The organism is Ignatzschineria sp. PL_is040 (assembly GCF_055813795.1).
In genome coordinates this window covers 1-41632 of sequence record NZ_JBVPGU010000011.1, presented here as the reverse complement: position 1 = coordinate 41632, position 41632 = coordinate 1, and the positions used below count along the sequence as shown (strand labels likewise).

At 41.6% G+C, this 41632-nt stretch carries 32 protein-coding genes, 2 tRNA genes and 1 riboswitch; of the genes, 14 read left to right on the top strand and 20 right to left on the bottom strand.

Going from position 1 to position 41632, the window contains the following annotated elements; all coding sequences use genetic code 11:
• Positions 1–515: 515 nt before the first annotated feature.
• Positions 516–899 carry a transposase gene (locus AC0SAP_RS09745; RefSeq protein ID WP_353623228.1) on the top strand — a complete coding sequence of 128 codons (384 nt, stop codon included), beginning with the start codon at positions 516–518 and terminating at the stop codon, positions 897–899.
• 79 nt (positions 900–978) lie between these two features.
• Here AC0SAP_RS09745 and AC0SAP_RS09740 read toward each other — a convergent pair whose 3' ends face one another.
• Entirely contained in the window at positions 979–1131 is a 153-nt protein-coding gene (locus AC0SAP_RS09740) for an RNA-binding S4 domain-containing protein (protein ID WP_286483164.1), read from the bottom strand.
• A 243-nt stretch (positions 1132–1374) separates the two neighbouring features.
• Positions 1375–1839, bottom strand: coding sequence for a DUF411 domain-containing protein (locus AC0SAP_RS09735; protein ID WP_286483166.1), 465 nt, complete (start codon positions 1837–1839; stop codon positions 1375–1377).
• Positions 1840–2869: 1030 nt separating this feature from the next.
• Between AC0SAP_RS09735 and AC0SAP_RS09730 the strand changes: the two genes are divergently transcribed.
• Both AC0SAP_RS09730 and AC0SAP_RS09725 read left to right on the top strand, forming a co-directional pair.
• A complete protein-coding gene (locus AC0SAP_RS09730; protein ID WP_286483168.1) occupies positions 2870–3085 on the top strand; it encodes a hypothetical protein in 216 nt (71 codons plus the stop codon).
• A gap of 199 nt (positions 3086–3284) precedes the next feature.
• Positions 3285–3674 carry a hypothetical protein gene (locus tag AC0SAP_RS09725; protein ID WP_473384016.1) on the top strand — a complete coding sequence of 130 codons (390 nt, stop codon included), beginning with the start codon at positions 3285–3287 and terminating at the stop codon, positions 3672–3674.
• 156 nt (positions 3675–3830) lie between these two features.
• Here AC0SAP_RS09725 and AC0SAP_RS09720 read toward each other — a convergent pair whose 3' ends face one another.
• On the bottom strand, positions 3831–5315 hold the full coding sequence (locus AC0SAP_RS09720; protein WP_473384015.1) for a DEAD/DEAH box helicase: 1485 nt from the start codon (positions 5313–5315) through the stop codon (positions 3831–3833).
• A gap of 194 nt (positions 5316–5509) precedes the next feature.
• Between AC0SAP_RS09720 and brnQ the strand changes: the two genes are divergently transcribed.
• Positions 5510–6853, top strand: coding sequence for a branched-chain amino acid transport system II carrier protein (gene brnQ, locus AC0SAP_RS09715; protein ID WP_473384014.1), 1344 nt, complete (start codon positions 5510–5512; stop codon positions 6851–6853).
• Between the two features lie 535 nt (positions 6854–7388).
• On the opposite strand, the gene thiC is transcribed toward brnQ, so the two are convergent.
• Positions 7389–9176 (bottom strand): phosphomethylpyrimidine synthase ThiC, encoded by a 1788-nt coding sequence (thiC, locus tag AC0SAP_RS09710; protein WP_473384013.1) that lies wholly within the window; start codon positions 9174–9176, stop codon positions 7389–7391.
• Positions 9177–9382: 206 nt separating this feature from the next.
• A riboswitch (TPP riboswitch) is annotated at positions 9383–9496 on the bottom strand.
• A gap of 409 nt (positions 9497–9905) precedes the next feature.
• Between thiC and AC0SAP_RS09705 the strand changes: the two genes are divergently transcribed.
• From AC0SAP_RS09705 to AC0SAP_RS09695, 3 genes are all read left to right on the top strand, one after another.
• Positions 9906–10376 (top strand): RidA family protein, encoded by a 471-nt coding sequence (locus tag AC0SAP_RS09705; protein WP_094567391.1) that lies wholly within the window; start codon positions 9906–9908, stop codon positions 10374–10376.
• Between the two features lie 437 nt (positions 10377–10813).
• On the top strand, positions 10814–11422 hold the full coding sequence (locus tag AC0SAP_RS09700; protein ID WP_473384012.1) for a VOC family protein: 609 nt from the start codon (positions 10814–10816) through the stop codon (positions 11420–11422).
• A gap of 32 nt (positions 11423–11454) precedes the next feature.
• Positions 11455–11748, top strand: coding sequence for a hypothetical protein (locus AC0SAP_RS09695; RefSeq protein ID WP_473384011.1), 294 nt, complete (start codon positions 11455–11457; stop codon positions 11746–11748).
• 140 nt (positions 11749–11888) lie between these two features.
• On the opposite strand, the gene AC0SAP_RS09690 is transcribed toward AC0SAP_RS09695, so the two are convergent.
• Positions 11889–12200, bottom strand: coding sequence for a monooxygenase (locus AC0SAP_RS09690; protein ID WP_473384010.1), 312 nt, complete (start codon positions 12198–12200; stop codon positions 11889–11891).
• 150 nt (positions 12201–12350) lie between these two features.
• Entirely contained in the window at positions 12351–15185 is a 2835-nt protein-coding gene (locus tag AC0SAP_RS09685; protein ID WP_473384009.1) for an FAD-binding and (Fe-S)-binding domain-containing protein, read from the bottom strand.
• A gap of 1035 nt (positions 15186–16220) precedes the next feature.
• Between AC0SAP_RS09685 and lon the strand changes: the two genes are divergently transcribed.
• From lon to AC0SAP_RS09670, 3 genes are all read left to right on the top strand, one after another.
• Positions 16221–18608 (top strand): endopeptidase La, encoded by a 2388-nt coding sequence (gene lon / locus AC0SAP_RS09680; protein WP_473384008.1) that lies wholly within the window; start codon positions 16221–16223, stop codon positions 18606–18608.
• Between the two features lie 758 nt (positions 18609–19366).
• Positions 19367–20572, top strand: a complete 1206-nt coding sequence (locus AC0SAP_RS09675; protein WP_473384007.1) for a porin — start codon at positions 19367–19369, stop codon at positions 20570–20572.
• Between the two features lie 378 nt (positions 20573–20950).
• Entirely contained in the window at positions 20951–21943 is a 993-nt protein-coding gene (locus AC0SAP_RS09670; RefSeq protein ID WP_473384006.1) for an NAD(P)H-dependent glycerol-3-phosphate dehydrogenase, read from the top strand.
• A gap of 664 nt (positions 21944–22607) precedes the next feature.
• Here the strand turns inward: AC0SAP_RS09670 and AC0SAP_RS09665 are convergent.
• On the bottom strand, positions 22608–22790 hold the full coding sequence (locus AC0SAP_RS09665) for a hypothetical protein (protein ID WP_094567401.1): 183 nt from the start codon (positions 22788–22790) through the stop codon (positions 22608–22610).
• A 284-nt stretch (positions 22791–23074) separates the two neighbouring features.
• Between AC0SAP_RS09665 and AC0SAP_RS09660 the strand changes: the two genes are divergently transcribed.
• From AC0SAP_RS09660 to AC0SAP_RS09650, 3 genes are all read left to right on the top strand, one after another.
• Positions 23075–24532, top strand: coding sequence for a potassium transporter TrkG (locus AC0SAP_RS09660; RefSeq protein WP_473384005.1), 1458 nt, complete (start codon positions 23075–23077; stop codon positions 24530–24532).
• A 579-nt stretch (positions 24533–25111) separates the two neighbouring features.
• Positions 25112–25825, top strand: coding sequence for a response regulator (locus AC0SAP_RS09655; RefSeq protein ID WP_473384004.1), 714 nt, complete (start codon positions 25112–25114; stop codon positions 25823–25825).
• A 237-nt stretch (positions 25826–26062) separates the two neighbouring features.
• Positions 26063–27373 (top strand): ATP-binding protein, encoded by a 1311-nt coding sequence (locus tag AC0SAP_RS09650; protein WP_473384003.1) that lies wholly within the window; start codon positions 26063–26065, stop codon positions 27371–27373.
• 55 nt (positions 27374–27428) lie between these two features.
• Here AC0SAP_RS09650 and AC0SAP_RS09645 read toward each other — a convergent pair whose 3' ends face one another.
• The 4 genes from AC0SAP_RS09645 to rsmI form a co-directional block, all read right to left on the bottom strand.
• A complete protein-coding gene (locus AC0SAP_RS09645) occupies positions 27429–28235 on the bottom strand; it encodes a phosphodiester glycosidase family protein (RefSeq protein WP_473384002.1) in 807 nt (268 codons plus the stop codon).
• Positions 28236–28466: 231 nt separating this feature from the next.
• Positions 28467–29237: an inositol monophosphatase family protein gene (locus tag AC0SAP_RS09640; RefSeq protein ID WP_473384001.1), complete on the bottom strand. Its 771-nt coding sequence runs from the start codon at positions 29235–29237 to the stop codon at positions 28467–28469.
• A gap of 312 nt (positions 29238–29549) precedes the next feature.
• Entirely contained in the window at positions 29550–30860 is a 1311-nt protein-coding gene (locus tag AC0SAP_RS09635; protein WP_473384000.1) for an MFS transporter, read from the bottom strand.
• Entirely contained in the window at positions 30857–31705 is an 849-nt protein-coding gene (gene rsmI / locus AC0SAP_RS09630) for a 16S rRNA (cytidine(1402)-2'-O)-methyltransferase (RefSeq protein WP_286483202.1), read from the bottom strand. The genes AC0SAP_RS09635 and rsmI overlap by 4 nt, the downstream gene beginning before the upstream one ends.
• Before the next feature lie 54 nt (positions 31706–31759).
• Between rsmI and AC0SAP_RS09625 the strand changes: the two genes are divergently transcribed.
• Positions 31760–32125 (top strand): YraN family protein, encoded by a 366-nt coding sequence (locus AC0SAP_RS09625; protein WP_286483203.1) that lies wholly within the window; start codon positions 31760–31762, stop codon positions 32123–32125.
• A 957-nt stretch (positions 32126–33082) separates the two neighbouring features.
• Here AC0SAP_RS09625 and dnaA read toward each other — a convergent pair.
• From dnaA to dapB, 9 genes are all read right to left on the bottom strand, one after another.
• The gene (gene dnaA, locus AC0SAP_RS09620) at positions 33083–34447 is read right to left on the bottom strand and encodes a chromosomal replication initiator protein DnaA (RefSeq protein ID WP_229821701.1); all 1365 of its coding nucleotides are present in this window, start codon (positions 34445–34447) and stop codon (positions 33083–33085) included.
• Positions 34448–34527: 80 nt separating this feature from the next.
• Positions 34528–35310, bottom strand: a complete 783-nt coding sequence (locus AC0SAP_RS09615; RefSeq protein WP_473383999.1) for an MlaE family lipid ABC transporter permease subunit — start codon at positions 35308–35310, stop codon at positions 34528–34530.
• The gene (locus tag AC0SAP_RS09610; RefSeq protein WP_109236658.1) at positions 35307–36110 is read right to left on the bottom strand and encodes an ABC transporter ATP-binding protein; all 804 of its coding nucleotides are present in this window, start codon (positions 36108–36110) and stop codon (positions 35307–35309) included. The genes AC0SAP_RS09615 and AC0SAP_RS09610 overlap by 4 nt, the downstream gene beginning before the upstream one ends.
• 104 nt (positions 36111–36214) lie before the next feature.
• On the bottom strand, positions 36215–36727 hold the full coding sequence (locus tag AC0SAP_RS09605; protein ID WP_473383998.1) for a disulfide bond formation protein B: 513 nt from the start codon (positions 36725–36727) through the stop codon (positions 36215–36217).
• Positions 36728–37093: 366 nt separating this feature from the next.
• Positions 37094–37169 (bottom strand) — tRNA-Glu (locus AC0SAP_RS09600).
• A gap of 4 nt (positions 37170–37173) precedes the next feature.
• Positions 37174–37249: transfer RNA gene (locus tag AC0SAP_RS09595), tRNA-Ala, on the bottom strand.
• Between the two features lie 379 nt (positions 37250–37628).
• The gene (dksA, locus tag AC0SAP_RS09590) at positions 37629–38051 is read right to left on the bottom strand and encodes an RNA polymerase-binding protein DksA (RefSeq protein WP_109236656.1); all 423 of its coding nucleotides are present in this window, start codon (positions 38049–38051) and stop codon (positions 37629–37631) included.
• 680 nt (positions 38052–38731) lie between these two features.
• Complete coding sequence (locus AC0SAP_RS09585; RefSeq protein WP_286483277.1) at positions 38732–39055, bottom strand: 6TM ABC transporter family protein; 324 nt, start codon at positions 39053–39055, stop codon at positions 38732–38734.
• Between the two features lie 363 nt (positions 39056–39418).
• Positions 39419–40171, bottom strand: a complete 753-nt coding sequence (dapB, locus tag AC0SAP_RS09580; RefSeq protein WP_473383997.1) for a 4-hydroxy-tetrahydrodipicolinate reductase — start codon at positions 40169–40171, stop codon at positions 39419–39421.
• Between the last annotated feature and the right edge of the window lie 1461 nt (positions 40172–41632).

The window sequence follows — 41632 nt, the reverse complement described above, 5'->3', positions numbered from 1 at the left end:
CTCAATTACTGCTTCTATTTCCATTATAAAAAAATAGATGCTGGAATTGTTTGGTTAGACTTCTATTCTTTTGCTCACGCAAACAAATACAAGCCCCCATACAAACTTACTCAAGATTAATTTGTTAAAGAACGTTAGGGAGTTGAGTCGTTCAAATCTAAACTTGAATCTGAATCTCTTACCGCCCTAAGCAGACGAACTATACTACAGAAGTGATTCGCTCGTGTCAATTTTATTTTTGACCTCTTTTTAAGCACCGACTCAATTTTAAAGACTACTAAAAACTGAACTTAAACTTTAAAGAGAGAAGCAAAGAAACTACTAGAGAACTGGGCTTCTACCGAATCATCTTCAACGTTGCCGTCTGAATGAGTGGTGTATCTTACCCCTTTTATTTTTTTTGACAAGCCTATTTTTGAAATATTTTATAAAAAAGATAAAAGACATTGTTTTTAAAGGGAATTAAAATCTGAAAAAATATTAGGGCTGTTGAACATTGTAGTTCAAAAATTTATATGATCGTAGATACTTGCGGTAAGCCCTGTGAATTTATCGCAACAGATGGAACACCCACGCTATCAAAGGCCGCTCCAGAGATATCGAGTAGGATTCATTTAAATACGACAGATTACGTTAGTGCAGATAAAGGTTATGATTCTACAAGTTTTAGAGAAGAGTTTGTAAATCAAGGCGCTAAAGCTATTGTTCCTAAAAAGAGGAATACTCTTACGAACAATAATCATATGGACTGGCATATTTATAAAACTGAGCATTTAGTGGAGAATGCATTTGCAAGGCTGAAACATTTTAGAGGTGTAGCAACAAGGCATGACAAGCTAAAACAACACTATGAAAACAATGCTGCTTTAGCTTGTGTCTATATTTGGCTAAAGTTATAAATATTCAACAGACCCTAAAATTTTTATATCTCTTTTTCAAAACCTCCGCCTGCGACAATAGTTCTTGCCAAAAATTTTGCTATTTTACGAGATTCTCTTCACCATTCACACTAATCAAACGATCAGTAACCGTTAATTTCGCTCTTCCACATATTTCTGCAACGCCCACCATCTTTAATAGATCATTCAAAGCAATATATGGATGACCTTCCCAGAAAAACTCTTCTTTCATAATAATTCATAACATCTCTCTGATATAAGTAAAGTACACTAACGTTTAGATCATGCTCTGTATTTATAACTTCAAAGCATCCAGTTCCCTTTTCAATATGATTCTAGAAAACGCTAGGTATAAAAAATGCTCTATATTCCACATTGAGAATATAGAGCAGCAAATTGCATTCTTATATATCAGCCTGAGCCGTTAATCAACTCCCTACGTCACTTAGAGCAATCCCAATAAATAAGCATCGTATCATTCAATATTAAATACGGTTTTTATGGTATTATCATTTTCGATCTGCATCACTCTTAATGAGCCCTTCCTTTCTGGCCCCATTCCCGGAGAGTTTAACGGCATTCCCGGCAATGCAATGCCTTTAATATTAGGCTGTTCATCCCATAGCTTACGGATAGAGGCAATCGGTACATGTCCTTCAATCACATAATCACCCATGATAATGGTGTGACAGCTTGCCCCCATATACGTTCCTAAATCCATCTTTACTTGGGAAATATTCGGATGGTTTACCATCTTCACTTTGATACCCTGTTCTTCTAGATAGGCTGCATGCGCCGTACAACAACCACAATATGGATCTTTATATAGAGTCATTTCCGGTAAATCACTATTATCTACTACTTGATTATCAGCAAATGCACTATTCATCGATATAAATAGTAATCCTGCCGCCATAAAACCTAACATTCTTTTTTTCATAATTATAAATCCTTACTCTTTATCATTGATTCATCTCCACTTTCAATGCTGTAATGCCGTTATCAAAAAACTGATAGCAATACTAATAATAAACTACAGCATTCTCTCTATCTTAAGTACAAAGTGGTTTACAAAGAGAGTCAATGGATGATGATCTTTCCGTAGAACCAAAATAATGCGCTCTAATCTCTTAAATCAGATATAGCGCTATCTCAAAATTTAAATTACGAAAAAAGGATTTCTGGAGGTTTAGGATCTAATAACAAAATAGGATTCGGGGCATATCTCCATTGCAATCTAATTTCTATCGATCCATTTGTAACATCCGATATCGACTTAACTTCTGCTATCCACCAATTCACATGATCGCAATGCTGTTGGCAACTCATTCCCTGTACACTATTCATAGCACATGCGCCATCATTACAAATGGAAAGATCGTAAAACATTTCTTCTTGCATTGAAGAATCATTCGCAAATGCAGTACTGTTACTGACAGTTGCACTTGATATGACAAACATCCAACTCATCAGAAGTATTGTCATTATTGAGAATGTTCTTTGAAAGAAGTGCATAGAGATTCTGACTGTTCCTATTAAAATTAACTTTAAAAAGATATGTAAATATAGAATAGATCTTCAAAAATTAGGTTTTCAGCTATGTGACTCATCTGTAATTCAGTACACTACGATAGAAAAATAACATACCTATACTTTTATGCCAGCATTTCTTCCGATAACTTTTGATACTTATCAAATAAGTCTACGACTTGTACATCTTATTAAACCCCAACAGCTACCATTATTTTCTTTCAGAATTTAGTCACTCTCTTTTAGGTATTGCTGGTACTCTACTACTCTGTAAAGATGCGAAGCTCCATCAAACTCCTACCACTTCGGGCGATTCGCACTCTATCAGGTCAAATTAGTATGATCGTAAGCTCATTGAAGATTCCTCCTCTCTGATACCACGGTTCTGCGCTTACTTACGTCGCTATTTGTACCAATATTAGCTTTTATTGAGCTTAAAATTGGGTCTTAATCACGAGCTTTCTTTAGCACTTGCCGGCGTCCGGATATTAACAGATATGGATAAACCACAATTGACCGTACTCTCGCTTCTTCCACTATTTGGTGCTCTTCTCTCCCATTTTATCTGGGATGAGACATTAGGTTTTTGGGGTTGGTTAGGCGCACTACTCGTTATTTTTGCAGGATTACTCCTGCTCTTCGTCCCCCGAAAATAACGGGCATATCATGCGTTCCATTCCCCTTTCTAAGATGAAAATGAAGATAAGATAGGTAGTAGGAGATGAGGTAAAAAACAGGATAAGAGATAAGGGAGAAGATAAGGGAGGAGATGAGGGAGTAATGAAAGATAGTAATATAATCTATTAGGGGCATGCCTTAAGCGCATGTGATAGAGATATCATTGAGGATATTAAGATGAAAAAATTAATTATGGCACTAACATTGCCGGCACTACTAACTACCCTTGCAATTGCGCAAGAAGATAACTCAGCAGAAGAAGCCATCGGTTATCGTACTCCGCTTCAAGCCATCTTGGCAGAAAATAACTTTCTAGATCATGAGGAACTCTCCACAATAACCTTAACTCAAAAGCTCAATCGTGTTGAATCTCCCGATGCGGTAATGATTACACTTACCGAATCAGGCTTGTTGGATGATTCTATCTCGGCAATCAGAACCACCTATATCATTAAGCAATTGATGAAAGATAAAACCCCTATTTGGGTGATCGATGAGAAATTCACAGAGCAGAAGTGTCAAAGAAGTGAAGATCCCTATACATTTACCAGTGATCTTTGCCCTTAAGAGCCCTTTCGCTCGGACTTATCACTATTATTGATGCTTTTTGATTTTGATATTTTGATATTTTGATAGCCTGGATAACAATAAAAAAACAGATCGAATAATACCCGATCTGTTTCCTTGTTTCTTATTAAATAGAGATAGAAAATATAGAGAGAGTTATCTCTCTTCCACCTTCTTCACTCTACGGCGTCGTCTTGGTCGATCCGCAGTTGAAGTACTTGAGGGTTTACTCTCACCTCGCCCGCTTCCGGCATCTCCTAAGTGATTACCGGCATTCTCGCCATTAGCTCTTCTACGAGTTCTACGTTTAGCGCTCTTTTCACTACTCTCTGTCTTCTCACCACTATTACCGCCCTGTGGTGATTGGTCTCGTCCACGCCCTCTACCTGCACTGCGACTATTTCCTCGACTATTTCCATGACTGCTTCCCCGACCTCTGCCGCCACGCCCTGTTTCAATCGGTTCTGCTTTAATCGTTGGATCAGGCTCAAAGCCAGCAATAGTTGCTTTAGGGATCTCTTTTTTCAGAAGGCGTTCGATATCTTTTAAGAGCTTCTGCTCATCAATACAAACCAATGAAACGGCTTTACCGGTAGCAGCTGCTCGCCCTGTTCGCCCAATACGATGCACATAATCTGCCGGCACACTAGGGAGATCAAAATTTACCACAAAAGGCAGCTCAGCAATGTCGATACCACGCGCGGCAATATCTGTCGCTACTAACACCTGAAGTGCATCGGCTTTGAAATCCGCTAAGGCTTTCGTCCTTGCGCCTTGACTCTTATTGCCATGAATCGCAGCCGCCACAATCCCTCTATCATTGAGATATTCTGTTAAGCGATTAGCACCATGTTTTGTCCGGCAAAAGACCAAGACCTGCTGCCAATTCTCCCGCTCTATGAGATGGGATAAAAGTTCTCTTTTTCGTGTTTTATCGACAAAATAGAGCTCTTGAGTCACCTGCTCGGATGCCGGCTTCTCTCTTTCAATCTCAACTGTTGCAGGCTGATACAATAACTTTGTTGCAAGGGTCGTAATCTCTGGAGAAAAAGTAGCTGAAAAGAGTAAAGTCTGTCTCTTTGCCGGTAGTTTAGAGAGAACACGCCGAATATCATGAATAAAACCCATATCTAACATACGATCTGCTTCGTCTAATACAAGATATTCAACTTGAGAGAGATCGACCGCATTTTGCTGCTCTAGATCGAGAAGACGACCAGGCGTTGCTACTAAGATATCGACACCACCACGAAGTTTCATCATTTGAGGATTGATGCTCACTCCACCAAAGACCACTAGAGAGCGAAGTTTAAGGTGTCGGCTATAGATCACAAGATTCTCATGGATCTGCGCCGCCAACTCCCTTGTAGGAGAGAGAATCAACGCTCGAACAGCTCTTCTATTTTGTCTATTCTGCCCACTTTTCGCTGCACCTGTTACGGATGCTTGACTCATTAATTCTAAAATCGGAAGTGTAAACCCGGCGGTTTTACCCGTTCCCGTCTGCGCACAGGCCATCAGATCACGCCCTTTGAGGATGATCGGAATTGCTTGTTGTTGGATAGGTGTAGGCTCACTATATCCAGCGTCACTAATTGCTGTTAAGAGTTCATCACGTAAACCGAGGGAGTTAAAAGACATAAAGCGTGTACACCTATCTAAAAGAAAGGAGCACTATACACTAATTGGAGAGAATTTATCCGACATTCCATTTTTAACAGCCTATAAAAAATTCAACAAGCCCTCGATTTTTTTAGTAAAGTCATCAACGTTTAGGCAAAACCTACAGGTTCATTTTGTCCCCAAAAGGGACGTTTTAAAATTCGAGATAAGATATGAAGAATAACAAACTCTCTCTAGCATCTTACATCACCGTTGGGTCGATGTTATTTGGTCTATTTTTTGGCGCCGGCAACTTAATCTTTCCGGTACATATGGGGCAAGAAGCGGGAGCTTCTACCTTAATGGCAACGATTGGATTTATCCTCACCGGGGTCGGTCTTCCCTTTTTAGGTGTTGTGGCGATTGGATTTTCCAAAAGTAATGGTCTATATGATCTAGCAAGTCGTATCACTCCGACTTATGGACTCTTCTTTACAATGGTTCTCTATCTCACGATTGGTCCTTTCTTCGCCCTTCCCCGTACGGCAACTGTCTCCTTTGAGATCGGTTTAACCCCATTCCTAGGTGAAGATCAATATACCATTGCCCTCTTAATCTTTACGATTCTCTTCTTTCTACTTGCGTGGATCTTATCGCTCAACCCGAGCAATATTATGATGTGGATTGGTAAAGTTCTCAATCCGCTCTTTCTCCTCTTTCTTGCGTTCTTAATTATTAGCGCCTTTATTAAACCGATGGGGGAGATCGAACCATTAGCCATTCAGCCGGCATATCAAGGAAGTCCTTTCTTTAAAGGATTTACTGAAGGTTATAACACCATGGATGTCTTAGCTTCTCTCGCTTTTGGGATTATTGTGGTTAATGCAATCAAAAGTTTTGGGGTGACAAATACGACCGATATTGCCAAAGATACCTTTAAGTCGGGCATTATCAGCTTAATTTTAATGAGTGTAATCTATGGTTGCCTTGCTTATATCGGCGCGATGAGTCTCAATGCTTATCCGCTCTCTGAAAATGGTGGCATCGCCCTCGCACAGATCGCAACTTACTACTTTGGTGCCTATGGCTCGATTCTTTTAGCGATCATCATTACCGTTGCTTGCCTCAAAACTGCAATCGGCCTGATCTGCGCCTGTGCGGAGATGTTTAATCAGCTCTTTCCTAAGATCTCTTATCGCACCTTTGTTCATCTCTTTAGCTTGATTAGTATGCTGATTGCAAATGTGGGACTAACCGCTATTATCAGCATCTCTATTCCGGTATTGATGTTCCTCTATCCATTAGCGATCACCTTGGTCTTTTTAGCTTTTGCCTCACCCCTTTTCCATCACAAGAAGATTGTCTATCAATTTACAATCGGTTTTACCTTTGTAATTGCGGTGGTTGAAGGATTAAAAGCATCCTCTGAAGTGATTAGCCAAAACCCGATCATTTTTAGCATTACCTCATTTTTCGATAACTTACTCCCACTTTCCGATGTCAATATGGGCTGGATTCTCCCTGCAATTGCCGGCTTCGTGATTGGGTGGGGAGTGAGTTTAAAACAGAAAAACTAAAGAGAGTAACAACCCAAATGTAGATCACTACGATATTCATTCTACCAAAGACCTTTCTACGCTTTTAGAAGGGTCTTTTTTTGCTACTTTTTTTAGGTAATGTTTTATATGATTATTACAACACTCAATCGTAGCTAAGAGTTTCATCGATCCCTAGTTCCTTAACCAATTAGGAATATCGGTGTATGCACAACTCACTCAACCGATACCTTATCACGCAATCCTTTAAAATATTTTTTAATGATTCAGGGAGCGAGATCTTCATTGTGCTCATATTACCTCCTCCTATTTGACGATAATTGCCAATGATTAAGTGCAAATGATTGAGTGTAAATGATTTTAAATTTCAATCTATTTAGAGAATAGATAAATTGATAAATTGATATTCATACTGACTTAGAGATCCTACCTACTACTTACTATAAAGCAGACTAATGCTCTTCTACAAAAAACTCCCCTGCCGACTCGGCAAGAGAGTTTTCTAAAAATATTGCTTAATACAGCAACTATCTCAACAAATTATTCCCAAGAGTAATTAACTATAAATCTGCTGCCCTTGCTCTTTAAACTCTTCCGATTTCTGCTTCATACCTTCAATCACAACACGTACTTCTTCCGGTGCTTCGGCAAGGTTTTTCGCTTGTGCTTCACGGCGAATATCTTGGGAGATACGCATTGAGCAGAATTTAGGGCCACACATTGAGCAAAAATGTGCGACTTTCGCTGCCTCTTGTGGGAGGGTCTCATCATGATATTCACGCGCAAGCTCTGGATCTAAACCGAGATTGAATTGATCTTCCCAGCGGAATTCAAAACGTGCTTTTGAGAGCGCATCATCTCGTTTTTGTGCATTTGGATGCCCTTTCGCTAAGTCAGCCGCATGCGCTGCTAATTTATAGGTGACAACGCCGGCACGCACATCTTCACGGTTAGGGAGTCCTAAGTGCTCTTTCGGTGTCACATAGCAGAGCATTGCTGTGCCATACCAAGCGATCTGCGCCGCACCAATTGCAGAGGTGATATGATCATATCCCGGAGCAATATCAGTTGTTAATGGACCTAAGGTATAGAAAGGTGCATCGTGACAATACTTCTCCTGCATCTCCATATTTTCTTTGATCTTATTCATCGGCACATGTCCTGGGCCTTCGATCATCGTCTGTACATCGTGCTTCCAGGCAATCTCTGTCAATTCACCAAGCGTTTTAAGCTCTGCAAATTGCGCTTCATCATTAGCATCTGCAATCGATCCTGGACGCAGGCCATCACCGAGCGAGAAAGAGATATCATACTGCTTCATAATTTGGCAGATCTCTTCAAAGTTCTCATAGATAAAGTTCTCTTTATGGTGTGCTAAACACCATTGTGCCATGATCGATCCGCCACGAGAGACAATACCGGTCACACGATTGGCTGTCATTGGAATATAACGGAGCAGAACGCCGGCATGAATCGTAAAGTAATCGACCCCCTGCTCTGCTTGTTCGATCAACGTATCGCGGAAAACCTCCCAGTTGAGATCTTCAGCAATACCATTCACTTTTTCGAGTGCTTGATAGATCGGCACTGTTCCGATCGGTACTGCGGAGTTACGGATAATCCACTCACGCGTTTTATGGATATCCTTTCCTGTTGAGAGATCCATGACGTTATCAGCGCCCCAACGGGTTGCCCAAGTCATCTTCTCCACTTCCTCTTCGATATTAGAAGTGATCGCTGAGTTACCGATATTGGCATTGATCTTCACATGGAAATTTTTACCAATAATCATCGGTTCGGCTTCGGGATGATTGATATTTGAGGGAATAATCGCCCGTCCTGCAGCGACTTCATCACGTACAAACTCCGGCGTCATCCCTTCGCGAATAGCGATAAACTCCATCTCCGGCGTAATGATCCCTTTACGCGCATAGTGCATCTGTGTCACATTCATGCCAGGTTTTGCACGCAGAGGTTTACGCTTTAACCCTGGGAATACGCCCTCATTGATACGTGGATCATCTTCACGCTTGTAGCCATCATCACGCGCACTCTTTACTCGGCCATCATACTCCTCCACATCGCCGCGCTCTATCACCCAATCTCTTTTGAGTGCCGGCAGCCCTTTTGTGAGATCCACTTGATAATTCTCATCAGTATAAGGACCACTGGTATCGTAGACGCGAAATGGTTCATTCTTCTCGATCACTTCCCCTTTCGGGCCAAGCGTATCGCTCAATTCAATCTCACGAAATGGCACTAAAATATCGGGTCGACTGCCTTCAACATAGACTTTGCGACTCTTGGGAAACTGCTTCATTAACGTGATTGATTGTTGTGGCATAAAAAACCTCTCCTTTATTATCCTAAAAATAAAAGACGAGATTCTGGCATAGGCGTAAATTGGTACAAAAAAACCTGAGCTTCAACGATCATATCGCGAAAAACTCAGGCCTAATCGACACAGTAGATACCTATTCTTCTTTAGCAACAAGCTGATTGATCCTTGATGACCCAATCATCTGCCTATCTCTAACGCTTTACAGATCTACTATAGATTGTTTACTTCCCTACGCTGGTACTAGCCAGATCAGGTCCTGAGGGTTTAAGCATAAGTTCATGCTAATCTCAGCCCAACTTCATTGGGCACCCCTAGCGAAATCATCTGCTCCTTTTATAGAGCAAACCATTACAGTTATAGCTTGTCTCCTCTTTAAAAGCAAATGAAGCGAAAGAAAGAAAAAAGAGTGACCTGAGAGATTCTTTCCCTGCCGGGATCGCTTTTGAGCTTCGGCAGTAACTGCTAAAAATCTATACGCTTTTCGAAGATTTGCTTTTACTCACCGCTATTTACCCCTATAATGCACCGTTCTTGCCGATCGATTTATCTCTCTTTCCAATACTCATAAGAGAGGGGTTGCTATCACTTCTTTGCATCTTTGCAGATAAATGAGAGCATCGAACGGTACCCTTAAATCGTTATCATCAATAGTCGCTTCAAAAGAGCGATCTTTTATCAACTTCTTAACAAGAGGTGATAAGATGAATAACATCGATAAAAAAGGAAATAGGAATGAAAAAACTAACAGCAATCCTGCTTGCAGCAGGGATAACAATGGGTGGCGCAATGGCAGATGATATCGTAAGAACAGCAGCTCCTGGTGGGTTCCCCATCTCAACTGTCGTTGAAGTCCCAAGTGATGTGACGACTTACTACCTCAGCGGTGCAGTTCCACCAAAATTGGAAGATGGCACTTTTGCTCGTACAACAGAAGAGCAGACTGTTGGTATTCTCAACTCCATCAAAAAGACCTTAGAAGAGCAAGGTTTAACGATGGGCGATATTGTTAAAATGCAAGTCTACTTAGTTGCTGATCCTGATCTTGGTAAAATGGATTTTGCCGGCTTTATGAAAGGTTACTCACAATTCTTCGGTGAAGGCGCTGAGACAAAAGTTCCAGCTCGTTCAGCATTTGAAGTCAAAGGTTTAGCATTCCCAGAATGGTTAATCGAAATTGAAGTAATTGCTGCGAAGAAGAAGTAGTCATCAGCGATAATGATTACAACTCACGTTGAACCTGCATCAAAAATGATACAACCCGAAGAAGATTCCTTCGAAAACGGTTCAACTAGCAAAACAAATTAAAGTTTTTTACCTACAAAACAGCAGAAAGTATAACTTTCACGCTAAAAAGTATAATAAAACTGACACAACTCCCAAGCGTTATCCACGTTTGGGAGTTTTTTATTTTAAGCTTGAGATCATTGATAGAATCAAGCTTTTAACAAAAAGAGCATGCGATATTCCATACATAACATTGCCTCTTTATTACTCGATTGATCGCTCATTGTTTGCAGAGTAAGAAAAGATCGTGCTATCTCTATTTGAAGTTTCAAAAATACTCACTGTCTTACCCTGAGTGATCTCAGGAGACAAAAAATTACAACAAGAGATAACAATAAAAAATCAAAGGGAAAGAGATGGAACATTCAAACAGTAGACAATCGCTTAATAAAAGGGTTCAAAAGCGATTATTGCCGGCGATGGCATTATCCCTATCATTAATAACGGGAGGAGAGATGGTGATGGCAGAAAAAGCACAACTTCAGGTGAATGATCAAGTAGAGAGCCAAAAAGCGCAACGGCTTGCGGCAACAGAGAGCGGTTCTCCTTGGCTCGCCTCTAGATTATTAGTTCCCCATTTAACCGTTATTGATGTAGTAGAGAGTAAACGTTTCTATCAAGAGGCTTTCGGTTTTGAATTACGCTTTGAGGATAGGCCGGGTGCCGAGAGTCAGCATGTGGAGATGAATTATTTAGGTGAGCTGATCTTAATGTTTGTTCCGCAAGATGTTCGTGGTTCCGATACTCGTGCGCCGATCGATTTTATGCCACAACAACAATTGACAAGCTATTTCTATTTCTATGTTGATGATGTTGATCAGACTTTCCGCAATGCATTAGAAGCCGGCGGAACAGCTATTACAGAACCTTACGACTCTGCATGGGGAGATCGCTTTGCCATCATCTCCGATCCTAATGGTTACCATTGGGGTTTGGCTAAGAGTCCAAAGTTGAGTTTTGATTAACGATAAAATCATTATCTGCCGGCGCGCGGTTTGTGGAAAAACGCGATAGTAAGATCCGGCAGTATTCAGCTTCTGTTGTTGAATTGATTCAACCAATAGGAGAGCCTGTTGAGTGGCGAGAGCCGACCATTTCGCTCTTTTCACCAGTGCATGCCCGCAAGTTGGCATCATTGATGCCGGGAAAATTATCACTTTTGAGATATAATTGCCGGCGATTTAATGACCGCCGATTGAGATTGCCTCTTGCCGGCGCGCGATTTGTAGAAGAATGCGATAGTAAGATCCGGCACCGTTCAGCTCTTTTTGTATCAATCAATAATTCTTAAGAAAATTTATGGAGGCGCGGGAGCAACCATCTCGCTATTTTTACCGGTGCATGCCCGTAATTAAAATCAACAAAAAAGAGTGAAGCTGATCGATCATCCTATCGATAAGGTTCACTCTTTCTTCTCTATTGAGATGGAGTCTACTTAGAGGCCACCGTAAATTGATTAATGGCACTTAAAGGCTCATTGACGGAGAAATATTTCACGCTAATATTTTTTGCGCCCATCGCTTCAACACGCGCACAATGCATTGCCACATAATTCTCGGCACTTTCGCGATCTTTAAAGAGATAGATACCGCCACTCTCCGCCGTTTCACTATTTTCAATCCAGATTTTGGAGAGAAATCCCGGCTCTTCATTGATGCTTGCCGCTAAAGATTGCGCCCCTTCGGTTAATGCTTCCCCCATCATCTCGATGGGGAAGTCGAAATTCATCTGTACTAATATCATTATGACTCTTTCCTTCTATTTAAATTCTTAAATCGCGGATCATACCGATCACGCTATCGATCAAATCGATAACTGAAGTAGAGCGATAGAGAACTTGGCTGAAGCGATCTGACTTCTCTATCTACTACAATCTACTACCTAATAGAGACATTATAACGCACACTCATCGAGGAGCGCTTCAATACTCTTAAATTGCAATCCGGTATGAGTCGTTAAACCGAGCTGACATGTTTTACTCATCGATGCACCGAGCTCATAATCCTGTTTCACCGTTGCTGGCAGACGTTGAAGACTATTTTGATTGATCTCCGGCACGGTAAAACCCTTCATACCGCCAAAACCACAACACTCGATATTGGTGGAGACCACTTCTCGCGCACATTTTTGCGCTAACTTAAAGAGCATCTCACCACCACCATCTTTTGCCACAGAACAGGGTGTATGAAGGAGCAGTTTGTCGATCTTCGGCTTCATCGTCAATTTCGGGGCGACCTCTTTTAACAGAAACTCTACAGAGTGATAGAGAATCAAGCGCTCATCGAGCAGCCCCCGTTTTTGTAGATCATGTACCTGCAGAGCACACGGCGCATTATCCACATAGATGGGAATCTCCCCATAGCGAGAGGCTTTAAGAAGAACCTCATTGAGGTGACGCGCCATCTTATCTGCTTCTAAGGGGGCTTTTGCCGAAACAAATGGCTGTCCACAACAGATGCCGGAGATCTTATCGGGGAAGAATGGGGTAAAACCTGCTTTATGGAGCAGACTGATCACATGATCAAAGGTATTTTCCGGCGCACCACCCTTCTCTCGCTTTAGCTCCTGCATATTACGATTGACACAGGTGGTGAAGTAGACAACAGAGTTCTCAATCTTACTCGGCACCGGTAATGCCGGTAAGCTTGAGGAGACCTCCGGCATCGCCTTTGGAACGACCGGAATTCCCTTAAAGATCTTATGAGCCGCCTGCGTTAAATTGTGCGTACGATCGATCCCGATTTTATGCGCTATATTGACCGTAAAACGCATCCGCTTCTCAGCTAAAGCAAAGTGATTGCCGGCAATACGAAGCAGCGCACGGCTATTAACAGGGCGAATCGATTTGATAAATTTCCCGGTATCGATCCCTAATGGGCAACGAAGCGCACACATTCCCGTCTCGGCACAAGTATCGATGCCGGCATATTGAAAGGCGCGATTCATCTTTGCAAAGAGCTTACCGCTCTCCCCTGTCCTTGGCAATGCCTGCATATTACGGTAAGCGACAATACGCTGTCTCGGTGTTAATGAGAGACCATCGGAAGGGCATGCCGGCTCACAAAAACCACATTCAACACAATCATGAATCAACTTATCCGCCACCGGAATCTGCTTAAGAGAGGTGATATGGAGCTTCTTATTATCGGTAATAATGACATCAGGATTGAAGATCTTATCGGGATCGAAGAGCGCTTTAATATCGCGCATCACCTGATAGATCTCATCGCCCCACTCTGCTTCAACGAAGGGAGCGATATTACGTCCAGTGCCATGCTCCCCCTTTAATGAACCATTATATTTAACGGCGACCACCTCGGCAAGCTCATCCATAAAGGCATCGAACTGTTTAATCTTCTTCTTCGATGTCATCGTCGGCGCTAACATAAAGTGGAGATTCCCCTCTAATGCATGCCCCATAATGGTCGCTTCTGGGAAATTATGTTTCTCAAAAAGCTCGGTTAATGCCTGCACTCCCTCAACAAGATGCTCCATCGGGAAGACCACATCTTCCGGGATAATTGCCGCACCACTTTTACGCCCTTTCGCCACAATCGGAAAGAGCCCTTTTCGTGTATTCCAATATTGCGTTGTGATCTCAGGATCGGTCTGAAAGCCTGTGGCTTCCACCACATTGTAATCAGCAAGAACGGATTCGATCTTATCGATCTTTCTACTCAACTCTGCAGCGCTCTCCCCCATAGTTTCAATCAAGAGACAAGCGCTATCCTTATTGAGAGGACGATAGAAGAAGCCGGGAAGATCGGGGATCTCTTCCCCCACAAGATGAAGCGTTCGGCCATCGAAGAGTTCCACGGCCTCAACGGGAGCATCAGCCCGTAAAGCTTTGACCGCTTCACAACACTCTCTTAGGGAGGTGAAATAGACAAAGGCAGAAGCTTTATGATCATACTCCGGCACCGTACGATAGACTACTTCACTCACAAAGCCGAGCGTTCCTTCGGAACCGACAATAAGATGCTTTAAGATATCGATCGGATCTTCATAATCGATTAACGCATTGACGCCGTAACCGGTGGTATTTTTAATACGATACTTCACCGCGACCTTCTCTTTTAAGAGCGGATTTTCCATAATTCGTTGACGCAATTGAGCGAGATGCGCTAAAAATTTGGCATGACTCTGACGAAATTGTGCCACACTCTCCGGATCACGCGTATCAAGTACCGTTCCATCATTGAGGACAAGACGAATATCAGCCAATGTATGGTAACTATTATGCTTTGTGCCGCAACACATACCGCTACTATTATTGGCAACAATCCCGCCCACGCGCGCAACATTGATCGATGCCGGATCGGGGCCAATTTTACGCTGATAAGGTTTTAATGCTTTGTTGACCATTGCGCCAATCACCATCGGCCCGACAGTCACAAGATCGCCACCCTCGCTAATCTCTAACTTAGTGAAGGCATTTCCCAACATCACTAAGACAGAGCCACTCGATGTCTGCCCAGAGAGCGATGTTCCTGATGCGCGGAAGGTGAGCGCAACTTGGCACGCTTTTGCCGCCTTGATCAGCTCGATCACCTCTGCTTCATCAGCAGCACGCACCACCACCTGCGGGATATAGCGATAGAGACTCGCATCTGTGCCATAAGCAAATCGATAGAAGAAATCGGTATAGACCGCCTTCTCTCCCACAATCTTTTTTGCGCTCTCTGCAAACTTTTGATGCGCCGCATCAACGGGAATCTCTTTTAACATATCGTGCTCTCCTACATCTATTTCTATCTCATGCGCTCTCTCAAGCGTACTTAAGGCAACTCTTTCACGCCGCCTCTTATTATCGACTTTTATTATCGACTCTTATTCTCTTTTATGGCTGATCACTCTACTCAATCAGCCTGATCAATACCGGCATGATGGTGGTTTTTTATCCCGGTCTTTACTTGATCTCTTTTTTACGCGTCTTTTTCTTATGCAACGTTTTCTATTCACGCTATTGGTGATCTCTATGGGTGATCTCTATTTGCTGTCTAATTCTGTTCTATTCATTCTCTCCCACCATTTTTTATCTTACCTACCCAGCGCTCCACGTCCCTCGACTGACATAAAGATTGATGATGAAGCACTCGGCACCGATTGTTTCATGGGAAACATCTTAAAAGATCCCGGCACTGCAAAGAATCTTGAAGCGGGATCGATACAAAATCGACCTCGAGAAAGGGGAGTCATGAAGATAAAGTAACGCTTTTAATTCAATCCCTCTTTATGCCACTTTTCGGCAAACATTTCAAAATTATTACGCTCTACACAGAGTTATACCACCGTTACCCACAAAGTTATCCACAGCTTCTTCTCTCTTCTCTCATCCATCAGCTGTGAAGTATCGATCTATCATGGAATTGATGCCTACTTCCCTCTCTAAATAGCATCTCAAAGGATCAAAATATTCGTCATTCTACATATTATATATAGGGGCTATTACAAACTGATTACAGATGGATCACAAAGGGGTTACAAACTGATTGCCAATTGATGATTACAATTGCTGATTACAGAACGGTTACAGAGCTGTTAGAAAACGATTAGATAACGGTTACAAATTGATAACAGATCGATTAAGGATCGATTAGGGATCGAGAATAGAAGAATGATCACCCAAGGAGAGAAACAGAATCGGTAGCAGCAAATTCCCACTCAAAGTAAAATCTTGTCAGGAGGTTGATATCCTCTTTTTAACCCCCATTGTCCATAGCGATAACAGATATAAAAAGGATTAAGGTATTAAGGAATCTTATGAGTGAAGATAAAAAAACGACACTTCCGGCGATTGACAGCGATGTCAAAGGGCATAACGAGGTCATTATTGAAGGGGATACCGTTTCAAATATTATCCATATCCTTCCGCTCAATGACCGTCCCTTCTTTCCGCCACAGATAGCGCCGCTCCTCCTCAATGAGGAACCGTGGTTGACGACGCTCGATTCCATTATGGATAACCGTACTCGCGTTGTCGGCTTAGTTTTAACCGATCAAGAAGATCCTTCTACACTAAAGACCGATAACTTCTATGAGTACGGCACATTAGTACATATTCACCATCCTCATAGAGAAGATGGTCGCGTGCAATTTATTGCCCAAGGTATTCAACGCTTTCGCATTAAACGTTGGATCTCCAAAGAGATCCCTTTTGTGGCGCAGGTGGAATATTTTGATGAGAGAATGCTCACCAAATCGGAAGAGGTTCGTGCCTATTCGATGGCGGTGATCAATGCCTTAAAAGAGTTGATCCCCTTCAACCCGCTCTTCTCCGAGGAGTTAAAGCACTTCTTAACCCGCTTTAATAGTAGCGATCCTTCCCCCTTTGCCGATTTTGCCGCGAGTATGACCTCCGGCTCAAAAGAGGAGCTCCAAGAGGTATTAGCCACTGTGCCGCTTGTACCGCGCCTTCGGAAGGTGCTCTCCATTATTCAGCAAGAGATTAAGGTCGCGAAACTCCATAGCTCTATTCGGGAAGAGGTGGAAGATCAGCTCTCTGATCAGCAGCGTCAATACTTCTTACGTGAACAACTGAAAGTGATTCAGCAAGAGCTTGGGCTCTCTAAAGATGATAAAGCCGCTGATATCGATAAATTTGTTGAGCGCTTAGCCGATAAGGTGATTCCGGAGGCGGCGCAAGAGCGAATCGATGATGAGTTGGAAAAATTGCAAGTATTAGAGACCGGCTCGCCAGAATATGGTGTAACGCGAAGCTATCTCGATATTATTACCGATCTCCCATGGGGGAATCAGAGTGAAGATAACTTCAACCTCCAGCAGGCACGCAAGATCTTAGATCGTGATCACTTCGGTTTAGAAGATGTGAAAGATCGCATTATTGAGACCCTTGCCGTGGGGAAACGAAAAGGGGAGATCAAAGGAACGATTATTCTCCTCGTCGGTCCGCCGGGCGTTGGGAAGACCTCCATCGGTCGCTCTGTTGCCGATAGCTTAGGGCGTCAATTTTATCGCTTTAGCTTAGGGGGCGCGCGCGATGAGGCGGAGATTAAAGGGCATCGCCGAACCTATATCGGTGCGATGCCGGGGAAATTGATCCAAGCGCTAAGAGAAACCAAGGTGGATAACCCAGTCATTATGCTCGATGAGATCGATAAGATGGGGCAATCCTTCCAAGGTGATCCCGGCTCTGCCCTGCTTGAGGTGCTCGATCCGGCGCAAAATAGTGACTTTTTAGATCACTATCTCGATGTGCGTTACGATCTCTCAAATGTGCTCTTTATCTGTACAGCCAATACGCTCGACTCTATTCCGCCGGCACTCTTAGACCGAATGGATGTGATTCGCCTCTCAGGCTATATCTTGGAGGAGAAGAGTAAGATCGCACGCCAATATCTCTGGCCCAAACAGCTTGAGAAAGCAGGTTTTGATAAGAAAGAGCTCCGCATTACGCCGGCAGCGGTTGATCGTGTGATTGATGATTATGCACGTGAAGCGGGCGTACGGCAGCTTGAGAAGCAGTTGGCCAAAATTGTGCGCAAAGCGGCAGTCAAGTTTGAGACTGAGAATCTCGAATCCTTTACCGTCGGCGTCAATGAGATTATCCCCTTCCTCGGCAATCCCCGTTTTAATCGAGAAAAACCGATCCAAAATGTGGGCGTTGTCACCGGTCTTGCGTGGACTTCTCTCGGCGGCGTAACGCTCCCGGTGGAAGCGGTGAAGATTCATGAACTGCAACGGGGGATTAAGTTAACGGGGCAACTTGGAGAGGTGATGCAAGAATCGGCCAATATCGCTTATAGCTATATTATGGCCAATGCGGCAAAGCTAGGATTACAGGAGAGCTTCTTTGAAAAGGCCTTTATCCATATCCATGCACCGGAAGGCGCGATCCCGAAAGATGGCCCAAGCGCCGGCATTACCCTTGCCTCCTGCTTGATGTCTCTTGCGCTTAATCAGGCTCCGAAAAATATCGCCATGACAGGAGAGCTCACCTTAATCGGTCAAGTCCTCCCCATCGGCGGTGTGAAGGAGAAGTTAATCGCTGCGAAACGAGTGGGAATTAAAGAGATCATCTTCCCGAAAGCGAACCAGAAAGATGCCGATGAGTTGCCGGAGTATCTTAAAGAGGGATTAAAGCTCCACTTTGTCGAGCACTTTACCGAAGTGGCGAAGTTGCTCTTCTAAAAGATCGTTAAATAGATCATTAAATAGATCTTGGATATCCGATCATAGATATCGAAAAGCAATATCTCACGCTTTATAAGAGAGCCCGCCTGTTTCAAACCGGTGGGCTTCTTTTTTGTCCTTTATTTTATCCTCCATTTTTACCGCTTCATTACCGCCTAATTACCGCTTTATTAGCGCTTCATAAACAATTGCATCAATAAATGTTTCTATCAAGAGGCTTTCACCAACCTTAAGCAAATCCTTTAAGACTTCCTCGATCTTTCCTCATCTTCCTTGATCTTCCTTTATCTTTTTTTAGAGCATAAAGACTCTCTGTGGCTTATTTCCAACAAAAAAGCGTTTCATAAATACAACAAAAGCTATTTTCTGCCTATTTTCTACACAAAATACCCATAAAATAGAAAAATGAGCCCCCTTTTCCGATTCACTTTTAGAAAAAAAACATCTTTTTTTGCTAATTTTGCAGACAGTTAAAATAACATTTATTAACACTCAAAAGTAATAATTTGTGCAGATTTAGCAAAATTAATCGATATTTGCGGAAAAAAGGCTTTTTTTTAGCACTAAAATTCACATAAAAAACAATTTTCTCCTGTTGTAAAAAAACAACATAGGGGCGATGCGTATCATTATTACCAATAATAAGTTGCATAAATGATAATGCCCCGTTAGAATGCAATACATGCAGTGACAAAGCGTCACAAATCATTTTTATGTAAACAGTGGTCGAGACCACATCCATTGGAGATTTCATTATGATGAAGAAAAGTATTTTCGCAGTAGCAGTAGCTTCTGTTTTAACATTAGGCGCAGCGCAAGCTGAAACTGTTCTCTACGGTTCTATCCGTTACGACTACGAGAGCAAAAAAGTTCAAAAAATGGACCCTAAAAAGGACGGTATCAAAAAACTTACTAGCAACCGTGTTTCTAACTTAAACGACGCTGGTTCACGTATCGGCCTTAAAGGTTCAGAAGATTTAGGTAACAACAACGCTGTTATCTATAATCTTGAGTGGGGCTTTAACGGTATGACTCAAGATGAGAAAGATGGTTGGAGAACTCGTAAAGCAATCCTCGGTTTAACGGGTGATTGGGGGACAGTAACTGCAGGTCGTCAAGATAACCCATTCAAAGTGACGATCGTTGATGATTCTGTAATCGATGGTTTCAACGGTGGAAGCGACATTTTCTCTTCAGCAGCACAACGTGCAATGACTACAACTCTCACTGGTGCAGGTCAGTTGAATGAAAAATCAGATCTTAATAATGATGAAGTGTTTAACGCTTATGTATCATCACTTACAGACGCTAAATTTGCTCGTGTAGGTAAAGTAATTGCTTACACTACACCTGATTTTGCGGGATTCCAAGCGAATGCCGCGCTTATGATGGATGATTCTTTCTATCTTAATGGCACTAACAACAGCAAAAATGTTGACCTTTGGACCATCAACGCTAAATATGCATATGATTTAGGTGCAAATGGTACAATTCTTGCAAAAGCAGGTTATATCCAAGGTAAATTAGCAGACAACAACAAATCAAAAATGTGGGGGCTCTTCTTAGGTTATAGCCAAGATGCATTTGCAGTATCTGCATCATATGCTGATGGTAACCACAAAACACCAACAACTGAAGTTACAGAAGATCGTGGCGTAGATGTTTGGACAGGTAATGGTCCTAAACAGAAAGCAAAAGGTTGGGATGTTGGTGCAAGCTTCTCATTTGGTCCTAACTACTTCAGCACTGTTCGTGCAACTTACGGCCAAAACCAATTAAAAGTTGCTGGTAAAGAAGGTAAAGATAAAGTTAAATCATGGGCAGTTGGTTTTGAGCAAAAACTCTCTACACGTACACGTGCGTGGGTTGAGTATGGTGCAAACGAAACTAAATTTGCAGCTGAAAACTCAGACAAGAAAAAAGACAACGTAGTATCAATCGGTATGCGTCACGACTTCTAATTAAACGCTTGAGTAATCAAGCTTTATTGGAAGACCGTGTCAACGTCTGATAAAAGCCCCACTCTTTTGAGTGGGGTTTCTTTTTGTCTGCAATTTAGAGTGGTGTAGAGTGGTGTCGATATATTGGTATCTTTTCTTCCCTTCCCTATTCGCTCGATTCATTCCCACTTTGACCTTTCCCCCGCAAGCGATGAGCGCACTATGTTATAATTTTTACAACCTCTTTCATCTAAAAAACAGAGAAGTCAATGATGAGAGAGCAATCATTAGATTTCGCATGTTGCACAATTTTAATATGTGGAGTCAAAGAATGATTGAGTTTTGAGTTGATCATCACTGTGAGATCAACAACCGTATTGAGAGAATAGGAGAGATTGAATGCGTAGAGAGATTGCCGTAATAGGTGCCGGCTCTTGGGGAACCGCACTTGCCATCCATGTTGCTAATAAATTCCCCGTAAGATTGTGGAGCCACAATCGGGAACATATTGCCGAGATGCAAAAACTGCGTCTTAATGAGCGCTTTTTGCCGGAGATCCCCTTCCCTGATACGATCGCCTTCTTCGATGATTTTGAAGAGGCGATTAGTGGCGTGACCGATATTCTAATCGCCGTCCCCTCTACCGCTTTTAGTGAGATTGTTAATAAATTAAAAGGGATCAATTTTACAAAATTACCGCCGGTGATCTCCGCGACAAAAGGGCTTGATCATGATACTAATGGATTTTTAAGTGATACCTTCTATCAAGCCTTTCCTGAAGGGCATTTTACTGTGCTTTCAGGCCCCAGTTTCGCTAAAGAGGTAGCCAAACTCTACCCCACCGCCATTGCCATTGCCGGCAAAAATGAGGCTGAGCTTGCGGAAGTGATTCCCCTTTTTCATCATGGCAATATGCGAGTTTATGGCAACCTCGATATTAAAGGGGTACAAATTGCCGGCGCTTATAAAAATGTGATCGCCATTGCAACCGGTATCTCCGATGGTTTAGGTTTTGGCGCTAATGCAAGAGCAGCTCTCATCACCCGAGGTTTAGCAGAGATGACTCGCCTTGGTATTGCATTAGAGGGAAATCCAGAGACTTTTAAAGGCTTAACAGGTCTTGGCGACCTCGTATTAACTGCAACGGATAATCAATCGCGAAATCGCCGATTTGGACTTCTTTTAGGACAAGGGGAAAAAGCCGCCGATGCTTTTAAAACGATTGGGCAAGTGGTAGAAGGTGCCAATATTGTTAAAAATATCTATGAATTGGGCGAGACAATGGGCATTGATCTACCGATCGCGCAACAGGTCTATAAGATCCTCCATAAAAATGTTCTCCCCAATGCTTCTCTTCATCAACTCCTAGCAAGAGAACAGAAAATCGAATAAGAATGAATATTGCCGGCAATGGATATTAACCATCTGCCGGCAATTAAATTTGAGTCCTCTGCCGGCGATTGAAAGATCTCCCCATGCCGGCATGCACTTTTGGGAAGAACGCGATAGTAATCCCCGGCATCTCTTCAGCCTGTTTTGTTTCAATGGATCATATTTATTATTCTTAAGAAGGTTTGTTGAAAGGCGGGAACCCACCATTTCATTCTTATTACGACTGCATGCCCGCAGGTCGGCATCCTTGATGCCGCGAACTTATCGTTACTTGAGCGAATAGTATTGCCGGCACTAGCGATTATCCTACCCTAACAATAAAAAATAACGCTTTGCCGGCGATTGAAAGATCGCCCTATGCCGGCATACGCTTTTGGGAAGAACGCGATAGTAAAACCCGGCACCGCATCGGCTCTGTTTGCTACATAATAGAAAACCCCGCACAGATGGCGGGGTTTTTAACATCAGATCACTACTATTGGATTTAAATTTATTATCGGTTAATCACCGATCTGATTATTAAATTTTGATCCTGATAATAGTGCTTTTGATTATTGAGTTAATAGACTTCTCTCGTTAAGATTATTGCAAAAAAAGGGATTAATCCGATTAATAATTCGTGACAATCCCTTTCTTACATTAATCTCTAAGCGCAATTAAGCGATTATTTGAAACGAGTTTTTGTGAAGTATTTGTCAAATTGTGCTTGTGTTGCAAGTGCGATGCTTTTCGCTTCGTTTGCTGTTTTTAACGCTTCGTCTGCTTTCGCTTCAACGTTTTGTGATGCACAACCAACAGTGATTGCACCAACAACTACTAATGCTGCTACTTTAGCTAAGTTTTTCATATTACTTGTTCCTTAATAAAAATAATATTTAGAAGATATTATACTCCTGTCCATTCAATATTATTTAAATGGCAGTCGCTCATATTTTCTACTGTTTACCAGTAAAAAGCAAGGCTTTGCCACGATAAAATGCAGGACAAGAGAGGGCAAATAGCGGTAAAATAAGCGCTTATTTCAATAATCCCCCTTTTATGGTTAAATCATATAGATGATTCCTTTGGGATTGCATCGATAGAAATATCGCCTATCATTGTTTATCCTATTTTTTTGTGAGTAGAGGCGCCATGCGCAATCAGATTACACCTGTCTTAAAGATCATTGGTATTTTGGTAACGAGCTTTAGCTTTACCTATCTTATTCCAATCATTATCTCCTATATCTATCATGATGGGCAGGCAAAATATTTCTTTATCACCTTCCTGAGCACCTTTGCGCTCGGCTTAATGCTATGGCTTCCTTGCCGAAAGACGGTGGCAAAACTCAAAACGCGTGATGGATTTCTCATTGTCTCCCTCTTCTGGACAACGCTGAGCTGTATTAGCGCCCTGCCTCTTATTATCTCCCCGGCAGTGGATCTTCGCATCACCCATGCCCTCTTTGAAGCGACCTCAGGGTTTACCACGACAGGAGCTACGGTTTTAACCCATATTCAAGATCTCCCAAAATCGATTCTCTGGTATCGAACGCAGCTCCACTTCTTTGGCGGGATGGGGATCATTATTCTCGCTGTTGCTATTATGCCTCTTCTAGGAATGGGAGGATTAGCGCTCTTCAAGGTGGAAGTCTCTGGCCCCTTTAAAGAGGATAACTTAACACCGCGTATTGCACAGACAGCACGTAATCTCTGGTCGGTCTACCTTATTTTGTTGGCCGCTTGTATCATCGTCTACTACATCGGCGGAATGGATCTCTTTGATGCCATTACCCACGGTTTTACCACGGTGGCAACAGCTGGATTTTCAAACTATGATGATAGCTTAGGTCACTTTAAGAGTAAGTTTATCGATATGACCGCAATCATCTTTATGTTTATTAGCTCCATTAACTTTACAACTCACTTCTTAGCCTTTAGGCAGAAGAAGCTACGCCTCTATCTCGAAAGTAGTGAGCTACGTGCCTTTGCCTTTATCTGCCTCACTGCCATTATCCTTATCGCTATCGGCCTCTATCACTTTGAAGTCTTCGATACCTTTGAAGATATTGTGCTCCAAGCGGCTTTTGCCGTCATCTCTATGATTACCACCACAGGGCTGACGATTACTGACTTTAGTAGCTGGCCGAGCTATCTTCCCATTCTGATTGTCTTTATCAGCTTTATTGGGGGCTGCTCAGGCTCTACTGCCGGCGGGATGAAGGTGATTCGTGTCATTCTCCTCACCAAGCAAGCGATACGCGAAATTAAGCTCCTAATCCATCCACATGGTAAGTTTCCGATCCGTCTGAATAAGCGGGTGGTGCATAATGATATCCTCGGCAGTGTTTGGGCATTTTTAGGGATTTATGCCTTCTCAACAGCCATTCTCACCTTAGTGATGACGGCCTTTGGGCTCTCGCCACTAGATGCCTTCTCGGCAGTAGCTGCATGCCTCAATATCACCGGCCCAGGCTTAGGTGCCGTTTCGAGTACCTATGGCGGCTTACCCGATGGTGCACTCTCCACCTTGATGTTTACCATGATCCTTGGTCGCTTAGAGATCTTTACCCTCTTTGTCTTAGTAACACCTAGTTTCTGGAAACATTAAAATAATCCCCTCTTCAATATTTCACTAGTAATTGCAAAATTGATAGAGAAAATAAGGTTGCTAGTCTTACAGAATACTTTAAATTTCCCCTTTAGATTCAACAATCTTTACATTTCAAATTATACTATATAAAGTTATTACAATTATAGACGGAACATTTTCATATTTTTTATTAATATTAACCTCTTAAGGTCACTCTTTTCATAAAGTATCTTCTCAGAAAAGAGAGTATTGAATCTTGTCAAGATCAGGTATTTGGGAATGGTTAAACATTTTATAAAAAAATCTAATGATGTTAACTCCCTCAATCTATTACAATAATGACCTGAGATTACAATGCCATACTCTCTTTTCTGATCAGGATAATGGTCAGGATAATTGCAGATCTCTTTATGATCACTTTATGAAAAGGCCTTTATCTTTAAGTCCGATACTCGATGAGTGAAGGAAATATATTATATTTACAATACATTAAATATATTGTTAATTTTAATTAAATTCGTTTAGATCTATTAAGTTTTAATATTTTTATACATTCTAGATCTTTAATATTGATAATAAAGGATGGAATAAAAAATAATGACAGCCCAAGCTAAAGTTTTATTTGTTGATGATGACACTGAACTTCAGGCGCTTGTGCCAAAAATCTTAGAGTATGAAGGATTTGAAACAATCGTAAAGAAAAATGGCGTTGAGTGCTTAGAGTACTTAGAATACTCGACGCCGGATATTATCATCCTAGATGTGATGATGCCGGAGAAGAATGGATGGGATACCTTAAAAGAGATCCGTAAAGAGCATTCAACACTACCGGTGATCATTCTTTCAGCAAAGGGGGATAGCTTCGACCGAGTCCTTGGCCTTGAGCTCGGTGCGGATGACTATGTTGCGAAGCCCTTTGATGATCGAGAGCTCGTTGCGCGCATTCGTACTCGCTTGCGATTACAGAACCAGATCGCAGAGAATACAGAAGTAGAGGAGTATAATGATGCAACAATACTCGAAGCGCATGGCTTAATGCTTAACTCGGCACAATTTAGAGCAACCTACCGTGATGAGCCGATCAATCTGACAACCACAGAATTTTCAGTCCTCTACTATATGATTCAACATAAAGGAGAGACGGTGAGTCGCGAAGAGCTGAGCCGTAATGTCTTAGGTAAACGACATCAATCTTTTGATCGTGTGATCGATATGCATTTGAGTAACATTCGGAAAAAGTTACCAAAGAGAGAAGATGGTCTGCCTTGGTTTAAAACAGTCCATGGTCAAGGGTATCTCTTTTTAGAGTAATGACAGGAAAAAAGAGAGATGGGGACTCTATCATCATAATTCTCAAATCCCCAACGCCCCTGTTGGGGATTTATCTGTTAAAACACCTCTGATGATTGAGATTGACGCAGAATCTAACGCAACCTATTTGACGCTAACAGTGATACGCCATACATGAGAAAACACCTCAAAATATTTCAAATATTTAAAATATTGAATCACTTAAGCATCCGGGTCTTTATTACGATCTGGGTGAGTATGGTATTGATGATCTCATTGACAATCTATCTGCCACAATTTGATCAAAGAAGAATGTTACCGACACCACAGAGTGAGTATACCTTCTACACCGCCCGTATCGTCCATATGCTGCATAATATCCCCACCAATCGCTTTCCCGATTATGCTGATGATTCTCGCCTAATTGTGATCCCTGAAGATACTGCAGAGCGCTATAACACCCTTCGCCGTATTGATGATGAGGAGATAATGCACTTTATCGTCAGTACACTTTCAAGCGCCGCCGTCTATCAAAAAGAGATTGATGATATTGAGATTGTAGGCCCCTTCTACTTCCCCAAAGACCCTAATGCTTACTATCTGCTCGTCGATGCTCTACCACAATCTTACTATCTTTCACGCATCTATGATGCGCCCATTCTGCTCTTCACCTTAATGTTAATTATCAGCTTTCCTTTTGCTGCACTTTTGAGCTGGTCCTTAACGATTCCAATGAAAAAGTTGATTCAAGCTGTCATTCGAGTCGGAAAAGGGGATTGGCGAGAAGATCGTTATCTGGAGATGCAAGGTCCTAATGAGTATCGGCAACTAGCAAAACAATTTAATCAGATGGTCAATACGCTCAATCAAGCACAAAGTGAGCGAACACGCCTCTTTGCGAATCTCTCTCATGAGATGCGTACGCCAATTACCCGTATCCAATTAGCCAATAGTCTGATCCGCCTTAAGAATATTCCGGAGATTGATGAAGAGGTTGAGCGAATCAATGTCAATTTAAGATTACTAGAAGATCGAATTCAATCGCTCCTCTCCCTCTCTAAACAGATGATTATCAATCCCGATCAGTTTCAGGAGATTTCACTCCAAGATTTCTTATGGCCACTGCTTGAGGATGCTGCTTTTGAAGCAGAAGAGAGAGGAAAAACCTTAACCTTCAACAATATTCCCGATCTCATTATCACCGCCAATATGGAGCTACTTGGAAGCGGTATTGAGAATATTATTCGCAATGCAATTCATTATGCTAAAAGTCAAATTGAGGTCACTATGTCCTCAACAGAGCGTTACTTTATTATCAATGTCCATGATGATGGCCCTGGCGTCTTAGAGAAAGATCTTCCACAGATTTTCGAGCCCTTCTATCGAGGAGAGCGCCCAACTGATTTTGAAGATTATGGTGGCTCGGGACTAGGCTTAGCAATTGTCTCCCGCTTAGTTGAATCGCACCATGGTAAAGCAGAAGCGATTAATGATCATGGACTCTCCATCACCATCACCCTGCCGATTCATCCTATCGCTTATCATCTTGAAAAGGAGGCGACGTCATAGCAACCACTAGCAACCATCTATAATATTTAATACTAAAGATCCCGGCACGTTTACATCAAGAGGGGCGAATCACCGACCAGATTCCCACCAATGGTTTTGATTGCCAGAAAGAAGCGCCATACGTGCGACCATTAAAGTAGATACGTGCTAAAGTCCCATCAAGATAGAGCGCATTTTGACAATGGAGCTCCTCTTTAAAGAAGCGAGCAAATTCATAGAAATTGACATTATCTTCTGTCACCACAAAAGTGACCCTTCGCCCCTGATCTTGCGCACAGACGCCACTACGAATACGATAGCTATCCGACTCTGGAAAGAAGTAGGGATTAAATTCACCGTTGATAATCAACATCGGCCCTGATTGCACCGCAGCCTTAATCCCCTGATAATCGCCCTTGAAGCGCTGATGAAAGCGATCCGTATCGAGAATCTCTGCACGATTACGCTCTGTTAAGAAGAAGACGCCATTAGGAAGTAGAGAGAAATTCCCTTGCCCACGATTGGAGGTGACCAAATTAAGGGGGGAAAGAACTATACCATCCTCAATATGGAGTCCTAAGGGCTTATACTCTTTAGTATAGATGCCGGAGTTAATGGCAAAGAGTAGCGCCTCCCCTTTCGTCCGCAGTAGTTGTCTTAGAGCACCAAAGGTGACGTAATTCTTCCCTGTCTTAGGATTAACCATATGATGTGTCAAATCAGCCTGATTGAGATCGATCTCAACAGCGATATAACGATGCCCCTGATAACGCTCACTCTTAAAGCGCAATCCATGATCTTCACCACGCGCCATCGCTCGCCCACACAGAAGCGTGGCGATAATGAGTAAAAAATAGAGTTGTAAGCTTAATCTTTTTAGCATCTATCCTTCCTAAGCCTCTTAAGCATTATGGTGATAAGAAGATGGAGAGAATCTCTCAAATAGAATCAATAATCTATCACAATCCTACTTCTTTGAAAAAATGATTTTAAAACGCGGGAGGTTTCAGGCGGATAGTATTTAATAATAAAAAACCGACATCAATGATGCCGGTTCTTGCTCAACTCGTTGTATGAAGTACAATTCAGACAACAATTGGGATACTCATTAAGATTAGAGACGCAATGATTGTAACAATTCTTTAAGAAGCTTTGGATGAGTTACCACAACATGACCGCTCTGCTCGACCTTTTCACCACCTTGATAATCGGTCACTAATAATCCTGCTTCACCAGCAATCAATTGCACTGCTTTTAAGGTACAAAGATCGAAAGTGGGTGCATAGTAAGCTGAATAATGCCCTTTAATTACTAATGCACTATCTTTTGCAAAATCACCTAAAATACGTTGCGCCTTACACTTAAATTGCATCTGCCCAAAACGCTCTAAATCTTCCTCTTTTGTCGTCAATGCCGTCAAGAGGAAAGCATTTTCAATCTTACCATCACTCTTACCTAGGCGAATACGCTGCTCTTCATCTTCTGAGAGAACGCCTAAGCCTTTTGAAGCTTCTGCGACAATTTTATCGGCAATAGGATCATAGATCACGGCAGATTGAAGTTCTCCATCCATCTCTAAAGCGACAGTAATGGAGAAATGAGGGGTCATAAGACGGAAATTTTCTGCACCACTTAAACCCACATACCAAGAAAAACGGGGGCTATTACTTAAGCCGGAATGGTAGTTCGCATAGAAGGTGTGATCGGGATAGAGCTTTAGAAGTGCTTCGATCATATCTCCTTCAATCTTTTCATAAAATTGTTGGAAAAGTTGATCATCTGCACGCTGCTCTGGGCTTAAACGATCTAAACGATAATAAATTGAACGAATGCCACGACCTGAATCAATCGCAACCTGTTTTGCAACTTGGGTAAATGAACTCATGAATATCTCTTAATTGTTAAAGAATAAGGGCCTCTCACTAAAGTGAGCGCCACAAATAGGGTAAAACGTTCGAAGCTTTATCGAAGCTTTATCGAAGCTTTATCGAAGCTTTTATTGAAGATTATTATCGGAAAGCGTTATCAAAACTGATTATGATCTACTGAAACTCTATAGATCATCTTCCTATAGATCATCCCCAATAAAAATCGCTGATCGATACACTTCTCATAGGGAGATATTGTACCGCATCAGCGAGCAAAACCGTATCTAAAATCGCCCTCTAAGTAAAAAGAGGTCAATTCATTTTATATTTTATGCCACCGGTATCTCTTCCTCTTTCTCATGAGATGCCTCATCTTCCACCTTTTCACTCCGTTTTTGTGGGTTGCGCATCGGAATAGCAATAATAAACCAGAGAGCCAGAAGCACAGCTCCCACAATCAATACCGGCAATGCAGTAAAGTAACCGAAGATAACACTTGCTAAAATCCCGCCGACAGAGGCACCTAAAAATTGGCTCGATGAGAAGAATCCCATCACCATCCCACGATTTTGCGTGGGTGCTAAGCGACTCATCAAGGAGGGTTGCATCGCCTCCATCATATTAAAACCCCAGAAAAAGAGGGTCATAAAGAAGAGATAATTGCCATATCCAGAGACGAAGGCTAAAGCAATCATCGCAATAATCAGCGCCGCAATCGAGATTAAGAAGAATAATCTAAATTGACGAAAACGCTCGGCAACACCTACGCCGGGAAAGATCAAGATAATAGCGATCAGAAAGCTTGGCAGATAGATCTTCCATGAATCTTGTGGTAGGAAACCTTCCCCTTCGAGTAACCAAGGAAAGATGGTAAACCCAAGCGTTAAGATAAGATGAAGCATAAAGCCCCCGAGATAGAGTCGGTTAATATCGCCATCAGACCATGCTTCTTTAATCGATTCCATCAATGGTTTTGGGTTTTCTCGATTCTCCTTATGTTGTTCACTTGCCGGCAATTGCGCTAATGTAACGTAGATCGCAATCACTCCCAAAATCGCACAGAGAAGAAAGACGCCCATTCCTCCAAAAAAACCATAAATGATGGGAGAGATAAAGATCGCAAGGCCAAAGGTAAAACCGATACTAACACCGATCAGTGCCATGGTTTTACCGCGGATCTCTTCTCTTACCACATCACTTGTAAATGCCAATACAACTGCCGAGACTGCGCCAGAGCCTTGAACAACGCGCCCCCAGATCGCCATATAGATCGAGTCGGTAAAGGCGATCATCAAGCTCCCTATCACAAAGAGCGCCATCCCAATTGTGATCGTCATCTTCCGCCCCAAATAGTCAGATACGGTACCGAAGAGCGGTTGTAAAATAATCTGTGTTAAGGCGTAACTACTAATAAAGAGCCCGGCAAGAAGCGGAGTTGTTCCTGAAAGCTCTTTTGTATAGAAGGAGTAGATCGGTAGAATAATAAAGATCCCTAACATCCGAATCGAAAAGAGTCCGGCTAGTTTTGATCCTAAGATCCAATCATATCGACTAAATTTATGGAGCGTCTTCTCTTCCCTTTCAGCTTGAGAGGTTGAAATCGCATCTGCTGCAACCTGCTCTTTCACATTTTCACTCATGATGATGACTCCTCATCTTTCAATGCTAATAATTCTTGATAGAGCTCATTTTTAGCTCTGCCCGTCACTTTGTGTAATATGGTGGAGATCTGCTTTAAGGGGAGCTTCTCTGCCATTAAGGTCTCAAGAAGAAGCATATAGGAGAGATCTCCTGCTTCAGTGACTTGCTTTTCACCGGTCGTCACCACGACAAACTCCCCACGGATCTCACCACTATGCATCTCATAATGGTGATAGAGCGACTCTGCCGTACCATAGCGATAATCTTCAAAGCGTTTTGTCATCTCTCGTCCAACAAAGATCTTTCGCTCTGCGCCAAAGGTCGCCACAAGATCGGCCAACATCGCTAAAATTCGGTGACTTGACTCATAAAAGATTAAAGTCTCTGCCGCTTTCGCAAGTTGCGCTAATTCTGATTGTCTCTGCCCTTTCTTAGAGGGGAGAAAACCGATAAAGGTAAAACGATCGGTAGGAATGCCGGCAACAGAGAGCGCTGTAATTATCGCACTCACTCCCGGGATAGGCACGACTAAAAATCCCTCTTTTCGTAGATGTTGTACTACAGTAAAACCGGGATCGGAGATCAAAGGAGTGCCGGCATCTGAGATGATCGCCACTGAATCACCGGCGGAGAGATAGTCAGTAATCTTCTCTAAACGACTCATCTCATTATGTTCATGGAGAGAGATTAGCGGAATATTAATGCCAAAATGGAGCAATAATTTTGCCGATACACGAGTATCTTCCGCAAAAATTGCTTTGACACTCTTCAAGGTTTCCACCGCTCTTGGCGTCATATCTTGAAGATTTCCGATCGGGGTTGCAACAACGTAACAAGTTGACATCAATTCACTCTTTATCTATCTCGAAAAAGGTCAGTATATCAAGAGATGCTTAAAATGACGAACAGCAAAATACAGGGAAACAAGGGTGAAAAGATCGCTCAGAACTACCTTCTCAAGCGAGATTGTGAAATTATCAAACAGAACTTCCACTCGCGTTATGGAGAGATCGATATTATTGCCTTAGAAGCAGGCGATCATCCCCAAGAAAAGTGTCTCCTCTTTATTGAGGTAAAGTATCGCCGGAATGAGTACTTCGCCACCGCTGCCGATGCAATTACCCCACAAAAACAGGAGCGCATGCGTCTTACCATTGAGACCTATCTACAACAATATCCGACCGATCTCCCTTTAAGAATCGATCTTATCACCATCGTCGGTGAAGAGCCTTATAAAATTGAGTGGCTCAAGAATATTTTCTAACGTTACTTTCTAACGTTACTTTCTAACGTTATTTACGAATAAGATTAAGGTAGTGATATCCATTAGCGCTCACCTCCCTATTCAATCAACAATTCTTAAGAAGATTCATTGAACGGCGGGAGCCAACTATTTCGTTCTTTTAACCATCGCATGCCCGCGGATTGGCACTTTCAGCGCCGAGAAAGTTATCATCATTATTTAAGGTATTCATTATTTGAGGCAATCATTACTGGCGATTGAAAAATCGCCTTCTGCCGGCATACCGCTTGTAGAAGCACACAGTAGTAATCTCCGGCAATTCAATAGCCCTCTCTGTTTCTATTAATTTCAGTTAATCATTCTTATGATTCTTAAGAAAATCTGTTGAGTCGCGGGAGCAACCATTTCGTTCTTTTAACCATCGCATGCCCGCGGATTGGCACTTTCAGTGCCGAGAAAGTTATCATCATTACTTAAAGCATTCATTACTGGCGATAGAGAAATCACCTTCTGCCGGCATGCCCCTTGTAGAAGCACGCAGTAGTAATCTCCGGCAATTCAATAGCCCTCTCTGTTTCTATTAATTTCAGTCAATCATTCTTATGATTCTTATGATTCTTATGATTCTTATGATTCTTAAGAAAACCTGTTGAGTCGCGGGAGCCAACCATTTCGTTCTTTTAACCATCGCATGCCCGCGGATTGGCACTTTCAGTGCCGAGAAAGTTATCATCATTATTTAAGGCTATCATTACTGGCGATAGAGAAATCGACTTCTGCCGGCATGCACTTTCTGGAAGAGCGCGATAGTAGGATTCGGCAGCGTTCGGCCTATTTCTAATCTCCATCACCAAAACAAAAAAAGCTTACAATGAAGTGATTCACTGTAAGCTCCGATATATTCTCTTTTAAGATCGAGCGATACTCACTGCACCATCGACCGATCAGAAACTCTTATAGATGCTCTTATCTACTCTTCTATACTAATAAAGAGGCTTTAATCGCATCAAAATCTCGTTTTAAACGAATATTGGTCTCTAACTCTTCGGAAATCTTATCATAAGCATGCATCACCGTGGAGTGATCTCGCATAAACTCACGCCCAATCTCCGGCAAGCTATGCTCTGTCAATTCACGGGAGATATACATCGCTAATTGACGTGGCTTGACAATATTCGCCTTTCGACTCTTTCCTAAAATTTCTGAAAGCTCTAGATCAAAATAACTTGCCACTGTGCGCTGAATATTCGCCAATGTGATCTGACGATCTTGAATCTCTACTAAGTGACGCAATGCTTCTTGAGCAATCTCTAAAGTTAATGGCATCCCTTTAAAAGAAGCCATCGCATTAACCTGCTTTAAAGCCCCTTCTAACTCACGAACGTTTGCCCGAACCGTCTCACCAATAAAGAATTTGGTATCTTTAGGGAGATCAACGCCCCACGCTTCCGCTTTCTGCTCTAAGATCGCCACTCGATGCTCAAAATCGGGGGGCTTAATATCCACTGTTAAACCTGAAGCAAATCGCGATTTAAGACGCTCTTCCATCGCTTCTAACTCTTTAGGATAACGGTCACAGGTCAAAATGACTTGATGCCCACCATCGAGCAAAGTATTAAAGGTATGGAAGAAGACCTCTTGCGAGCCCCCTTTACCTGAGAGAAGCTGAATATCATCGATCAAAAGTGCATCGAGCGTTCGATAGAAATGGCGCAACTCATTGATCGTATTATTGCGCATGCTTCGCACAATATCTTCAATAAATCCATCACAATGTTGATAGATCAGACGCGCATCAGGATATTGCTCCTTAATCGCATTCCCCACAGCATGCATCAAGTGGGTTTTTCCTAACCCTGTATTTCCGTAGATAAAGAGCGGATTGTGTGATGTTCCAGGGTTCTTTGAGACCTGAGCACACGCCGCTAATGCAAATTGGTTCGACTTCCCTTCAACAAAGTTATCAAAACTGAAATCGGGATTGAGGTTACTCGTCTCTATCGATTGCTCACGAATAGAATCCTTTGTAACATTGCGCGCTCGTCCTGTACGGCGAGTCGTCCGTTTACTCTGCTTCTTCACTTGGTGATCTTCATATTCAGATTCGGTTCCTAATCCGTAACGAATCTCAATATCAAAACCACTCTCATCAACAATGGCATTTTCTAATAATGTCTTGAATTTAGTTTGAACACCACGAAGTACAATTTCATTTGCAGCAAGCACCATGACATGATCATCTTTGAAGACCACCTCAAGTGGTGAAATCCACATGCTATACTCTTCCTCCGACATCTGTAGCGCAAGAATTTCTAAGCAATTTTTCCAACTAAATTTCATCATATGTAAGACTCTAAATTCTAAAAATCGGCAAAAGGAATTGATCTCAAGTTGCATCTTACGATCATCGATATCGATAATCGCTATACGCCAAAGATCATCGCTGTTAAGAGGAAATCAGCCACTAAGATCAATAGTGACGAAATAACCACTGTATCGGTCGTCGACCGAGCAATTCCGCTTGCGGTTGCTCTCCCTTTTAATCCGATATAAAGCGCAACGAGGTTCGATATTATACCGAAAACAAAACTTTTTAAAACCACCCCAAGTCCGATATCAACACCAAAATCGACACCTGACTTCATTTGGGACCAATAAGCGCCCCCATCGACCCCTAAAGAGATGGTCGCAACACCATAGCCACCAATAATACCGATCGTACTAAAGAGAAGCGCTAGGATAGGAACTGCAATAACGCCGGCCCAGAAACGGGGTGTTAAGATATATTGAACAGGATTGATCGCCATTAATTCATAACTTGCCCACTGCTCTGTCGCTCGCATCAAGCCGATCTCTGCGGTCAGCGAGGAGCTTGCTCTTCCTGTATAGAGGAGTGCTGTTAAAACAGAGCTTAACTCACGAAAGAGCGCTAATGCCACAATGGTTCCAACAGAAGCTTCCGCGCCAAAGTTGATCAAGTTTACAAAGGATTGGAAACAGAGCACCATTCCCACAAAGAGCCCCGATAAGAGAATAATAGGAAGAGAGAGAATCCCTAACTGATAGACCTGGCGAACAAAGAGGCGTGGCTTCTTAAAGAGATACCAAGAGTTCATTAAAATATTGACAAGTAGAAGCGTCGCTTCACCGAGATTCTTAACTAATCCCCGACTCTTCTCTCCGGTCATGGTGATAATATTACTCAAAATAGAACCTCCTCTAACGGTTTTGTGGGGATATGGAAAGGAACTGGTCCATCTGACTCTCCATTAATAAATTGTTTAACCCAAGGATCTTGATGGTGACGAATCTCTTCTGGAGAACCATAAGCGATGATGCGTCCCTCTCCCAAAATGCAGGCATGATCTGCAATGGAGAGAACTTCCTCAACATCATGCGAGATCACAACACTTGTAATTTTTAAGGCATCATTAAGATTCTTAATAAGACGAATCAAAACTCCCATCGAGATAGGATCTTGTCCGGCAAAGGGCTCATCATAGAGAAGTAGTGCCGGATCGAGCGCTATAGCTCGCGCTAAAGCCGCTCTACGCGCCTGCCCTCCGGAAAGTTGCCCTGGGAAAGAGTCCTTTAACGCACGCAATCCGACCGATTGAAGCTTTAAGAGCACCAAGGTATTGATCATCGACTCATCAAGTTTAGTATGTTCTCTCAAGGCGAAGGCGACATTGTCAAAAACCGTCATATCGGTGAAGAGCGCTCCTGATTGGAAGAGAACCCCCATTTTGGTACGAATCTTATAGAGATTCCGCTCTGATATCGTGCCGACATTCTCCCCCATCAAGGTGACTTTGCCAGAATTAGGCAGGATCTGACCACTTAAAAGGCGAAGCAAAGTTGTCTTGCCGGAGCCAGATGGCCCTAAGATTGCGGTAATCTTACCTTCTGGAATCGCTAATGAGAGATTTTTAAAGATCTCTCTCGATCCAAAACTGAGGTTGATATCCTCAAGATTAATAATGTTGTTCTGCACTCTGTTCTGCATACTGATAATCCTTACTAAACCTCTGCCCTAATAACTTAATGACACGACCTATTGCATTCATATACCCATAGCCCACCGATAGTAGTGGTGATCACTGATAAATGTTAATAGTAGGGTCGCCGTACAACATTGTGACGCATATAACGATTCATCAATAATCCGATCACCGTTAAGAGAAGAAAGAGAATCGCCGTCCACATCGGGATTGTTAAACCTAAGAAAGTCCAATCGATAGTACTACAATCTCCCCCCGTTAAGAGAAGATCTTTCACAATTTGATAATCAAAAACTTCCGTAATCGCCAAAGTTGTTTGGGTACAGCCTAAGGTATCGACGGGATTGAGTTGAAGATAGATATGTTTGCCGGCAATCAAGAGCCCCAGAGCACCCACAATAATAAAAAGGAGTGAAGAGAGGGATGCAATAAAGCGCGAGCCTCGCTGTACAAAGAGCCCACTCAACCAAAAGAGTGCCGTAAAGAGAAGCAATATTCCTCGTTGCAGCATACAGTACGGGCATGGCTCTAATAACTGAATATCTTCGAGATAAAACTTAGCATAAGCGATCGCCGCTAAGGGCAGTAGGCCTAAGATAAAATAGATCGTACGGGGAGACATAAGGGGCGATATCCTCTCAAGCGATTGGGACTCAATATATTATCACGTTTTGTGGATAACTTCTTTAGATAAATCATCCCTTTTTAAGAGAGATCTTCGTTAAATAGCGAGCTTCCCCCTTCTCTGTTCTTTTCAATTATCTAGAAAAAAGATGCGTAAAAAAGTATCAGTGATAAAAATTATCTAAAGCGTGATTCATCAGAACCAAAGAGGCTGAACACTACCGGATCTTACTATCGCAACCTTCTAGGAGACGTGTGCCGGCAAATAGCGCTACTTTAGCGATTGATAAAGTTGTCAACGTTATTTAGGACGGGTCAATCGAAACAAAAAAGCCTGCATCACATGATGCAGGCTTCTTAAATATGGCGTCCCTACGGGGATTCGAACCCCGGTTGCCGCCGTGAAAGGGCAGTGTCCTAGGCCTCTAGACGATAGGGACTTTATGGTGGAGCTAGTCGGAATCGAACCGACGGCCTCTTGCATGCCATGCAAGCGCTCTACCAACTGAGCTATAGCCCCAGACAATTTTTGTTGTTTCTGTCTGAGGAGTTGTATAATAGAAAATTCTCTCTTTTCTGTCAAACAAAATATTGCGCAATTAGTGGCCAATGGGTGGTGCATCCCCAAAAATAAAATTTACCCCATTATTATCAATCAATTAAGATCATTGGAGTTTCATTACCACCACACAAATGGGTAATATCTAGACACAAATTATTATCTTCCCCCTATAGCGCTTATTGCAACATTGCTCTATTTTATGAAAGAAAAGCATACCTTTTAGACAGACCAAGAGAACAACCCTCATAATCATCCCCTTTTTCACAAGAGTAGACGCCCACAAAAAACCAGTCCCTTTAGGACTGGTCTCTTCTTCATTCATTAATCTTGTGTAAAACTAATTGATACGCGCTTTCTCTTTCTGCTCTTCAATCTCTTTACAGTCGATGCAGAGTTCTGCGGTTGGTCTAGCTTCTAAACGACGAATACCGATCTCAACACCACACATATCACAATATCCATAATCATCTAAACCGAGGCGACGAAGGGTCTTCTCAATTTTAGAAAGGAGTTTACGCTCACGATCTCTAGTGCGCAATTCTAAAGAGAAGCCCTCTTCTTGTGTTGCTCTATCATTGGGATCAGGAAGGTTAAAGGCTTCATCTTGCATATTATTCACGGTCTTTTCACCCTCTTGAACTAATGCTTCGCGCCAGCCTTCTAAAATTAATTTAAAATGCTCACGTTGCGCCTCATTCATATACTCTTCACCTTCTTTAATCTCATAAGGTGTGAAACCACGAAACTCTTGATTCTTCATCTATCTTCCTCTTCACATCCTAGCTCACAATTGAGGTGAGCTCGGTCTAATCCAACACATACAACGTTAGAAAATACCCTATCGATTAATCCCCATATGGCTCCACTCTCATAATAGATATCGATTAGCTATCGATCTATCTTCCTATTAATTGAGGACCTTAAAAGATCATTCAATAGAGTCACATAAAATTATATAGCTACACAGTCAATCAGTTTTTCGCTTACCATTCAAGCTTTCAATTGAGACTCGCACTTTAATTGTGCAACGAATCTCCCGATCGACTATAGGTGACCATAGATCGCATCATTACTAATAGTGCAAATCTATTTTTCTCCAGAATATATTTGTCTATTAATAGTTTAAACAGTTGATAAAACCCCAACAAAACCAAAATCTTATAGCTAAGACCTCATCAACTTAATAGCCAAGTTAATCAGTTAGAGTTAATATTAATTATTAATCAGCCTTATTAAATCAAAATTTTCAGCCCTAGATTTTCAGCCCTTTAAATTGATTCGCTTAAATTGACTCATTAAACCTATTAATACTACATGATAAAATAGAGCTAATATAGCAATGCAATATAATAATTCCGCAAAAATGATACATTAATCCCCGCTAAAAAGATACTGAGAAATCAATTATTTTTAATCATCTTTGACAACTTCTACAAAAAGTTATAACTCTTTATACTCCCCTTCATAGAGCTCACCTTTTTTAGATTCTTTCTGCGTGCGCTGTTGCTGTTGACCATAAAATTGAGAAAAATCAGCATTTCCCTCTTCCTGCATTCGCGCCATCTCTTCTCGCACCTGCTTTCTAATTTTCCGTGTTTTCCAAAAGAAGATCACCGCTAACACGGCTGTCACACCTAAGCCAATCACAAAAACAGCGAGTCCAAAAAACGCAAAGACAATGAGCGCTCCGATACCGATCACAGCAGCTAAAATTCTCTGTAAAAGAGAAGCGGGTTTGCCATTTATATAGAGTTGTTGGCTCATCTTTATCCTTCCTATTACCTATTATTTTAATGATAAGGCTATCATACAGATTCTTAGCACTCATCGAACTAAGCTCAATTACCAATTTAGTTAGCGAATCTAGTTAGCTAATCTAGTTAATATAACAATATATGGAGACCTCGATAGCCATTATCAAGATCGATTACACTTCTATCTATCGATATAATCCATACATTAATGTCTATATCTATATAGATAGTATAGAGAGACTCTATTCTATTTTTCTTAAAGAAATCTTAAGATGCATCTTTAAAAAGAGAAGTATCGCTCACAACTATTCACTCACCAGCGTTAGCAATTAAAGGCAATAGCTAACCAAAGAGAGATCGCTATGGTTAAAATCTAATGGAGATTGAGAACATCAAAAATCGTATAACGTCCCGGCTTTTGCCCCTGACTTAACCACTCAACACATTTGAGGGCGCCTTTAGCAAAGAGCGCACGATCAAATGCAGTATGCTTGATCGAGATCTGCTCCTCTAAACTGGTAAATGTCACCTCATGCTCTCCTACGATCGAGCCGGCACGTGTGACAGAGACCCCTATCTTATCCGCTTCTCGCGCACCATCACCTACTTGATAAGGTCTATATTGCTTATTAAATGCCTTCTCTTTTGCAGCAACAATATCTTCAAGCAGTGTTGTCGCAGTTCCTGAGGGACTATCCACCTTAAAGCGATGATGTTTTTCATGAAGATCTACATCAAAATCCTCACCTAAGGCCTTGGCAACAATTTGAACAATATAACGCTGTATTGCCGCCCCAATACTAGTATTGGTTGCTAAAATAACCGGTACTTTCTGCGCTAACTGATCGATCTGTGGCATAAGTTGAGCTTGATCCCAACCGGTAGTACAGATAATTAGAGGTTTCGGATCGTTAAGTGCGGCAGTAATGATCTCCGGCACAAGCACAGCATTGGAAAAATCCACGACTACATCATTCTCCTTAAAAACAGTTGCTAATCGATTACTTTCTGCTAACTCTTTACTGTAGGAGCACCCAAGCTTAAGCGCTTTCCGCTTTGTAATCTCTTCACTCAGCACCTGCCCCATACGCCCTGTAACCCCTATAATTCCTACCACTGTTTGCATCAAATCTCTCCTCTCACTTTTCTTTATCAAGTAATCTCATCAAAATTTCATCGAGTAATTAAGTGGTTTCAATGAGTGTTCTATACTACCGCTTAATAGCCCTCAATATCGCTCAATAATACGCACAATAGGTATTAATTTCTAGATAGTGGCTCTCACCATTACCCATTACTATCACTATTTAAGCATTTAAGACTCTATTTTAAAGGATTGGTTTTAATAAGTCGCTCCTTCCCTCAATATAGACCTCTGTCTAAATTCATAAAGATTGTTAGCAATAACTATTATTCACCATTTCTTTCTAACTATTTACAAAAAAGAAACCAAATCTTATCTTCAACGCTTCATTTTTATAATTTCTTATAACCTTTTATCTCTCCTGTATATTTTTATACGTTTTTATACATTTCTTATACGCTTCTTAAATAGGTAGAATTAATCTTCTTCATTAATCGCTTTCAATAACCTTTTAAGGATTCCTTATAGCTCAAATAGATAGCTTCTCTTTAATATCGATTTTGTCGACACCTCTTTTTATAAAATAATTCAAAAGAAAAACAAGTAGTTGCAATATTAATAAATCTCATTCAATATGAGAAATGATCGGTAGCGTTATCACGTTTAGGAAGATTATCGCAACGCCTATTCCAAATCAATATTTGAAAATATAAGCGTTTTTTAGAAAATCGTCTTTGTAAATCAAATGTGATTATTTTGCTGATAGTTAATCATGTGAAGTATTAGTGTGATTTTATTTAATTAATAGTTAGGAAACGAAAGCTAATAGAAGCTTAGCTTTTAGGCAGATCAAATTACCCCCTTATCTTCCTATAAGAAGTGCTTTTATTGTTTGAGTAGATCATTCTATTAATAAATAGAATCTAACCGATCATTAATGCTTTCACAATTTTCCATCGTGCATAGCGCTATCGATCCTCTCTTTCAATAACTGTTTTTAGAATTTAAGTATTATTATTTTGTTCTAAGAGACTCTACCGCCATCTATTATCACTACTTTGATGCACTCGAATATAGATTCCATCAATAGATAACCACTCCATATCAGGATCTTTAGGGGCTGTTGAACATTGTAGCTCAAAAAAGCCATCGCCTAAAAAATAGACGATGGCTACTTAAAACATTAAAAAGAGCATCAAAAGAATCTAGTACCAATAGGTTTTATACAAGATCTACCAGCCTAACATAAAATATACTGATAATTTTCTTAGCTTATCTGTTTGAAGAAAGTTACTCTTTTGCTACCAACTGCTTTAACAACTACTCATTGGTATACTCTCGTACCATAAAAAAGAAAAGCTCTTGTATACACAAGAGCTTATTCGAAATATCTGGCGGAAAAGGAGTAATTCGATCTTGTTAAGATAAGCTATTAATAACATTAAGGAAAAGATTTTAATAGCCGTCTACTTACCAACAAATTTACCAACAAATCAAAAAGTA

What these genes read in the sequence shown, in the direction of transcription:
- AC0SAP_RS09745 (WP_353623228.1), top strand. Translation starts at nt 516, where the DNA reads ATGATCGTAGATACTTGCGGTAAGCCCTGTGAATTTATCGCAACAGAT.
- AC0SAP_RS09740 (WP_286483164.1), bottom strand. Translation starts at nt 1,131, where the DNA reads ATGAAAGAAGAGTTTTTCTGGGAAGGTCATCCATATATTGCTTTGAAT.
- AC0SAP_RS09735 (WP_286483166.1), bottom strand. Translation starts at nt 1,839, where the DNA reads ATGAAAAAAAGAATGTTAGGTTTTATGGCGGCAGGATTACTATTTATA.
- AC0SAP_RS09725 (WP_473384016.1), top strand. Translation starts at nt 3,285, where the DNA reads ATGAAAAAATTAATTATGGCACTAACATTGCCGGCACTACTAACTACC.
- AC0SAP_RS09720 (WP_473384015.1), bottom strand. Translation starts at nt 5,315, where the DNA reads ATGTCTTTTAACTCCCTCGGTTTACGTGATGAACTCTTAACAGCAATT.
- brnQ (WP_473384014.1), top strand. Translation starts at nt 5,510, where the DNA reads ATGAAGAATAACAAACTCTCTCTAGCATCTTACATCACCGTTGGGTCG.
- thiC (WP_473384013.1), bottom strand. Translation starts at nt 9,176, where the DNA reads ATGCCACAACAATCAATCACGTTAATGAAGCAGTTTCCCAAGAGTCGC.
- AC0SAP_RS09705 (WP_094567391.1), top strand. Translation starts at nt 9,906, where the DNA reads ATGAAAAAACTAACAGCAATCCTGCTTGCAGCAGGGATAACAATGGGT.
- AC0SAP_RS09700 (WP_473384012.1), top strand. Translation starts at nt 10,814, where the DNA reads ATGGAACATTCAAACAGTAGACAATCGCTTAATAAAAGGGTTCAAAAG.
- AC0SAP_RS09690 (WP_473384010.1), bottom strand. Translation starts at nt 12,200, where the DNA reads ATGATATTAGTACAGATGAATTTCGACTTCCCCATCGAGATGATGGGG.
- AC0SAP_RS09685 (WP_473384009.1), bottom strand. Translation starts at nt 15,185, where the DNA reads ATGTTAAAAGAGATTCCCGTTGATGCGGCGCATCAAAAGTTTGCAGAG.
- lon (WP_473384008.1), top strand. Translation starts at nt 16,221, where the DNA reads ATGAGTGAAGATAAAAAAACGACACTTCCGGCGATTGACAGCGATGTC.
- AC0SAP_RS09675 (WP_473384007.1), top strand. Translation starts at nt 19,367, where the DNA reads ATGATGAAGAAAAGTATTTTCGCAGTAGCAGTAGCTTCTGTTTTAACA.
- AC0SAP_RS09670 (WP_473384006.1), top strand. Translation starts at nt 20,951, where the DNA reads ATGCGTAGAGAGATTGCCGTAATAGGTGCCGGCTCTTGGGGAACCGCA.
- AC0SAP_RS09665 (WP_094567401.1), bottom strand. Translation starts at nt 22,790, where the DNA reads ATGAAAAACTTAGCTAAAGTAGCAGCATTAGTAGTTGTTGGTGCAATC.
- AC0SAP_RS09660 (WP_473384005.1), top strand. Translation starts at nt 23,075, where the DNA reads ATGCGCAATCAGATTACACCTGTCTTAAAGATCATTGGTATTTTGGTA.
- AC0SAP_RS09655 (WP_473384004.1), top strand. Translation starts at nt 25,112, where the DNA reads ATGACAGCCCAAGCTAAAGTTTTATTTGTTGATGATGACACTGAACTT.
- AC0SAP_RS09650 (WP_473384003.1), top strand. Translation starts at nt 26,063, where the DNA reads ATGGTATTGATGATCTCATTGACAATCTATCTGCCACAATTTGATCAA.
- AC0SAP_RS09645 (WP_473384002.1), bottom strand. Translation starts at nt 28,235, where the DNA reads ATGCTAAAAAGATTAAGCTTACAACTCTATTTTTTACTCATTATCGCC.
- AC0SAP_RS09640 (WP_473384001.1), bottom strand. Translation starts at nt 29,237, where the DNA reads ATGAGTTCATTTACCCAAGTTGCAAAACAGGTTGCGATTGATTCAGGT.
- AC0SAP_RS09635 (WP_473384000.1), bottom strand. Translation starts at nt 30,860, where the DNA reads ATGAGTGAAAATGTGAAAGAGCAGGTTGCAGCAGATGCGATTTCAACC.
- rsmI (WP_286483202.1), bottom strand. Translation starts at nt 31,705, where the DNA reads ATGTCAACTTGTTACGTTGTTGCAACCCCGATCGGAAATCTTCAAGAT.
- AC0SAP_RS09625 (WP_286483203.1), top strand. Translation starts at nt 31,760, where the DNA reads ATGACGAACAGCAAAATACAGGGAAACAAGGGTGAAAAGATCGCTCAG.
- dnaA (WP_229821701.1), bottom strand. Translation starts at nt 34,447, where the DNA reads ATGATGAAATTTAGTTGGAAAAATTGCTTAGAAATTCTTGCGCTACAG.
- AC0SAP_RS09610 (WP_109236658.1), bottom strand. Translation starts at nt 36,110, where the DNA reads ATGCAGAACAGAGTGCAGAACAACATTATTAATCTTGAGGATATCAAC.
- AC0SAP_RS09605 (WP_473383998.1), bottom strand. Translation starts at nt 36,727, where the DNA reads ATGTCTCCCCGTACGATCTATTTTATCTTAGGCCTACTGCCCTTAGCG.
- dksA (WP_109236656.1), bottom strand. Translation starts at nt 38,051, where the DNA reads ATGAAGAATCAAGAGTTTCGTGGTTTCACACCTTATGAGATTAAAGAA.
- AC0SAP_RS09585 (WP_286483277.1), bottom strand. Translation starts at nt 39,055, where the DNA reads ATGAGCCAACAACTCTATATAAATGGCAAACCCGCTTCTCTTTTACAG.
- dapB (WP_473383997.1), bottom strand. Translation starts at nt 40,171, where the DNA reads ATGCAAACAGTGGTAGGAATTATAGGGGTTACAGGGCGTATGGGGCAG.